Here is a 57,207-nt window from a genome sequence, read left to right on the forward strand (position 1 = left end):
CGTAGAGCTTGTTGACCGGCCCGACGGGCACCAGCCAATCCATGTTCGCCTGGTACAGGAACACCGGCATGTCCGGCACGCTCTTACCCATCCGGGTGCGCTCGATCACCGCCTGGGCAGCCGGTGCCGCGAGGGGATCTCCGGGTGTATTGAACAGCCCCTTGATATCCATGAACGGGAACAGTGCCGCCTGAAAGCCCACACACAGCTGATCCTTCGCGGTCAACAGCGCCTGCCCCAGCGGGTTGTTCGTTTCACGCAGGAAGGCGGCGAACTCCGGCTCTTCATGCGCCAGGCCGATGATGCCCGCGTACACCAGACCGGAGGCCGCGTTGTTGTTCGCCAGATTCACCAGCTCGCCCAGGTCGGCATCTGTTCCGCCGGAGACCGCGCCGACGATATTCAATTCCGGAGCATAGGTTTTGCGCATTTCGGCCGCCCACATCGTAGGGACCGAACCACCGGAGTAGCCCATCATCCCGACCTTGGTCGCCGCCCCGTCCAGCCCCATCGGCGCGAAGTTCTCGGCTGCGCGAATGCCGTCGAGCGCGATCCGCCCGGCCAAGGGGCCGTGCGCGAAGGCCGCGTTCGGCCCCTGGTGATCGGGCACCACCACGGCCCAGCCCTGTTGCAACGCAACCTGGACCTCGAGGAAGCCGATCGGCGCGACCAGCTGCCCGGTGAGGAAGCCGGGCAGCGCCCACTGCTGGATCGAATACGACGAGGCGCAGTACTTACCCGTCGAGTCCTCGGCCATGTGGTACGAGAGCAGGTTGCGCGACCCGCGTGGCACTTCTCCGCGCGGCTTCAGCACCGTCGCGACAGCGCCTATCGGTTCGTCGCGACTGTTGTTCGACCGATACGACAGCTGCCAGGCATCGACGTTGAGCGGTAGCACGTTGTAGGTCGCGACGTTCACCTGCCGCGCGGCGATGATCTCGCCGGGCTGTTTGGCTGCGACGACGTCCGCGGGCGGGCGGTAGAAGGAATCGAACTCCGGTATCGCCGGTGAACTCACGAACGGCGGCGCGGGCTGCACGACTCCGTCGAACGGCAGTGCTGAGGCCGGCGCGGCGACGACCGTGGCGGTCCCCGCGACCATCATCACGGCGAAGGCGAGCGAACGGGCCCGCACCCGCCACCTTGTCCGGCTGTGGCGGTCTCTCACCGGCGGGCGCCAGTTCACTGCGGCCATATCGAGCACTCCCAGCATCATTGTTGGACGCGAATATCTAAGATGTGGGGCACATTACCCATCCAGCGAGAGATGAGGCAAGTCACAGTTGGCTCCACGAATGGGTCCATCCAGCCTCAGAGTTGCAACGTTGATGACCAACTGACCCAGACACTCAGACCTATCGCCTTCGCCACCCAAGCGCATCGATTTCATTGCGTATAGACCGAAATGATCCAGCTACCAGCGCAGTGAGCAGTGGGCCAACGGTGACTGATCGAGATTGGACATACATAGACAATGACGTCTAATGTTTCGCTGCGACTTGGAACACACAGCGTCTGAGTCAGTGCAGTGGCACACTCGAGAGGTTGGGGAAGATGAACTTTCGTCCAGGAGCGGCTAGCCGCCGTCTGATGGGGCTGGCGGCGGGGGCGATGGCAATCGCGATGATCGCCGGCGCTGCCCCCAGCACGGCCGAGCCGACTGTGGTTCAGCCCGCTACTCCGATTCCGGCCCCGCCGGAGCTCGATCCCGCCTTTTACCGACCAGCCGCCGACGTCGTTGCGGCGAAAGCACCCGGTGAGATCATCGCCGCGCGCCAGGTGAACGTCGCCAACGTCGGGGTCATCCCGCTCAATGTCGATGCGTGGCAGGTGTCCTACCGGTCGAACAACAGCCGCGACGAGGCCGTCCCGGCCGTCGCGACGGTACTCAAGCCGCGGAATTCGACACCGTCGAAGCTGGTGTCGATGCAGATCGCCGAGGATTCGCTGGCCGGGTATTGCGCGCCGTCCTATGCCGTGCAGCAATGGTCGCCTGCCATTCTGGCCGGCCAGATCGTCGCTCCGGCAGAGTTCGTGATCGCGCAAGCGGCGGTGCAACAGGGCTGGGCCGTCGTGATCCCCGACCATCAGGGGCCCGACAGCGCGTACGCGGCCGGGCCACTGGCCGGTCGCATCACCCTCGACGGCATTCGGGCCGCCCGGAGTTTCGAGCCGCTACGAGTCACGCCGGACGCGCGCATCGGCATGTACGGATACTCCGGTGGCGCGATCGCCACGGGCCACGCGGCCGAGCTGAAACAAAGCTACGCACCCGAGATCGATATCGTGGGTGCCGCCGAGGGCGGTGTTCCCGCCGATCTCGGCGCAGTGCTCAGCAACGGCAACAACGGGGCGTGGGCCGGGATCATCTACGCCGCGGTACTCGGCCTTTCGCGTGAGTATCCGGAGTTCGCGGAGATGTTGAACCGCGACCTCGACCCGCTGGGCAAAGGTCTGGCGACGGTAAAGGGCGGGCTGTGCGTGCAGTACAACACCGCGCTGGTGCCCTTCCTGAATATCTCGGGCATGCTGCGCGTCCCGGGCGGCGACCCACTGCGCGACCCCGTTGTCATGGCGACCCTGGACAAGACCCGCATGGGCAAGTCTGTTCCCGACATGCCGATGTATATCTGGAACGCGAACCCGGACGAACTCATCCCGGTCGGTCCGGTGAACACGTTGGTGAACACGTACTGCGAAAACCCCACGGCGACAGTGCAATACACGCGCGAGCACTTTGCCGAGCACATCACAACGGAGATCTCCGGGGCCGCGCCGGCGCTGCTGTGGTTGAAGGATCGACTCGACGGAGTTCCCGCTCAGCCGGGGTGCAGCATCACCGATGCGGGCTGGCTAGCCCTGAATCCGGACGGAATGACCCTGTTCGCGTCCATCTTCGGCGAGACGATCGCGTCGTTCTTCGGCAAACCGATCGGAGTCAAATAGTCGAGCCAGCTCGGAGTGGACCACCGAATCATCGGCTTCTTCCGAACTGTCCATCGGCTGCCGCGAACCGGCCGCGCTCGGGCCACTAGAGTTGACGGCGTGATTGCGAGCGGGTCCCCACGCATCTACGACGGTCGCCCGGTCGAGGATCGCCGGGCCGAACGGCGGGAGCAGTTCATCGCAGCCGGTCTCGCCGTGTTCGGCGAGCAGGGATATCAAGGCGCATCCATCACGATGGTGTGCAAGGCCGCTGGCTTGGCCCGCGCGCAGTTCTATGAGCATTTCGGCAACCGCGAGCAACTACTGCTGGCGGTCTACGACCTGGTTCAGACTGATGCGCGCCGGGCGGTGGTCGAGGCGCTGAGCGAGGCCGGCGAGGTGGACGCGCCCGCGCGGGCGCGCATCGCTGTGCGTGCCTACGCCGAATCGATCGGGATGAACCCCCATCGTGCGCGGGTATCTTTCGTCGAAATCGTCGGCGTGAGCGCCGATGTCGAGAAGCATCGGGTCGACCAGCGTGAGATCTGGGTACAGTTCTTCACGGCAGAACTGAAGCAGGCGCGAGACCCGGACTTCGTTCCCGCCGGCGGTTTCCGTGCCGCAGCAACAGGTTTCATCGGAGCGCTCATGGCGCTGGTTCATCAGTGGAGCGTCGAGGGAACCTCCGCCGAACTCGAGGACCTGGTCGAGGTTCTGACGCGTTTCCTCATCAGCGTGATGTGAAGCCGGCTGTCGGCCGCGGCGGACTGATTGCCGGAGACCGCGCTGTCCCGGGCAATCAGTCACCGGTGGTATCAGTCAGCCAAAGGGATATCGATACCCGCGGCACCGTGGAAGGCGGACAGCGTCACCACGGCGCCAGGTTCGGTCTCGCCGGCGTACAAGGGGTCCTCGGTGGCGAGGATGACGGCAAGCCGGTGGCCGGCGGGGACCCGATAGTCAGTGGCCTGCAAGCGCAGTTCGACTGCGGTGGGATGTTCCGGTACGGCGTTGCTCACGGTGGTCGCGGCATGGGTGATGATCTTCAGATTGCCGGTGACCACGTCCAGGTCGAAGAGGTAGGCGACGACGGTGGCGGTCTTGGTGGTGGGCGTCACCGTCACACGAATTCGCGGGATGCCCGCGATGTGGTGCGGCGCCGGGAGCGGAGCGCTCGTCCACACCGCTGCGGCGGATCGGTCGACCTCGGCGAGCTTGTGACGCACGGGCATGAGCAACCGCTCGCGGAAGCCATCCAGGACCAGTTGATTCACGGCGCGGACATTCGGGGCACCGGACCGGATATTCCGGCTGAACTCCGATGGCGGGTCGAGAACCAGCGCACCATCGCCGGATCCGCTCGCAGGTGCGGCGAGATAGTAGGTGCGGATCGGATTGGATGACCAGCCTTCCACACCGGCGAAGGAGGAGACGGTGAAGCTGTGCATAGTCTCGGTGTGCACGGCACCGTCGTCATCGATGCCGTTGTCGACACCGTTGAGATAGTGGTCGAGCCAGTCGTATGCGGCCTCGGTGGTGCGGGTGTACACACCGAGCAGCAAGCCCGGGATCTCCACTGCCCCATGATCTCCGATTGCCAGATCCAGGCGCTTGGGGCCGGGGAACTCGGCGAAGTAGCTCAGCAGCTGGTTCTGGGGAAAAATGGTCTCGTGCCAGTAGCTGGTGAAGAAGGTCGGCACGGGGCGGCGCTGATCCGGGATGTGGGCGGGTGACCGCCGTCGCGCGTACTTCAGCACGCCTTCGATGTCGGTGTTCGTCCGGAAGTCCTCGAGCACCTTCACCAGTTCGGCGCTGGGCTTCTCACTGATCGCGGCCAGCGCTTCAGCGGCGAGGATGTGACGGGTCCCGTTGTCGTACAACGCTTCGCCGAGGTCAGCCCATGTGCTCAGGGCGACAACCGCTTTCACGCGCGGATCGGACTGAGCGACGAGCTGGCCGATGCCTGAGCCGTAGGAGATGCCGGCCATGCCGATACGCTCCGGGTCTACCTCGATTTCCGGGTGATCGAGCGCCCAGCTGATCACCAGCGACCCGTCCGCGACGTCTTCGGGACCGGCCACCGTCAGCTCGCCACCGGAACCGGGCAAGCCGCGCTCGGTATAGGCAACGACGGCGTAGCCGCGCATGAGCAGCCTTATCAGCGCCCCGGAGTACATTTTCCAGCCCGCCGGGTCCAAACCGGCGGGAAGCACGACGAGCGGATGCGGGCCTCCGCTGGTCGGCCAGGCGGCCATCGCGTCGAGCAGATCGCCGTCGTAGCCGGGAATCTGGACCTGAGCGAACCGGCACCGCCCGCGGACGGCGGCGATGTCATCGACCAAGTAGTCGGGGACGCCGGCCGCGTTCCCGGTGAGCAGATCGGCAACGACGGCGAACGCGGCGGCTTCCTGATCGGGGGCAAGTAGACGCAGGCGGTCCGGGCGAGCTTCTGGCATGGCGATCTCCTGTCGAATTGGTGTATTTCACGGCAGCAGAACAGTTTCGCGACAAGCAAGGGAGCCACTGCGGGATCAGATCCGAGCCCCCCGCTCAGCAGTTATGCTACATCGACATCAATCATCTGCGTGTCCTGTTGCCGCAGTTGCCATCCGAATTCCCTCCCCCGCGCTCGTTGACTGATCATGTTCTGCCCCAACGCTTCACAGCGTCGATCCGGAGACGGGGCGAACCGGGCGGCCCTCGAAGTTCCCGGCACACCGATGCCCACCGCGATCGCCCCTCGGTCGTCGCATATCCGAGGAAGCCGCACGCCCGGCACCGGCCCACTTCTCACAGAAGGGCCGTAGAGCGCGTCGGCGCCGATCGTCCCGACCGGGTTCGCCTGCCGTTCCCGCCGTTGTTGTCGCAGCCGTCGCACCAAGCCGCACATGCCTCCATGCCAGCTAGTTGATTAGCACAAGTAATGTAATGTATAGTTGCATTCTGCAAGTAAATATTCTCGTCTGGGAGTAGTCATGGCAGTGTCACCCGATACGGCTCAGAGCCTGATCAGAGAGCTCTATTTCATGGGCCGGACCATCCGCGCTGCCCTCTCCCATCCCGACGAAGGGGACCTGCTTCCAGGCGGCATCGGCGTGCTGGGCTCGCTCGAGGCCAGGGGTCCGTGCCGGCAGGTGGATCTCGCTGTGGACTTGTGTATCAGCCCGTCGACACTGAGCAGGCATGTTGCCGAGCTGGTGCGCTCCGGCAACATCGCCCGCCACGCCGATCCCAGCGATGGCCGGGCCACTCTCATCCAGATCACCGACGAAGGACGCGATCTGCTGCGGCGAGTCCGAATATCGCGAGCACAGGGATTGCAGATCGCTCTCGCCGATTGGAGCGAGGACGAAGCCGAACAGGCCACCTCGGTCGTTCGCAAACTCAGGAATTCACTGGCCGCAGTCGTGCCCCACACCGCGGTGGGCGCGCGTCGGCCGGTTTCGACAGAAAGTCAGGAAGCGGATGTCTGATCCAGTCGAGTCGGGGACGCGGCGGGCCCCGGTCGCGATGACCCATCGTCAAATCCTGGAAGCCATGACCGGGCTGCTGGCGGCGCTGTTCACAGCACTGCTCAGCACCACGATCGTGGCGACCGCGCTGCCCACCATCATCGGCGACCTGGAGGGGTCGCAGACCGCATACGCCTGGGTCATCACCACAGCACTGCTGGCCAACGCCGCGTCCACCCCGATCTGGGGCAAGTTCGCCGATCTGTTCAACAAGAAGCTGCTGGTCCAGTCGGCCATCGTCATCTTCGTCATCGGTTCGGTGATCGCGGGCGTCGCGGGCAATGTACCCATGCTGTTGGCGGCACGAGTCATCCAGGGCATCGGCATGGGCGGCTTGACCGCACTCGTCGTCGCGATCATCGGTTCCATCGTCTCGCCGCGTGAACGCGGGCGCTATTCCGGCTACATGGGTGCGGTGATGGCGGTGTCGATGTCGGGTGGACCCATCCTCGGCGGTGTCATCGTCGACAGTCCGCTCGGCTGGCGCTGGTGCTTCTTCGTCTGTGTGCCCCTGGCCGTGATCGCCCTGGTGCTGCTGCAGCGGACCCTGCGGCTGCCGACCGAACGCAAGGCTGGGGTGTCGATCGACTGGCTCGGCGCCGCCCTGATGACGGCCGGTGTGTCGGTGCTGCTCATCTGGGTGTCGTTCGCGGGGAAGGCGGACTACTACGCGTGGTTCTCCCGCGAATCGGCCCTGTACGTCGGCGTGGGCGTAGTGCTGCTGCTCGCGACCCTGCTGGTCGAATCCCGAGCCAAGTCGCCGATCATCCCGCTGTCGATCGTCACCGAGCGCACCACCGGTCTGGCGATCATCGCCTCGATCGCGGTCGGAATCGGGATGTTCGGAGCGACCACCTTCCTCGGCCAGTACTTCCAGACCGCGCGCGGATACTCACCGACGGTGGCCGGTGTGCTGACCATCCCGATGGTCGCGGGCATGCTCGTCGCGTCGACCGGTTCGGGCCAGCTGATCACCCGGTTCGGGAAATGGAAGTCGTTCGTCGTCACCGGCGGTGCGCTGCTGGTGGTCGGGTTCGGGCTGCTCTCGACGATCGATCACGCCACCAACCTGTGGTTGGTCGGCACCTACATCGCCGTTGTCGGGCTCGGTGTCGGCATGATGATGCAGAACCTGGTGCTGGCCGTGCAGAACACCGTGAGCGTGCACAATATCGGCGCGGCATCGAGCAGCGTCGCGTTCTTCCGCACGTTCGGTGGCGCGATCGGTGTCTCGGTGCTGGGGTCGGTCCTGGCTACCCGTGTGAGCGAGCTGTCGACAGAGGGTTTCGCGAAGATCGGTGTGACAACCAGTTCCTCCGGCGGCAGCAATCTGAACCTGCACGGCCTACCCGCACCGATAGCGACGATCGTGCGCGCCTCCTACGGCGATGCGACCGGCCGGATCTTCCTCATCGCCGCCGGGGCAGCGGTCGTCGCCTTCCTCGCGACCATGTGGCTTCCGAATCGTCCGCTGCGCAGCACGATCGACATCGATCCGGCGCTCGACCCGACCGTGAAAGAGTCTGCGTCGCAGGATAATCCGACCGATGCCGACAGAATGGCAGCGCTGGACGCCGAATTGGCCGTACTCGCGGACCCGAGGTGGGAAGAAGACCCGGTCTGGGAAGGCGCCGAGCGAGTGTTGTCCGAGTCGGAGCTGGTGCCGACTGCTTCGGCCGGACGGCACGCGCCGGTAGCTCAGAACGGTCATCGGGCCTACCAGGCCGACGCGTCGTCGCAGTCCGCTCCGTCCACCGGCGAGTTGTCCGGCTCGGGCATCGGCGGTGGAGCGGTGGACGGTCATGTCCGCCGCGAGAATGGTCAGCCGTTACCGGGTGCGGTGTTGACGTTGATCGATCAGGGTGGCCGTCAGGTCGCGCGGGCGTGCAGTGCCGCTGATGGTGGCTATGCGATCAGTGCGCCGGAGTCGGGGGGTCATGTGTTGATCGTGTCGGCGATGGGGCACCAACCGGCCGCGGTCAATGTTTCGGTCGGCCGGCGGCCCCTGCGCATGGATCTGACCTTGGTGGGTTCCGGTGAGTTGTCAGGTGTCGTCCGTACCGCGGCGCACGGCTCGCCGTTGTCGGGTGCGACCGTCACCTTGACCGATATGCGTGGCGAGGTGGTCGGGGCCGCAGTCACGGGCGGCGACGGCACCTACCTGTGCCACGGCGTGGTGTCGGGTGTCTACACCTTGGTCGCGGCGGCTGAGCACATGCGTCCCAGCGCAATCACATTGACGGTGCCCGACAGTGGCGTCATGCGTCATGACATCGAGTTGACCGCGATGGCGGTGCTCACCGGATCGGCGCGGGCCGACGGCGAGCGGGCGGCGCCGGACGTGCTGGTCACTGTGCTCGACGCCGCGGGTGAGGTGACCGCGACGACGCGCACCGACGAGAACGGCCGCTACGTCGTGACCGATCTCGTCGAAGGGCAGTACACCGTGGTCGCTCGTGGCTATCCGCCGGTGACCGGGCAGGTCACCGTGACCGGTAGCGAAGCCGCCTACGACCTGCGGCTCGGTTACGACCTCGGGGATCGTTGATGAGCGGGCTGACCGGTCGTGTTCGCACCGCGGAGGGGTGGCCGGTGCCGGACGCGGTGTTGACGGTGACGGATATGACGGGCAGCCAGATCGCCCGTGGGGTTGCCGACGAAACCGGAGCGGTGAGCACCGGCCTGATGCCCGCGGGTACTCACACCGCGGTGCTCACCGCTGTCGGGTTCGAGCCGGTGGCACGGATCGCGCAGATCTCTTCCACAGGGACGGGCGCGCTCGGTGAGGTGGTCCTGGTGCCGGCGATGGGGGCAGTGGCGCTGCCCCCGACTGGGCCGTGGATGATCGATCCGGCGCATTCGACAGTGATCGCCACCGCGCGTCATCTGGGAATCGCGAGTATCAAAGCCCGATTCGCCGAGGTGAGTGGGCGACTCGATATCGCTGAGCCGTTCGAGCGATCCACCGGGTACGCGGAGATCAAAGCGGCGGGTATCGATACCGGAATCTCGATGCGTGACAATCACCTGCGCTCGCCGGAGTTCCTGGACGTCGACAGGTATCCGATGATCACTTTCACCGGTCACGGGTTACGTCGTACCGGGGGTGACACCTGGGTGATGCCGGGTGAGCTGGTCATGCACGGGCAGCGCCGCTCGGTCGATCTCGAGGTGGCCTTCGGTGGGTTCGGATCAGATCCGTGGGGTGGGGTACGCGCCGCGTTCCACGCCGAAACACTATTGCACCGCAACGATTTCGCGATCGACTACAACGCGATTGTGCGCACGGGCGTGGCCGCCGTCGGGACCACCGTCAAAATTGAACTCGACATCGAAGTCGTACAAGGCGAGCAGCTACCCGCAATCTAGCGATCACCCACACCTTGTCGCCGCGGATTGTCGAGTCGGAAAGCGAGTCTGGCGCGATCAGCGCGGGCGGGCATCGAGCACACAGTCCGGCGCGGCGGTGGGCACCGTCCGCAGCAGGGTGAAACCGCCGCGCGCGAGCAGCTCGCGGAACTGTGCCTCGGTGCGTTCGTGGCCGCCGTCGGTGTTGACCAGCATCTCCAGGTCGATGAACTTGCCCGGGTGCGGGCGCTGATGATCGGGCAGCACCAGTTCGATCACCAGCAGCCGGGCAGACGGATCCATCGCGGCGTGGATCGTGCGCAGGATCTGCTCGGCCTTGGCGTCGGACCAGTCGTGCAGGATGTGTTTGAGCAGGTAGACGTCACCACCTGCCGGGACCTCGTCGAAGAACGACCCCTCCCGCGCCGCGCAGCGCCCCGCCAGCCCGTGCGCCGTGAGTTCGCTGTCCAGGTTCGCGACCACGTCGGGAAGGTCGAACACGATGCCCTCGGCGTCCGGGTAGCGGTCGAGGATCTCCACCAGCAGGCTGCCACGCCCGCCGCCGACATCCACCAGGGTGCCGAACTGGCCGAAATCGTAAGCCGCCAGCAACGGTTCGATGGACAGCGTGCTGATGCTGGTCATCGCGCGGTCGAACAGGTCGCCGATCTCGCGGTGCGTCGCGGCGTACTCGAAGAAGCTCGCACCGTCGAGAGCGGGGCCGACGGCTTCGCCGGTGCGTACCGCGTCGGTCAGGTGGGTCCAGTGGTTGCGGTGAAACGGCGAACCGAAGAACAGGGATGTGTCGCGCAGCGTCACCTCGCCGTCGGAGCGCAGCGACTCACCCATCCTGGTGAGCCCGTAGGAACCGTCGCGATGCTGGGCGAACACCCCGAAACTCACCAGCAGACGCATCAGCCTGCGCACGCCGTCCTCGTGGGCGCCCACCGCCGCGGCCAGCTCCGCCGCCCCGCGCCGCCCACGGGCCAGTTCGTCGGCGATACCCAGCTCGGCCGCGGCACTGATCGCCTGCGAGAGGAATCCGGCGATCTGTAGTTCCAGTAGCGCGATATGGCCGGGAACCAGTCGGCGATGCAGCGCCGAGAGCGCGTCGCGCACTCGCTCGACGGCTCGCAGAACCGGTGTGGGTGGCGGCTTCTTCAGTGCTGTGGACGTCATGAGACTCCATCGTCGGCCGGTTGACCTGCACGTACGCGACGAAGCTTACGGGAACCGCGCGCGTCGGGATACAGGAATCGGGGTCAGGTCGGAGTCGCCGGTGCGAACGGCAGAACCGCGTCGGCTGCGCTGGTGCGCAGGGCGTGCGCGGCGACATGGCATTCTCGAGACGACCCAGGTCCGCTGAATCGAGCTCCCGACCCAACTACTGATCGCGCGCCCGCGAGATCGTTGACAACAATAACGAGCTCGACAACCCCGGCGGAGAAAGATGTTGAGGCTCAGCAACTTTCATTGCCGGACAACGCTGACCGCGAGTATTCGATAGCGCCGATCCGGAGTGACAACGACTGCGAATGACTGATGCCCGGTCGTTGGCTGCGCAGCGACCGGGTGGTGGCCGGTCGACGTGGCTACAGCGAAGCGGAGGCGCCTCGTGCCACGTCGACCCGGCAACCCGATCCGATCACTCAGTCGGGTAGGTACCGAATAGGCACCGCGCGCTCGATACCGGCGGCCCTCGAGATCAGCCAGCGTGAACACCAACTGCGCACGCTCGCCCAGCATTCCGGTCAGCAACAGGTCCAACAGCGCCCGATGCTGAGACCGCGCCGATCGCGCCATTTCGCACCGCCCAGGCCGGTACAGACCAGCCACCACCGGTTCTGTCCTCATGACCAGCCCGCGAGGCACCTCGCATGTCAACGTCACGTTTCGCCGATACCACCCGGATCTCAACGTCGTCGCCCCACAGACGCTATTCCGTCGATCAGGTCACGGATGACAACCGATCACCCGTTCGATCGCACGGACGACGAAACATGGTGCACCGCAAGTCGGCCCGGCGTCAGAAGCCGCGAAACACCCCGTCCGGGTCCACCGCTGATGCGAAGTCCTCGAAGTCCATGTTCGCAAGCGTGAGGTTGACTTCGGCCGGCCCTACTTCTCTTGGCAAGATCCGGAAAGTCGGCAGGCCTGCGGCGGGTTCACCGCCGCCGCTGTTGTCGACTGCCAGGATCGGGTGCTCTGGATCGCGGATGGTCTGTTCGTCGACGATGTAGATGTAGTACTGCGATGTGAGCAGCTTCTCGAGGTCGCCGGCCGTCACTTCCCGGAAGTCAGGGGTGTCGATAACGGTCAGCCCGTACTCGACGTCTTCGCTTTCATAGAACCGATTCACCGCGTCGAGTGTCTCGCGCCAGGCCGCATCGTCGTTGAAATCTGTTCGCAGCAGTAGTGATTCACCCTCGGGCAGCATTCGATTCACAGGGTTATCGTGCACGACGTTCGCACCCGGGTCGTCGTCGCAGCCCACCGTTGCCGACACGATCACCAGCGCCGTCAGCGCCGCGCGGATCACCCTCGTCATCGCACCCTTTCTCAGCCTTGCCCCATACTCGGTGCCTGCACCGAAATACCGCCTCACAGTAGTTCGACAGGCCCGCTATTTGGATTCCAGCCGTCCCAGGGGGTGGGCGGGCGCGAGTACGGCCTGGGCGATAGTCCAGCCGCGGTGATCGATATCGGCGACGTGACGGAGGTAGGCGAGGGTGACCTGCTGTATCAGCGCGACCCGGTCGGGGTTCTCGTCGGTGGTCTCGCTGACGTGTTCGCCGGAAATACCGCCCAGGAAGTGCTGGCCGCCGAACACAGTGAGCAAGCTCTTGTTCGCCCGGCTCAGCGTGTAAGGATCGGTCGTCCAGGCCGGCCCGCGGGTGGACAGCGGGAGGTTGTCATCGTCCCCAGCGATCACCAGACCTGGGGCGTTGATGTGCGAGAAGTCCTGGTCGCGCAGCCACGGGAGATGTTCGCGAGCGAAGGCCGTGAGTTCTGTGCCGCCGCGTCCCGCGGTGGCGAGTTGGATACTGGCCATGACGCGCCGGTCGGACAGGTCTTCCGCGATCCCGGTTTCCGGGTCGGTGACGCGCAAACCGACCAGGATTCCCGCGGTCTGCCCACCGAAGGAATGTCCCGCGGCGATGATCCGGTCGTGGTCGACCCGACCGCGCAAACCAGGCACCGATGCCGCCAATACGGAAAGTTCGTCGAGAATGCTCGTCATGTCCTGCACCCGGTGACGCCACAGTCGCGGCTTACGCGGATCCTCGGTTGCCAAGGCGATCCGCTTCGAGTCCAAATGCGTAGCCTGAATGACCACGAATCCGTGCGAGCTCCAATAGTCGACCAGCGGCCCGTAGGCGTCGAAGTTCGAGCCGAACCCGTGTGCGAAAAGCACGACCGGTAGGTTGTCGCCGGTGACCGGGGCGGAAACCCTCACTTGGAGGTCTTCGGCACGGCCGGACCTGCGCACCCTGAGTGGTTTGACGGTGACGGTCGGCGCGGGCGCGGGGTCGGCCAGGCCGGTGACGGGGTGAATGACCATGAGTGAAATATTCTTTCGGTTCGCTGCCAGGACTTCCGACGCGGATGGGTACCTCGACTACGCTAGAAGTTGACGTCGATGTCAGAGGCAAGCGTTTGTGGCATGGATCACGCGAAGGGCCGGAATGCGTATTGGTGAATTGGCTCGCCGGACCGGGGTTTCAGCCCGGGCCCTGCGGTACTACGAACAGCAGAACCTGCTACATGCCGAGCGCAGTTCCAGCGGTCAGCGCCATTACGCCGACACCGCCGTGGATCAGGTACTGCTGATTCAGCAGCTGTATGCAGCGGGCCTGTCCAGCCGGACCATCGGCGAGCTCACGCCACATCTGATCAACGGCCGCGCCACCCCTGCCCTACTCGGCCGCCTCGAGGTGGAGCGTGATCACTTGCGCCAGAACATCATCGAACTGGCGCGCACCGAACAACACCTGGACGCGGTCATCTCGGCAGTCTCGGCCAATGTGAGCACCGGCGCGGTATGCGTTCGAGAAACCCGCGCATAAGGGTGGAACGTAACTCGCCGATCCCGCCAGCTGTCCAGACAAGCCGATCCGAATAGGTCGTCCGTCGGTGTGGGTGGCTTGGTCAGACCGTGTGGCTGTCCACCACATCTTTTCTTACCAGGAGTTTGTCCATCGGATCATCATGACGAACAGATCGGCGGGATGGTGCGGTGGTCGTCGAGCGTGATGAGATCGCCTGTGCGGTGACGTTCTTGGCGCAGCAGGGTGTTGTCGTGGTGGAGCGCGGCGATCGTCGTGGCAACCGCGTCGAGTTGTGTTGAAGGGTTGTCGAACTTTGCATATTCGCCGCCATCACAGGGTTTCAGAACCGCCATCGGCCTCCTCACGCCCGGCGTAGAAGTGTTCGCGCCGCGCGCAGTTCGGGAATACCGATGACATGGGCGGCGAGCACAAACACCAGTACGGCAGCGATGGCACCGGCCGCGGTGGCCGCGAGTTGTTCGACTGCGCCCGCGCTGATCGAGGTGCGGGTCAGCGCGACGGCACCGAGTCCCGCCAGCCCGGCGAGAACGGTGGCCGCCGCGACCCGGGCGACGGTGGTTGCGACAGTGGAGAACCCGAGCAACCCGTGTCTGCGCCGCAACAGGATATGACCGGCGACAGCGCCGGCGACGTAGGCCAACGAGCTCGCGACGCTGAGCATGACGATGACGGCTCGGTCTGCCAGCACCGTGGCGGCCAGGACGAGGATGCTGACCTTCGTGGTGACCATGACAAGGTTGAGCACGGCTGGAGTGCGAGTGTCGTTGTAGGCGTAGAACACCCGCATCCGCAGCATCACCAAAGCAAACGGCGCCAGCCCGAATGCGGAACAGGCGACTGCGGTGCCGATCAGGGTGGCGGCCTCGACATCGACACGGCCGGTGAACACCACCGTCGTGAACCCGGGGCCGAGAAGACTCATGGCCATCGTCATCGGAATCAGTGCCACCGACAGATATCGGGCACCGCGGGCGAGATCGGCCACGACCGCGGTCCGGTCACCGAGGGCGGCCGCGCGAGAGATACGCGGCATCAGCACGGTCAGTACGGACGCGGCCAGAATGCCGTAGGGGACCTGGAACAGCAATTCGGCGTAGGTGTAGACCGATACACCGCCGTGGTCGAAGGCGATTCGCATCGTGATCGCGACGCCGATCTGGCTGATCACCGCGTAGACCAGCAGCCAGCCCATCACCGGCAGACCGGACCGGACCGGGCGCCAGGTGTAGGGCAAAGGCCGCACCCGCCAGCTCCAGGTGAACCCGTCTCGGCGCAACGCCACCACGACCCAGACTGCCTGCCCGGCGATCCCGGCTGTGGTGCCGATACCGAGGGTCAGGATCTGCGCGGTGGTCATCGATGCCGGAGTGAGCGTGACCGGGCCGGGAAGGGCCACGAACACAGCACAGGTCGCCAGCAGGATCACATTGTTGACGACCGGCGCCCACGCTGCGGTGGCGAAGCTGTCACGGACGTTGAGTACCGCGCCCACGACGACGGCGATGCCGTAGAAGAAGATCTGCGGCAGTAGCAGATACGCCAGCCAGATCGCCAGGCGCCGCTGCTCGGCATCAGCGACGAACCCGCGAACGATCCACGGCGCACACGCCACCGCGACGGCCGTGACCACGGCCAGGGCGATCATGGTCGCGACCATCAGTCGCTGAGTGAACTCGCGTGAACGTTTACGGCCCCGACGACGGGCCCGGGTCAGCACCGGAATGACCGCACTGGCCAGCACGCTGCCCAGCAGCAACTCGTAGACCATGTTCGGCAGATTGTTGGCACCGTTGTAGGCGTCCCCGACCGCCGCGGTCCCCAGCACCGCCGCCACCACGAGCGTGCGCACGAACCCGGTCACGCGACTCACCACGCCAGCAACCGCGACATAGCCACCCGACCGCACCAACCCGGAAGACCCTGAGCCCCCGTGACCACGCACGCCTTTCAACGGCACCGGCGCGACAGCACGTGGAGTGCTGTACTGCACCGGCAACGGTTGGGTAGCGAAACTGCCGTAGTCGTTCAACCTGCCCCCTCCGCTGAGAACCTCGTGATCACTCAGCCTACGGATGCTGATCCGACTTGCCCCGCCACTTCGGGACTGAGGTAGCGCCGGACGAGGAGCGGCGAGAGTCTTCCCGGCTCGACGCCGCGGGGCCACCGACTCCGGGCGAGACGTGTACTGATGCCTTCCCATGGGACAGGTACTTCAATCCTGAAGTACGAAACTGCCTCCGTATCAACATCATCGACCGGTTCCGGTTTATTCGCCTCCACGGCGGTCAACCCTTTGCTCATGACCACCTCACGTAATCGGGTACCGAGTACGCCGAGCATGGATCTGACCAGCACCACCATCGTGTTGGCGACCAGTGTGTTCTTTCTGTTGGGCCTGGCCGCCTTGACCGGGTCGCCGACCGTCGCCTTCTTCGACGCCGTCGGCCTGGGTGCGGCGATGACGATGTCCTCCAAAATGCTGGGCCTCAACAGCCTCTAGTTCACCTCCTCCCCGCCGTTGAGCATGTCGCAGACCAGGAGCTGATCCGCATGTCCACCACCGCCGCCCGCCCCACCTACGAACACGCCGAGCCCTTGTTCGCGCACCTGGCACTGACCGACCCGCGCAGCCCTGAACACGATGCTCTGCGCGAGGAGATCATCGAGGTCTGCCTCCCGCTCGCCGAGCACATCGCTCGCAAATACGCCGGTCGCGGTGAAGTGTTCGAGGATCTGCTCCAGACCGCGCGGCTGGGCGTGGTCATGGCAGTCGACCGCTACGACGTGACCACCGGATCACCGTTCCTGGGTTTCGCGGTCCCCACCATCATGGGTGAAGTGCGCAGACACTTCCGCGACCACATCTGGCCGTTGCATGTGCCGCGTCGCGAAAAGGAGCTACAGGGCAAAGTCAGGATGGCGACCGACGAGTTGACCCGTCGATTCCACCGCTCCCCCACCGCGCAAGAAATCGCGACCGAACTCGATGTTCCGGTTACCGATATCGCCCGTACTCTGGTGGCGGCCAACGCGTTCCAGACGCGCAGCCTCGATACCCCCGCACGTGATACCGACGGCGATCCCAGCATGACCATCGCCGACACCTTCGGCGATGAAGACCCTCGCTACCAACTGGCTGAAGACACGATCACCGTCGCGCCCTTGCTGGCACAGCTGCCGCCGGAAGACCGCCAGCTGCTGATCTGGCGGTTCTACGACACACTCACCCAAGGTGAGATCGCCGAGCGCCTCGGCGTCTCTCAGATGAGCGTGTCTCGCAAGCTCACCAGACTGCTGGGTGATCTGCGTGCGCAGACCACCGACGACCGAGTCCCGCTCGCGATCTGAACTCCCGGCTCGCCTGCGCCGTGTACCCGCTTCGCAGCCGCCTTCAGCTGTTCCTCAGATCGACGTCCGACCGACCGGAGTCGGAGTCATCCAAAGGGGTCCGGCCGTCGAATTCCTGGGTGAAGGGCCGGTTTCCGTAGCGCTCACAACCTGCGACGGCCCTTCCGAGGAAGGCAACGCTCGGTCGCTGGCCGGATCGATCAGCGACCGAGCGTTCCGTTGGTCGCTGCCACTGCGGTGAACGACACGGCCGCGAATATCAAGCGTCCAGCTTTCCCAGCGGATATTTTGCCCGTATGAGCCGTCCTGAAGCTGCGCTATCGGCTACCCCGACCGGCCGCCGACGCCTGTCCTATCCAGCGTTCGCGCTGGTCGTGATCGCGTATCTGGCGATCATCCAGCTCGGTGGTCTGCTGATGACCGAGCTGACCGGCGAGGACGACTTCCTGTCCACGCGCGCGGTGTTCTACGGCATGATCATCCCGCTCGGTGTCGCCTTGGCGTTCACCTACGGTGTCATCGCCTACCTCGGCTGGATGCGGCCGGTCCTGCACGACGATCGCCCGACCCGGCCGTGGGTGCGGGTCGTGCCGATCGTGTTCCTCGTCGCGATCGTCTTCGGTATCAACTACAGCGCGCTGGGCGACAAGGGTCTGCTGTACACCCTGATGCTGCTGATCGCGACCCAGTTCGTCGGCTGGGGCGAGGAGGGCATGTTCCGCGGGATCGGTGTCGTGGTGCTGCGCGATCACGGGCTGACCGAGGGCAAAGTCGCGTTATGGTCGAGCATCGTGTTCGGCGCGGTGCATCTGACCAACGGCATCACCCACGGCGCGAGCGCGCTGCCGCAGGCGGTCATGGTCAGCCTGGCCGGCTACTTCTTCTACCTGACCCGGAGAGTGACGCGTGGCAACACGGCCAACTCGGTGCTGCACGGTTTGTTCGACTTCACCCTGCTCACCGGCACGTCGATCCTGATCGATCAGACCTTCTATCTCGGCACCCTCCTACCGATCCTGCTCTACCCGGTGCTGGCGATCGTGCTGCTGGTGAAGCGGCGCAGTATCGAGCCCGCGCCGGCGACGAGCCCATGATCGAATCCTTTCGCTCGCAGATCGCCGTCTCTGGGTGACTACAGCGACACCCGCGCGGTAACAGCACGACGTCCGATTCCTCGGGCCGGACACGGCCGTGGTCACCGGGCGCGCGGCGAATCCTGCAAAGGCGACCGCCCCAAGAAGCTGAGCAAGATGCAGACCCCCCCGGTACAGGCACACCTCGGGAGCGCCGAGCGCACCCGGTTATCGAGTTTGCTCGAGTGCGGCGAGAATGGCTGCCGTTTCTTCGAAGAGGGAAAATCGGGCGATTCTGTGGTCATGCACTTCCAGGAGGGCGACCTCGTGACCGTGGATGATCGTCCTGGTTCCGCGGACTGTCCCTTCGAACCATGCGATCACGACGATTCGGTTGCCCGCCTGGAAGGTTCGCTCGATAGTCAGGTGGGTGTCGAGTCGAGTGTGCCGAAGTCCGAAGAACTCGAAGAAGCCGTCCGGACCGTCGTATTGTCCACGCCACGGCAACGACCTGACCGGGTAGTCCAACACGAACTCCGGTGCGATCAGCGCCCTGACCCGGTCCATGTCGTGTCGGGCCAGGGCCGAGTAGAACCCTTCGACCACGGCAATTTCGTTGGCGGACAACGGCCTTTCGACTCCTCGAATCATCGGCGGTGTGAAGTGCGCGGCATCACCGCACGTTTCGGTCAGTGTCGGACGTCGATTCGGCCAGGTTGCGCAGTGCTGCGATATCTCGATCCAGGTTGCGTTGCAGCATGCGAGCCAGCAGCCACCCGAACGGCCGTTGTATGCCGTGCGGAACGACGCGCAGCTCGAGGCGGACGCGGCATCGGTCTCGGCCCAGCGGGGTTACGGTGCGCGAGCCTTCGGCGTCGGCCCCGGTGAGCGTGCGCCAGGTGATGCGGGTGCCTGGTTCGACAGTGACGACTTCACCGTTGTTGTGCCAGGTCCGGCCCGCGAACCGGAGCTGTTCGACGGTGCGAGCGCCGGGAGTGGCAGGCCCGGGCGGGGAGGCGGACATGGCGACGACGCCGGTGCGCCATGCCGTGTCGGTGGCGTAGTCGGCCAGTAGCGCCCACACGCTGGCGGCCGCCCGTTCGACTGTCGTTTCCGCAGCCAGGTCGAAGCCGGTCATCGCGTCTGCGCCTGCCGTAGGGCGGCCAGCATGGCCGGGGTGTCGATATAGGCGTCGAAGCCGACGATCCGCCCCTGACGCAGGTGCCAGATGTGCACCTCGGGAAGGTCGAATTCGACGCCACCGGGGACGGTCGTCCCGACCGTGCGGCCGACCTGCACCACGTCCTCGCCTGCGGCGAACATGTGCTCGGAGATCACCTTGCTGTCGATGTGCGCGAGCAGCGTGGTGAAGAAGCCGACCGCGCCCGCATGCCCGTGATGGCGGCCGCCCCAGGGCAAATCGGCGGCCTGGTCGATGTCGATGTCGGGGTCGAAAAGGCGTTCGATCATGCCGAAGTCGCGGCTGTCGAAGGCCCGATAGACCTCCGCGATGATGTCGAGAGTGGGGTGTGACATAGGACTGTCCTCGCAGACGTAGCGATGAGTGCTTGGCACGAACGCCGGTATGTGCCGGCTCGTCGCAACGATCGCGCGCAGGTGTTTCAATACCGCTACAACGACCGTCGAGACTCGCGCACCGACGAAGCCGCCGAACATCGGCCTCTCAGTCTGCTGAGATGCCCTCGACCGAGTCACGGACCAGAGCGACCATGGCCGTCCAGCTCATCTGCCTGCCCAGCTGCTCGGCCGCGCGTTGTTCGCCGGCGGGCAGCAGCCGTTCCATCCGATCCAGCACTACGGGGTGGGCGAATTGTGTGTAGCGCCGCGGATCAGCCCCGATCCGCTCGGAATGCTGAATCGCTGCCGCCCGCAGCCCGACAGCGGACTCGGGCGACGACAGCGCCATCAGCGCGTAGGCGGCAATGTAGACCGCACCCAGCGCGTCGGAAATATTCGATTGCTCGCCGAACGCGCGCAGCGCGCGGTCGATGGCGGTCAGGGCCGACGCGGCCGTGTCGGCGTCCGCGGCCGGAGTGAGCAACGAACAGGCGAGCACCACGTCGGCCATGCCTTGGCACCACAGGTGACCGCATTCGGCGCTGAGTTCCCGCGCCGAGGCCAACCAGCCGATCGCGTCGGCGAGATTGCCCTCCAGCAGTAGTGCGATGCCCTGCCCGAACTGTGCGCAGCCACGGATCCAGTCCGCTGTCGGGAGCCGGTCGACTTCGGCGATCAGCCGGTCGATCGCGCTCCGGGTCGAGGCCCGATCGCCGAGCGCGGTGAGCGCGAGCGCACGGAACATCAGCGCGTGCAGCCACAGGTCTCGGTCGGGCTCGGGGTCGGCGAGTAGTTCCATGGCTGCCTCCGCCCGCCCCAGCGCCTCGCGGGCGTCACCAGCATGGAACGACACAATCGACAAGGCCAGCAGTCCGCGCGCGCGATCCTCGGTGCCGGCGTCGGCGGCGGTGTCGAGCGCGGTCCGGATGACATCGCGGCCGTCGACCAGCACGCCGAGGACCGGCCATGCGAATTGCAGCGCCGCCGCGCTTCGGAGCGCGTGCACGGGATGGTGTGCGAGGTCGTAGTCGATTCCCGCGCGGATATTGGGCAGTTCGGCGGCGAGCGAACGGTAGGCCGCGCCGGCACGGTGCCCGGTCAGCAGCGCGGCCTGGTCGGCGACGAATCCGCGGGCCCAGGCGGCGTGTGCGGCGCGGGTGGCAGGTGGGTCAGGGTCGGTGTCGCGGCAGTAGCGGCGGATGGTCCCGAGCAGGCGATAGCGTGTCCCCCCGGAGGTGACGTCGGCGGCGATCACCGAGCGGTCGAGCAGCGATGCCAGGGTGGCGAGCACACCGGCATCAGTTCCCACGGGTCGCACAGCTTCAGCACCCTGCCAGGTGAACCCGCCTTCGAACGGCCACAGCCGCAACAACATTGCGCGATCAGCGGGGGTGAGATGCTCGACGCTCCAGCCGATTGCGGCCTCCAGGCTCGCATGCCGCGACAGTGAACCGCGTGGCGTGGTTCCTAACACGTCGAGCCGGTCGCGCAGGTGAGCGGCGATACCGTGCAGGCCGAACGCGCGTTCCCGGGCCGCCGCCAGCTCGATCGCCAGCGGCAACCCGTCCAGGCTCGTGCATATCGCGCGTCCGGTTTCCCGGTCGCTGTCAGTCGGTTGCCAGCCGGGCCGACCAGCGCGCACCCGCTCGATCAGCAACTGCACCGCGGCACCGTCGCCGCCGGCTGCGCCGAACACGGGCAGGGGTTCGACGACCAGTACCTGTTCGCCGTCGATCCCGAGCGGCTGCCGGCTGGTCGCCAGAATCCGCAGGTCCGGAGAGGCGGCGAGCAGCATCATGGTCACCTCGGCCACGGGCTCGATCAGATGCTCACAGTTGTCGAGTACCAACTGCCCCGGTCGCAGGGTCAGGGCACGCCGCACCAGGTCCACGGGATCGCCGGTGATCTGGACCAGACCCAGCGCGGTAGCGATGGCGGTCACGACACCGTCACCGTGGTGGACATCGCCGAGCCGTACGATCCAGCGATCCGCCGAATCCGCTCCCCCGGCACAGTATTCGACGGCGAGTCTGGTCTTGCCGACTCCGGCCGGACCCACCAGGCTGACCATGCGCCGCTCGGCAAGCAATACGGACAGCAGGCTCAGTTCGCGATCACGACCCACAAACGACGACAACACGCGCCCGATCGGTCGCTGTGGCGTACGGGGCGAGGTCTCCGTGCGCATCCCGCGCGGTCGCGGGGATTCCACGAGCAACAGCCCGGGGTCGTGGTCGAGCATTCGCTGCTCGAGAGTGCGCAGCGCCGGCCCGGGATCCACTCCGAGCTCCTCGACGAGAAGTTCACGCACCCGCCGGATTTCGGCCAACGCCTGGGCCTGACGGCCGCTGCGGTACAGGCCGAGTGCCAACAGTTCCCAGCGCCGCTCCCGAAACGGCGCCGCCGACACCGCCTCGCTCAGATCGGCCACCGCCATCGCGGTCTCACCACACGCCAATCGAGCCGCCTGCAGTTCCTCGACCGCTGTCGCACGCAGCTCCGTCAACCGGGCCCGCTCGGCGGGCAGGTCCGGCGCTTGATCCAGCTCCGGCCACGGATCCCCTCGCCACAGCACGAGCGCATTCTCGAACAACCGCGCGGCCGACCCGGCATCCCCAGCCGCGAGCACACGCACCCCATCGGTGATCATGCCGGCGAACCGGCCATGATCGATCCCTTCCGGGTGCACCGTCAGCGTATAGCCGAATGCGCTGCGCTGCAGGCACTCTCGGGCCGACGGCCCCAACGCCGAACGCAGCCGCGAGGCAAGGACTCGCAGGGTCGCGGCCGCCTGCCGCGGACGATCCTCGCCCCACACCAGTTCGGTGAGCACACCGTCCGATACCGGGGTTCCCACCGTCAGTGACAGCGCTGCCAGGAATCGGCGCGGCACCGGGCCGCCCAGGTCGACGGGCCGGCCGTCCACCTCGACAGCGATCGGGCCCAGCACCCGAACGAACAGCACCAGCAGAGCCTAATCAGCAACGGCCTCGCCGACTCGGTGACAACGCCGTTCTTCGCACTTTTATCGCCCCGCGAGACGACTGCCCAGCTTTCCTCGCGATCGCTTCGACCCGCGACCGGCACGCCGAACTCGGCCGGGCATCGTATTGACGCGAGTGCGGTCCCCGTCGTAGTGCGCCAGGACGCGGTGATCCATTGTGCGCCGCCACAGCACCGGCACCGACGCGACGACGATCATGGTGGCATAGCCCGCGGGCAGCTGCGGTGCCTCGGACGCGCTGCGCAGGGTCTGATACCGGCGCCCGGGATTGGTGTGATGATCGCTGTGCCGCTGCAGGTGGAACAGGAAGATGTTGGTGACAAGGCGGTCGGAGTTCCAGCTGTCGGCCGGCGAGCAGCGCGCCCAGCGACCGTTGGGCAATCGACTTCGCAGCAGGCCGTAGTGCTCGACATAGTTCACCGTCTCGAGCAGCCAGACGCCTATCACCGCCTGCACGACGAGATAGGGCAGGACACCGGACCCGAACGTCGCGACGAGCCCGCCGAACAGCACCACCGTCATCGCCCACGACTGCAGAATATTGTTGCGCGGGCACCACCACGAACGTTGCTGGCGTCGCAGCCGGTCCCGCTCCAGTTCGAGCGATGACCGGAACCCCCCGATCACGCTGCGGGGCAAGAATTTCCACAACGACTCACCGAACCGCGCGCTGGCCGGGTCCTGCGGCGTGGCGACCCGAGCATGGTGGCCCCGATTGTGCTCGACGTAGAAATGCCCGTACCCGGATTGTGCCAGCGCCGCCTTCGCCAGCCACCGCTCGAGCCGCTCGACCCGGTGACCGAGTTCGTGCGCGGCGTTGATACCGATCCCCGCCAAGAAACCGACTGTCACAGCCAACCCCAGCTTGTCGACGAATCGAAGTTGCGAATCGGTCCACAGGTAGCACGCGATCACCAGGGCAGCGACCTGTACCGGAAGGAACAGGTAAGTACACCACCGGTAGTAGCGGTTGGCACCGAGTTCTTCGTAATCCTCGTCGCTGGGATTGTGGCCGTCTTCACCGACAAGGCGATCCAGCACCGGAATCACCAACAGCACGATAATCGGTTCGATCCACCAGAAGATCGCCAGTCCGGTACGCATCACCAGCTGTGAGGGCAGCAACGCGCAAACCGGCGCCACCAATCCGAATGCCCAGAGATATCGCTTCGGATCCGCCGTCGGCGCCAAGTACCGCTCGAGCAGGTGCCGCGGCCGCGGCACCCGCATCGACATCCTCATCGAAAATTTGGGGTCACGGCAGCCTCGCGCAGTTCGTCGGTGCGGGCTGACCCGCGAGCCTGTCGGTCATCCACCGCTGCGACGCGTCCAACGCCGCCGATGCGGGGATCATTTCCGGCTGCCCTGTCGCTGACAGGGCCAGATGCGCGGGCTCCGTCCGGATGACCGCCCCCGCCGCCACATCGGGCGGCGTGCTGTAGAAGTCGCCGACGGCTGCTACCTCAGCGGTCGGCACCGACGATGCTACCGGCGCCGATACCAGCCCGGCGCCGACCGCGACGACCGCTCCTGACAGAGCTGCCGGTCGCCCGCATACCCGCCTCCTCAACACTGAACCTCCCCTGTGACGTGTCGCACTCCGCTGCTGACTGGGATAGACCGTACACACAGGGTTCAGCGCAGGAGATCCCAGGTATCTACATTGGCGATGAGCTGGTATTTCATCCCAAAAATCCTATTTCTGGATGAATACGCCGAAGCACTCCGCATCCACGGAAGGCGCGCCATAGTTCGTAACTTATATAGCGCTAATCTATGAATCCTTCCTAGATGACAGCTGTCCTCGATAAGAGCGTGCCTCATGTCGACAGTTGGCCGGCCGGGCCGCAGCGCGCGCTCGGGCAGCCGATCACGCCGTCAAGCCAGGTGCCGCACGTGGATGCGCAGGGCGTTCGCGGCGAACTCCGCGGCCGCCGGGGCTGCCGAAGGTCTGGTGGAAGTCGGGGTTGGTCTCGTAGAGGTCGGCCATGCCTCGCACCATCCGATCGCGACCACAGGCGATATCGTCACGGCAGCGCCATCCATCGGGTGCTCGCCACGGAAGGACAACCTGTGACCGAAACACCCACCCACGCCACCTCGACCCCGCCCGGACAGGGGACAGGTCGCGAGGTCGTGCGCCTTGCCGCGATCGTCGCGGCACTGGGCGTGGTGTTCGGCGATATCGGCACCAGCCCGATCTACACCCTGCAGACGGTGTTCAATCCGGCCGACCCGCACCCGGTGCCGGTGAGCCAGGACAACGTGTTCGGGATCGTCTCGCTGATCTTCTGGTCGGTCACGGTGATCGTGACGATCACCTATGTGACGCTGGCGATGCGCGCCGACAACGACGGCGAGGGCGGCATCATGGCGCTCATCACGCTGCTGCGGCGCTGGAGCGCGCCGGGCGGCAAGCGGACGGCGACTTTCCTTGCGGCACTAGGGATCTTCGGTGCTTCGTTGTTCTTCGGCGACTCGATGATCACCCCGGCGATCTCGGTGCTCTCGGCTGTCGAAGGATTGAAGATCGTCGAGCCGTCGCTCGAGGAGTTCATCATCCCGATCACCGCGGTGATCATCGTGGTCCTGTTCCTGGTGCAGCGCAAGGGAACCGCGGTCGTCGGGCGCGTATTCGGGCCGGTGATGATCGCGTGGTTCACCGCGATCGGGGTGGCCGGGATCGCGGGCATCAGCGACAACCCGGAAATCTTGAAGGCGATCTCACCGACCTACGCGCTGGGATTCCTGTTCGGCCACTTCCACATCGCGTTCTTCGCGCTTGCCGCCGTGGTCCTCGCGGTGACCGGCGCCGAAGCCCTCTACGCCGACATGGGTCACTTCGGGCGTCGCCCGATCGCCCGAGGCTGGCTGCTTCTGGTGTTCCCGGCATGCATGCTCAGCTACATGGGCCAGGGCGCGCTGATCCTGTCCGACCCGGCCAACATCACCAGCCCGTTCTTCCTGCTCGTCCCGGGCTGGGGTCGGCTCCCGATGGTGCTGCTGGCCACCGCCGCGACGGTGATCGCTGCTCAGGCCGTGATCACCGGCGCGTTCTCCGTCGCCTCCCAAGCCGCTCAGCTCGGCTACCTGCCGCGACTGCGGATCGTGCACACCTCCGAATCCACCATCGGTCAGATCTATGTCCCGTGGATCAACTGGCTGCTCATGGTTTCGGTGCTGACCTTGGTCTTCGCGTTCCGCAGCTCCCACGCCCTCGCCTACGCGTTCGGGATGGCGGTCACGGGCACCATCACCATCACCACGCTGCTGTTCTTCTATGTAGCCCGCGCCCGATGGCGTACCCCGTACTGGCTGCTCGCGCTCGGTGCGGTGCCGCTGCTCGGTATCGATCTGCTGTTCCTCGGTGCGAACCTCACCAAAATCGTGCACGGTGCGTGGCTACCGTTGCTGATCGGCGTCATCGCGTTCACGGTCATGACCACCTGGGAACGCGGTCGCGACATCGTCACCGCAGCGCGCGAACAGCGTGAAGGCCCACTGCAGGAATTCGTCGACGAAGGGCGACCGAGGATCTTCGAGGTTCCCGGCACGGCGATCTTCCTCAATCGGGGCAAGAAAACTACTCCGCTGGCGATGCGCGCCAATGTCGAGAACAACCACGTCCGCCACCAGCACGTCGCGATCGTGAGCATCGCCACCGACCCGGTGCCCCGTGTCCCGTTCGCGGAACGGCTCACCGTCGACCCACTCGGCCACGGCGACGACGGCATCATTCACGTCACCGCCCGCTACGGCTACGCCGAACGTCCCGATATCCCCGCGGCGTTGCGGCATCTCGATGCCACGGCGACAGAGGGAAGGCTCGACCTCGATCGCGCCTCCTACTTCGTCTCCAAGATCGAACTCCGCCGCGGTGACCAGCCGACCATGGCGACGTGGCGCAAACGACTGTTCATCGCGACCTCCCACATCACCGCCGACGCCGCCGACTACTTCGGCCTGCCCCGCGACCGCACCGTCATCATGGGCTCCCACATCGACGTCTGAATCTCTGATCATCGGCCGCGAGACGGACGCTTCACCGACCCGAATTCGGGACTGTCGGTGGCGTTAGAATCGAGGGGGGTGCGAGGAGCAGAACGATGAGTACCACCAGTGTGATTGTGATCATCGTCGTCGCGGTCGTTGTTGTTGTCGCGCTCGTGGCCGGCGCCTTGATGTTGATGCGTAAACAGCGTGCACACCAGCGGGCAGAGGCCGAGGATATCCGTGCCCGCGCGACGGAACAGGAGTTCGAGGTCGGTCAGCGAGAGGCGCGGGCCGACGAGATCGCCGCCCGCAGCCGCGCCGCCAAGGCCGAAGCCGAGGCCAAGTCCGCACAGGCCGAGCAGCTTGCCCAGCAGGCACATGTGCATCGCGATGATGCCGCGGATTCGCGAGCCGACCTGGACAAGGAATGGGAGCGCGCGGACAAGGTCGATCCGGACACGAAGTCGGGTCACGCATCCGAGTGATCTGGACCGGTCGGCCCCGCGCCGCCCCGATCGACCTTCGCCGGCAGCCACATATCGGGATCGGGATCGGTTGTGGTGCTTCACCTTCGGGGACGACGAACCCGCTGCCGGGTTCGAACGCGACAATGCCCTGCACACCGGGGTTCTTGATCGCGGTCTGCCGGTCGGGGCCGCCGCCCTGGGGAGTGAGTGAACAAGATCCCGCCGAACAGGGCGTCGATGTTGTCGGTGATCACGGTGGCGTCGTAGTACTCCTCGTCGATCAGGGCCTGCCCGCGCCCGCCATGCGTGGGCGCGGGCAGTGCAGATCAGTTGTGGCTGCGGCCGGACAGGCGGCGCACGGCCTCGGGATCACGGTGGTCGAAGAACAGGGACTCGCCGGTGTCGAGGCCGGCGATCGCGGTCATCTCGGCGTCGGTGAGGGTGAAGTCGAGGCTGTCGAAGTTCTCGGCCATGCGTTCGGGGCGCACCGATTTCGGGATCGCGATGACGCCGCGTTCGGTGAGCCAGCGCAGCACCACCTGGCCCACGGACTTGCCGTGCGCGTCGGCGATCGCGGTCAGGGTCGGGTCGGTGAACAGGTTGTTGCGGCCCTCGGCGAACGGCCCCCACGACTGGATCTGCACACCGAGCTCGGCCATCTCGGTCTGGTATTCGGCGCGCTGGAAGAACGGGTGGGTCTCGATCTGATTCACCGCGGGGGTGATCTCGTTGTGCTCGATGAGGTCGACGAGCCGGTCGGGGTAGAAGTTGGCCACCCCGATCGCGCGGATCAGGCCCTGGCGGTACAGGTCGGTCATGGCGCGCCATTCGCCGTAGTAGTCGCCGAAGGGCTGGTGGATCAGATACAGGTCCAGATAGTCCAAGCCCAGGCGATTCAGCGAGTCCTCGAAGGAGCGTTTCGTCGCGTCCTCCGCAGACCCGTCACGCGAGTCCTGGATCCACAGTTTCGTGGTGACGAACAGATCCTCCCGCGCCACGCCGGACGCGGCGATCGCGGCGCCGACGGCTTCTTCGTTGCCGTAGCTGACAGCGGTGTCGAGCAGCCGGTAGCCGGTGGCGATCGCCTCGGTGACAACTTTTTCGGTATCGGCATCGGGGATCTGGAAGACCCCGAAACCCAGGATCGGCATCTCGACACCGTTGTTGAGGGTCACAGTCTGCACAGCAGTACTCCTTTCGATGGAGGAAACAGGGTCGAACAGGTGGATCAGCTGGGGTGCGCGGCAACAGTGCGGGTACGCGCGTGTTCGGCGGGACGGACGAGCACCACGACGGAGATCAGCGCCACCGCCAGCATCGCCGCCCCACCCGGGTAGGCGGCGCTGACACGCCCCGCCGGCCCGGCCGAACCCGAGCCCGACCGCGAGCAGGCAGGCCGGTGAGGATCGTGTCGGTCATGCACCCATTGCACGCCGACTCGACCATGGCTGGAAGTGACCGCTGTTCCGTGTACTAGCAGTCACTGCTTCCCGACCGACCTGCGGTTTACCGTGGACGTCATGGACAACCAGAGCGAGGTGCGTGAGTTCCTGCGGACCCGGCGAGCCCGCATCACCCCTGCTCGAGCCGGCCTACCCACCGGCACCGGACATCGCCGCGTGCCCGGGCTGCGCCGGGAAGAAGTCGCCCTGCTGGCCGGGATCAGCGTCGACTACTACGCGCGCATGGAACGCGGCAACCTCACCGGCGTCTCCGACGAGATCGTCCACGCCCTTGCCCGGGCGCTGCAACTCGACGACGCCGAAACCCAGCACCTCCAAGACCTCACCCGCGCTGCCAAACCGGCCCCCGCCACCACCCGACGACCCAAACGCACCTCCGACCAAACCGTGCGTCCGACCCTGCAACGGTTCCTCGACGCCATCACCGGCACGCCCACCTGGGTCCGCAACCGGCGCATGGACTACATCGTCGGCAACGCCCTTGCTCGCGAACTGCTGTCCCCGCTGCTGACCGACCCCTCCAACGAAGCCAACAATGCCCGCTTCGTCTTCCTCAACCCCGCCGCCCGCCTGTACTACCCGGAATGGGAACGCGGCGCCGACGACATCGTGGCCACCCTGCGCACTTACGCCACGCAGAACCCCCTCGACAAAGGACTCACCGACCTCATCGGCGAACTCGTCACCCGCAGCGACGCCTTCCGCCACCGCTGGTCGGCCCACAACGTCCGCTTCCACCGCACCGGCATCAAACGAATCCATCACCCCGACGTCGGCGACCTCGAATTCGCCTACGAAGCAATGGAACTGCCCGACACCCCGGGCTGGACCATGTTCGGATTCACCACCGAACCCGGCTCCCCCACCGAAGAACGCGTGAAACTGCTCGGCAGCCTCGCCGCCACCAACACGAGCCAGGATTCGACGTAGTCACCGAAGTGGTCGGCTGGTCGACCACGAGCGGCCGTCACCAGATCGCATCGAGACCGGCCTGTTCGGCGGCGACCAGCGGGTCGCCGGTGTCGACGTCGGCCCGGAACGGAGGCCACCCGGCTCAGCCCGCTCTCCAGATCGAGCCGGTCGAGATCTCTCGCCGGGTGAGGATTGTGCCTGGATCGGGACACGCTGTTCGCAGATCGTCGGCCGTAACCGTGACTCCGCAGGTGTGGCGCCCGAGAACGCTGGGGTCGTCCCGCGATGGCACGACCGGCGACAGCTCAGATCAGATCCAGTCGACTGAAATCGGTGCTGTACTTGCGGATTAGCGCGGCTGACATGTGGGGAAGGTCGAGTTCGGCGGACTGAACGGCGGCACGGAAGCGGTCGGTGGGGAATTCGGGGCGGACGAGGGTTTCGCGAGTGTTGCCGAACGCCTGGAGCAGCGGCAGCAGTGAGTGTCGTCGCCGGCTCTCCGGCATGGCGCGGACAGCGGTTTCGAAGCGGGTGAACCACTCGTCGTAGTCGTCGATTCGCGCGATGGGGTGACCGGCATCGATGAGCCAGTCGACGACCACGTCGAGTGAGACGCTGCGCGGATCGAGGACGTTGTAGGTGCGATAGCCCGTCACGGCGTGCTCACTGAGTGCGGCGATGGCCGCGGCGGTGAAGTCGACGGGAAGGCCACCGTGGTGGGCGCGCCCTGCGTCTTCGGTCGGATAGAACGATCGCGGCGCGATACCGGTGAAGATCAGACTGAGCAGCAGGCGGGTGAAGACATCGGGCACGTTCAGCTGCCCCGAGTATCTGCTGTGCGCGAGGATCATGTCCGACCGGAACACCGAAACCGGCAGACCGCACCGTTCGTGTGCCGCACGCAGGAGCACCTCGCTCGCCCATTTGCTCGTCGAGTAGCCGTTGGCGTAGGTCCCGTCGAGTTCGCGAACCGGGCTGGCGAGCCGGATATCGGCGTCCTCGTCGGCGGACGCTGTTCCCGTGGCGACCACCCCCATGGTCGAGACGTGGCTGACTCGTTTGATCCGCGCGGTGAGTGCCATCCGGATCAGCTCGGCGGTGCCGATGACGTTGGGGCCGAACAGCTCCGGATAAGGCAGAACGTGGTTGACCAGTGCGGCCGGGTGGACGATCGAGTCGACGGTGTCGGCCAGCCGGTGCCATGTCGGCTCGTCCAGGCCGAGGCCGGGTGCGCTGACATCGCCCGCGAGGACCTCGAGACGGCCTGCGGCCAGATCGTTGAAGCGGCGGACCAGGTCGGGGTCGCCCCGATCGAAGGCCGCAGCGAGCCGCAGGCGTGCGGTGGCGGCCGTTTCGCCACGGACCAGACAGATCACGGTGCCGCTCGTGCGTGTCAGCAACTCCAGGCACAAGAACCGGCCCAGGTAGCCGTTCGCGCCGGTGAGCAGCACGGTGTTCGTCGCGCCGCTCGGTGGCGGTAGGGCCCGTGCCGCGTCGAGGGTCGCGGTGTCGATGAACTTGTCCAACGTGAGGTCACTGGCCCGGACTCGGGTGCTGCCGGTGCCGTGCACTGCCGCGAACGTCGGCTGTCGCGGCCCGCCGGCCACAACCGTCTCGATGTGTCGCGCCAGTTGTCGAAGGTTGTTCGCGGGGTTGAGGACGACGCTCACCGGCACCTCGATATCGAAGATCTCCCCGAGTAGGCCGGCCAAGGACAGCGCCGACAGGGAGTCGCCGCCCAGGTCGGTGAAACGCTCCTCGCCGAGCAATTCGCCGCTCTCACCACCCAGCAACGCCTGAGCGGCCCGCAGGACGGCGTCGGCCACCGGCTGGTTCCGGCCGCCGCGACGCAGTGCGCTCAGCTCACCGGTCTCCCGTTCCGCCAGCTCGGTGTACATCCGCTCCAGGCGCTCGCCGTAGTGGTCTTTCATCTTGGGGCGCAATGGTTTACGGACGTCGGAGAGCAGGCCGTTCGCCGTGCTGAACGGCTCGGTCTCGATCAGGAAGTCGCGCGGGATCTCGTAGCGCGGCAGGTCCGCGTTCTTCGCCACTTCCCGCAACGATTCGCCGATCAGCGGTTTCAGGTCCGCTACGGCCGCGCCGACGCGGTCGAGCGCCGCCGAGGTCGGCACCACGACCGCGAGCGGATACGCGCGCTCGCTGTTGCCGTACACGAAGATCTGCCCGACCAGCGGGCTGTTGACGAACAGCGCCTCCAACCGGGCGATGGCCACGAACTCGCCGTTGGACAGCTTGAGCACGTTCGTGCGGCGATCGAGGTAGACCAGCTCGTCCGGCCCGATCTCGGCCATGACGTCGCCGGTCCTGTAATAGCCGTCGCGGTCGAAGATCTCCGCGGTGGCCTCGGGACGCTTGTAGTACCCGGGAATGATGGCATCGGTCTTGACCAGCAACTCCCCGCGCGGATACGGCGAGTCGGTGCGCGAATAGCCCAGTTCGGGTACGTCGACCAGCTTGTAGTCACGCACCGGCGGTCGGCACACCTTCCCGTTGACCATGATTCGACCCGCTTCGGTCGAGCCGAAGCCGTCCTGCAGCGGAAGGTCGAGACAGGATTCGACGAAGGCGGCCATCTCCGGCGACATCGGCGCCGACCCGGTGCCGGCCCACACCACGCGGCCGCCGAGGAACCGTTCACGTAGTTCCTCGCGCACCCGCGCCGCGGCCGCGACCCGGTCGCCGCTCGCGTATCGGTCCAGTTCGCTGTGGTACCGCTGGAACAGCATGTCGCAGACGCGCGGAACCAGCCGCAGTGTCGTCGGCCGGACCAGGGCGATGTCCTCGAACAGCGTGGACAGGTCGCTCGTCGCTGTGAAGTATCCAATGCCGCCTGCCGCGAGGGTGCCGGAGAACGCGGCCCGTCCCGACACGTGACTCATGGGCAGGCAGTGCACGCCGATAATCGGCAGTTCATCTGTCCCCGGCCAGAACCCGCGCCATGCCGGGATGACCATGCGGTCGGTGTACATGGCGCCCTTGGGTGCCCCGGTGCTGCCCGATGTGTAGATGAGCATGGCCAGTCGGTCACTCGCCGGATCGGCCTCGAACAGTGGTATCGGCGGCAGGGTCGCTCCGCGCGCGAGCACGTCGGCCAGTGTGTCGAGCGCGATCGGGCTGTCGGCCAGGCGTCGGCACGCTGCCTCGACCAGCTCGCGGTGCTCATCGACGGCCGCCTGATAGTCGAAGACCAGCAGGCGTCGCACCGACGTGCTCGCCAGTGCGCACTCGACGGCAGTGGTCAGCTGTTCGAGGCTGGTGGCCAGCACGCGTGGCCCGGTCTCGGCGATGAGAGGCGTCAGCTGGTCAGCGGCGGCGCCGGCCGGTAACGGCACCGACACCGCGCCGAGCCGGACACAACCCAGCTCGATGGTGGTGTAGTCGGTACTGGTGAAACCGACGACGGCGACGAACTCGCCCGCGCGTAACGGCGACCCGGGATGGTGGTGCCATTCGGTCGCCACAGCGCCCGCCCGCGACCAGAGTTCGCGATAGCTGATGGTCTCGAAGGACGGCAGCAGGCGAAGTGTCGTACGGCCGGTCGCCGGGTCGATGCTCGTCTCCCGCGCGCGTTCTCCAACGGCGGGCCGATCCGCGTAGCCCTCCATGATCGTGGCCACGATCCGCCCCAGCGACAGCCCCGGCTTCCGGATCGCCGCGGTGACTGCCGCGTTCGGCACGGTATCGCGGAACTGTCGGTCGGCGGCGTGTACCTCGGCGATACGGCGTGCGCGCCGAGCGTCGAGATCGCTGGTCTCCGAGCGCGAAACCGTCACCACTGCCAGCCTCCGTAAGCAATTTCCGTGTTCGCACACGCGACCCCGGGATTGGGACTATACGGCGATCAACTGATGCACATTCAGTGGTGAAAGTCGATAAATCGCTTTCCTATCGACCGATTCGTATACGCGACCGGACCACACGAGATCGGCTCTCTTCCTTAAGGTTTCGAATCAATAGAGGACGAATCAAAGGATTTGACGTGAATGAACTCGGAGCAGTGGAGGAACTGGAGGCGGCGGCCGCCGGTCTCACCGGGCTCACCGACTTCGGTCCGTCGGAGTACCGGGAAGGGCTCGGGGTGCTCCTGTCCTCCTATCGGGAGGAGGCCGACCTGAGCCCGCAGGGCATCCAGGCGGTTCAGGGCGAGCTGACCGGCATCCTCGCGTCCCGCCTGATCAGTCAGGCCCAGTGGGCGGCGCGGCCCGAATACGCCGAGGTCGCGATCGAGCGGCCGGTGTTCATCGTCGGCATGCCGCGCACCGGGACGACGACTCTGCACCGGATGCTGACCGCCGACCCAGCGCACCAGGGCCTGCAAATGTGGCTCGGCTATGCGCCACAGCCCCGGCCGGCGCGCGCGGACTGGGCGGCCGACCCGGTCTTCCAGATGGTGCAGAGGGGCATCGACGGATTCGTCGAACAGGTTCCCGGCTATCTGGGCATTCACAACCGCAGAGCCGACGAGGTCGAGGAATGCTGGCTGTTGACCCGGCAGTCGATGCTCTCGGCGTATTTCGAGTTCACCGGGAACCTGCCGTCGTATTCCGCGTGGCTGGCTGAGCAGGATTTCACCGAAACCTACCAGCGGTACCGTCGCAACCTGCAATTGATCGGGCTGCCCGACGCAGGCAAACGCTGGGTGCTCAAGTCGTCGAGCCATCTCGTCTGCCTGGACGCGCTGCTGGCCACGTTCCCGGACGCGCTGGTGATCCAGACCCATCGTCGGCCCGCCAGCGTGGTGCTCGGCTCGGCGTGCAGCATGGTGAACAAGATGGTCGCGGGCCGGTCGGCCGGCTTCCAGGACGAGGCGATCGGCCCCATCCTGCTCGAGTTCGCCGTTCGCTCGCTCGAGCGCTACGCCACGGACCGGGCCGAATACGACCAAGCCCTTTTTCACGACGTCGAGTTCGACGAGTTCACGGCCGACCCGCTGGCCGTCGTCACCGACATCTACCGGCGACTCGGGCGCGAGATCACCGACGAGGTCCGCACCGCGATGCTCGCGGTGGTCGCCGAGGACGACCGCCTTCGCTCGCACACCTACGACCTGACCGACTACGGCATCACCGCCGACGAGGTCGACGCCCGACTCAGCACGCTGATCTGAGGGGAACGACCATGGCGACGCAGTCCTCGGTCTCGGTATTGGATCGCTGGGGCTTTTCCACCTGGCTCGAAAGCGCTCGCGGGAGCGGCGAATTCATCACGCTGCCCGAGCTCGACGGCAGCAACGACGCCGTCGTGAGCATCGACGGCAACAAGCTGGTCAACTTCTCCGGCATCGGTATCCTGGGCTGGCAGCACGATCCGCAGGTGCGCGAGGTCTTCGCCGAGACAGCGACGGACTACGGCCTTGTCGTCGGTGGCTCGCGGATCATCCAAGGCGTCTCCCGGCCGCACCTCGAGCTGGAGACGCTCGTCGCCGAGATCACCGGCAAGGAGCGCGCGCTCACCTTCGCCACCGGAATGCTGGCCAATCTCGGTTTCGTGAACGCGATGAGTTCCCGGTTCTCGTTCAACAACAACCACGGCGTCGACAACACCGACACCGTGCTCGTGCTGGACCGGGAATGCCACTGGAGCATGTGGAAGGCCGCCGAACGATTCAAGTTCGGCCGCAACCTGATCATGTTCGACCACAACGACACCGCCAGTCTTCGACGCGAGCTGGAGCAGCTGGCGGGACGCAAGATCATCGTCGGATTCGAGGCCGTGTACTCCGCCGACGGGTCGCTCGCCCCGGTCGGCGAGATCCTCGATCTGTGCGAGGAATTCGGCGCGATCAGCTTCGTCGACGACGCCAACGGGTTCATGGTCTACGGCAACGGCGGTCACCGGTTCGCCGCCGAGTACGCGGCGCTGCGCCGGGCAACCTTCCTGATGGTGTCCTTCGGCAAGGGCGTCGGGCTCAGCGGCGGCGCGCTCGCCGGACCGGCCGACGCCTTGGATGCGTTCCGGTTCCTCTCCGGCACAACAGTTTTCACCACCAACATTCAGCCGCCGACCGTCGGCGCCATCGTGCACGTGCTGCGCCGGATGCGACGTGACCCGTCGATCATGGAGAACTATCTCGACCGGGTCGACCGGTTGCGGGAGCGGCTGCTCCAGATCGGTTGCACGATCAACCCGACACCCACATACGTGACCTCGATCCTGGTGGGCGCGAACGACACCGCCGTGCGTGTGCGACAAGAGTTCATCGATCGCGGCTACCTGGTCCCGATGTTCGGCTACCCGGCGGTGCCGAAGGACCGCGCGGTGATCCGCCTACTGATGAACAACCGAATCTCCGACGAGCAGCTCGACGGGTTCATCGACACCCTCGCCGAACTCCGAGAGAAGTACAGGTTCTGATCATGACCGCCACACCGGCGATCTCACTGCCGCCGGGTTCTCGACTACCCCGCTCGGCCCAGGGACTTCTCTACCTCAGCGGTCGCCGCCGGATGATGCGGCGCTCACGCCGCCGGTTCGGCCCGGTGTTCACGCTGGATCTGCCGGTGATCGGACCGTCGATCTTCGTCGGCGACCCGGCGCTGGCCCGTCAGGTGTTCACAGCCGGCCCCTCGGTCGCGGGGAAGGCCGAACCAAACCTCGGTGCGTTGCTCGGCCCCGGGTCGGTATTCAGTCTCGACGACGATCCCCACCGCCGACGTCGCCGGCTGCTGTCCCCGCTCTTTCACGGCAAACGGATGCGCGAGTACGAGGCGCTCATCGAACGGGAGTATGCGGCCGAGGCGGCGACGTGGTCGGAGAACACCGAATTCCCGATCCTGCCCGCGACCGTACGCATCACGCTCAACATCATTCTGCGCGCGGTGTTCGGCGCGGAGGGCGAGGAGCTCGCCGCATTGCGCCGGCTGATGCCGGCCCTCGGCGACGTCGGCTCGCGGGTGGCGACCGGCCGTGGGATCGGGTTCGGTCGTGGTCGCTCCGCACGGACTCGACTCGATGAGCACCGCGCCGAATACGACGCGCTGATCGCAAAGCTGATCAGCCGCGCACTCGCTGATCCGTGTCTGCCCGACCGCGAGGACATCCTCGCGCTGCTGCTGCGCAACCACTACGAAGACGCAGAACCCATGTCGCACAGTGACATCGCCGACGAGTTGGCGACCTTGCTCACCGCCGGCAACGAGACCTCCGCCAACACCCTGGCCTGGACGCTGGAACGCCTGCGCCGGCACCCGGCCGCGCTGGCCCGGCTGGTAACCGACCTGGACGCCGGAAGAGACGAGGTGCTCCAGCGGACGATCTGGGAGGTGCAGCGCGTTCGACCGGTGATCGGCACGGTTTCCCGGCAGGTGAAGGCGCCGAGCTTGGAGTTGGGCGAGTGGGTGATCCCGCGCGGCCATCGGGTCATCGTCTCGATGGCCCTCATCCACGGCGACGAAGCGGTCTATCCCGACCCTGAGGTCTTCGATCCCGACCGATTTCGTGGAAGCCGACCCGACCTCATGTCATGGCTTCCCTACGGTGGCGGGAATCGCCGCTGTGTCGGTTCCGACTTCGCCGATACCGAGATGAAGGTCGTCCTCCGTAGCCTGCTCCGGGATTTCGAGCTCTTGCCGACAACCGCGGCCGGGGAGCGGATGCGCGATCGCGGCATCGCCTACATGCCGGGGAAAGGCGGCCGGGTGGCCTTGCGCCGGCGACAGTTCAGTCGAGCGAGCGGCACTGCTCGATGAATCCGACCAGTTCGTCGAGCCGGTCCGAGCGCACGTCGACCGCGCGGTCGACCACCTTCACCAGGTGCGCGTAAGCGGCGGTGTGGTCGTAGTCGGCGACGTCGGCGATGCGCAGGGCCCAGCGCCAGTAGCCACGCATGGTGTCGGCCAACGGCATCCGGAATCCCTCGATGACCTCACGGATCGGTTCGACCACCGCGTCGCCGTGCACCCGCAGGTACCGGCTCACGACGTCGGCCATGAAGGTGAAATGCCTGGCCTCGTCACGGGAAAGGCGAGTCAGCACGGCGCCGAGGACCGGATCGGCGACCACATCGCGTAGCTGCTGGTAGTAGATCTGGGTCGCCTTCTCCTGCACCAGCGCGTAGGCGAAGAACTGCACCGGATGCCGGTAGGGCAGGTCGAACGGCTTGCGACCCTCGACCGCGAGATCGGTACGCAGCCCCGCGCGGTCGGCCATCCCGGCGGCCTCCTGATAGCGCGCGAGCGCCCGCGCGTGGGTGTCCTCCTCTGCCGCCCAGCGCACGGTGAAGTGATACAGCTCGCGATTGTGGACGAAGGTCGCGGCGTCGACCGAGTCGTCCACGGGGAAGTACCGGTGATAGACGTCGAAGTAGCCGGGCAGGTGATCCTCGATATAGGTGATGAACTGCACGGCCGATCGCTGGCCCTCGGTGAGTCGGCCCGCGTCGGCGCGGGCCCAGTCGAAGCCGGTTTCCACGTCCCAGGCGCGCGCGGCCGGGGAGGCGGCGAAGAATCCGTCGACGGCGGCGGCGATATCGCCGGCCGGGATCATCTCGGCTCCGACGCGCGGGCGTTCGGTCGAAAGGTGCTTGGGCATACGCTTCTCGGACATGGGGGCTCCTCGCGGTCAGCGGGCATTGCGGCAGGTCAGGGCGTAGTGCTTGGTGGTGTAACCCCAGCCGGCGTTGGCGATTTCCAGATACCGCCGCAGCTGGGCCGCCAGTCCTGGCCTGTGCGTGTCGATCCGCTCGGCGGCCGCGTCCACGTTGGCGATCCAGTCGTCGATGGTGCGGCGGTAGTCGTCGGTGAGATCGTCGATCGAGTCGATGGCGAATCCGGCGTTCTCGGCACCGGCCACCAGCTCGGACAGCGGGCGCAGCTCGCCGAATCCGAAGATGTCGGAGCGGATGAACCGGGTGCCGGTTCGATCGTCGAACGCGGTTCGCGCCCGGGCGCTGCGAAAGCAGCTCTCCGACACGTAGAGCATGCCGCCGCGTCGCAGCGTGCGCCGGGCGCGGGTGAACGCGGCGTCCAGGTCGGGCATGTGCACGATCGACCCGAGCATCGTCACCGCGTCGAATGTGCGAGCGGGCAGTTCCAGCTGCTCGAAGTGCGCGACGTGGGTCCGCACACGGTCGGTCAGGCCGCGGGCAGCGGCCTGACCGGCGATGTATTCGTGCTGGCGCGGCGCGGGGCTGACGCCGACCGTCTGACAGGCGAATTCCTCGGCCATGAACAGGACCAGCGACCCCCAACCGCAGCCGGCGTCGAGCACCCGCTCACCGCCCGAGAGCCGAAGCCGCCCCGCGACGAAACGCAACTTGTGCCGCTGTGCCTGTTCGAGGGTGTCGGTATCGGTCAAGTACCGGCCGGAGCTGTATTTGCGTAGCGGGTCGAGGAATTCGCCGAAGACCTCGGGATCGAGATCGTAATGCTGGTTGGTGTCGGCGACCTCGGTCACGCGGGCACCTCCGCCAACGCCGTGTGCACCACGGCCGCCACGTCGGCGAGAGTGGACATGCCGAACACGTCCTGGTCGTCGAGCTCGATGTCGTAGACGCGCTCGATGCGGGCCACCATGCGCAGCACGCGGACCGAGTCGACGCCTGCCACACCGCGCAGGTCGATGTCGGACCCCAATTCGGCGGCGGGCACGCCGATCTCGGCGGTGGCTATCTCGGTGACAGTGCGCAGGATGTCGGCGACGGCAGGGGTGCTCATGGATGAACTCCGTTCTGGGTTGACATGGCGTGCTCGAGCCGAGCGACGTCGGCGTCGTCAAGGGTGAGCAGGTGGCGGACCTCGCCCAGGGCGAACGGCCGGTAGGTGGCCGAGGCGGACGCGCAGAGCTCGTCGTCCACGTCGTGAATCTCCGCGCTCGCCGTGATGACGGCGGAGTCCGTGCGGGAGATGGTCGCGGTGCAGTGGTAGTCGTGGTCGATCCGCAGCGGCGTCAGGTAGCGGGTGCGCATCGAGACGGTGAAGGCCGGCATCCCACGCTCGAACATGATCACGTTGGCCATCACCTCGTCGCAGATCACGCCGACCAGGCCACCGTGCAGGACACCGGGATACGACTCGAAGGACCGAGTCGGCCGGAATCCGGCTCGCAGACCGCCGGGGTGGGCGGTGAAGCGCAGCCCGAGACCCGCCGGGTTGTGCGGCGAGCAGCCGAAGCAGTGGTAGTCCGGCACCGCCTCCCAGGGCAGCCGGACCGCGAGGTCGGGGGTGTCCGCGCGGGCAGGCTCAGGGGTGCGCATCCGGCTCAGGCGATCGCGTCGGCCAGGGCGCGCCGCACCCGGGCGTTGGTGGACAGGTCGAGTCCGGTGATGCCGGCGAACGTGCGCCGAACCTTGTCGTGCAGTACCTCGAGCTCGCCTTCAGCGGCGATCTGTTCCAAGAACAGCTCGAAGCCGGTGTCGATGGTCTCGTGCTCGCCGAGTTCGGTGAGGCCGGATTTGAAAGTACTCACCGGATGCTTGATCTTGGCCTCGGAACTGTAGACGTACAGCGTTTCCAGCACCGACGGCAACTCCTCGGGGCGCTGGGTGAGACGCTGGGTGGTGTAGTGGATGAATTCCCGAGCGTGGCCTGCCTCGTCGCGGCTCGCGTTCAACAGCAGCCCCTTGAGTACCGGCTCCCCCACCCACTGCGACACCGCGCGGTAGACGTGGTTGACGGTGAGCTCGGAGATGATGTTGGTGGCCAGAGTCGCCGACGGCGTCGTGCCCGGCGCGTACGGCTGACGCATCGCCCCGACCGCCGTGTCGTCGACGCTCTCGCCGACCGCGGCCAGCCACGCCCGGAAGGCGTAGTGGTGCTGCACCTCCTGGTATCCCCACACCACGGCGAAGGTGGAGAAGTCGTAGTCGTCGAATTCGTTGAGGAATCCGTGCACGGCGGCGATGACATTGGATTCGCCCATCGTCGCGCTCTTGGCGAGAGTCACGTACTCGGGCCGGACCAGTGCGGGGTCGATGGTGTCGAGGTCGAGGTCGGCCAGCCGCCAGTGCTGGCGCTCGTAGTGGCGGAAGACGTCGTAGCTGTGCATGGTTGCTCCGAATCTGTTTCGGTGGCGATCAGTTCCCTGGCGGCCAGCCGCCGCAGTTTGCCGCTGCTGGTTCGGGGGATGCTGCGCGGCGCGACCAGATACACCCGCACAGCGGCCAGGCCGAGCCGGGCGGTGATCCGTCCGGCTATGGCGGCGGTGAGCTCGTCGCCGGCGCTGTCTGCGAGTTCGGTTTCGGCGATGACCGCAATGGTGTCGCCGCCGTCGGGGTCGGCTGCGGCGGTGCAGCGGCCCTTGTAGACGCCGTCGAGATCGCGCACGACAGCCTCGACGTCGTGCGCGTAGTAGTTGACTCCGCGCACGGTGATCATGTCCTTGCTGCGGCCGGTCACATACAGCTCGCCGTCGCGCTGGTAGCCCAGATCGCCGGTCCGCAACCAGCCCTCGCTGAACAGCTCGGCGGCGGCCTCGGGATCGGCGGTGAGATAACCGCCGGTCACCGACTCGCCGCGAATGAGGATCTCGCCGACCTCACCGTCGGGCACGGTCATGCGCGAGTCGGGATCGACCACGCGCAGCCGCAGGCCGGCGACCGCCGTGCCGACGCCCGCGATCGCACGGGCCCCCTCGGCTTCGGGGGAAACCCGCTGTGCTCTAGCGGAATCCGACAGCGTCACGCGGTCGACCCAGTCGAAGACGGGCTCGCGGCCGAGCGGCGGGAAGGTGACCGCGAGGGTGGCCTCGGCCATCCCGTAGACCGCGAACATGGCCGCTGGGTCGAATCCGGCCGGCCGGAAACGCGCGCAGAACTCGCGCACCACGTTGTGGGCAATGGGTTCCGCCCCGTTGAAGGCGATCCGCCAGTGTCGCAGGTCGTAATCGGCCGCGCGGTCCGGCGGCACGGCGGCCAGCAGGGCCTCGTAGCCGAAGTTCGGCATCGCGGAGATGGTCGACCCGCTGGCGGCGAACTCGCGCAACCAACGCTCGGGGTCCTTGACGAACGCCGTCGGCGACCACAGATGCGACGGGATTCCGCGCAGGATCGCCGATAGCGTGCCGATCAAGCCCATATCGTGGAACAGCGGCAGCCAGAACCCGCCCTGGTCAGCCGGACCCAGGTCGATCCCGGTGCGGATGGCAGCAAGCCCGGCCAGCACCTGCCGGTGGGTGAGACGCACGCCTTTCGGTGCGGCGGTGCTTCCCGAGGTGAACTGCACGACCGCGACATCGTCCGGATCGACCCGGGGCAGCCCCGTCGCCACCGGTTCGGCGAACAGGGTTGCGGTATCGAGGAATTCGATGTCCATGGCCGCCCGCAATGGTTCGACGATGGCGGCGAACTGCGGCGACACCAAGATGGTCCGCATGCCGGCGGCGTCGGCAATTCCCGCCAAACGCGCTGGGTAGGAAGCTAATTGGCGGGCCCCGGCGGGCAGCGGCAATGGGGTGGCCGCACCGCCCGCGGTCGTGGTCGCGAACAGGCCGATGAGGAACTCCGGCGCGTTCGGGCACAGCAGGCCGACCGGCTCGCCGCGCGCGACGCCGCGCGCGACCAGCGCCGTAGCGGCTGCAACAGACCGTTCCCGGAGTTCGGCATAGGTGAGCGTCGACTGCGACAATGACCAGAACGTGGTGCGGACCTGCGGGTGCGCGGTCGCGACCTCGGCCAGCCGCTGGTGCAGCGTCAGGCCCGGAACGGACGATGTCATTGCTGTATGACAAAGGCTCCGGGTAGCCGAACCCTGAACGATCAGTTAAATACAGGGCTGCGATAACGCAGTCCGCTCCGACAATAACGATAACGCGAATTTCCCTAATAACTCGGCTGAAAAGGGAATTCGGGTTCCGGGCCCGGAGCAGTCGACAGGACGACGGCTGATCAGGGTTTGGCGCCGAGGACAAGGTCACCTCTGTCGACTCTGGACCTCAGTGCAGTGACGGCACATACCGATGGGTACAGACTTTGCTTGCCGCCGCTGCGCAGCGACCTACATCACATGATTGCTCGATTGTGGTCCCAGTCACCGGTATCCGTGGCGCGCGGTCGATCAGATAGGACTTGTAGGAAATGCTTGCAATGAAGCAGCACATGCGCCGGTCCGCCGTGGCCGCAGCGCTCATCATGGGGGTTGCCGTCGGGCACGGACTCGGAGCGACATCTGCCGGCGCGGAGCCCGGCGTGACCTCGGACTCGCAGTCGCTCGCCGACGCGATCACCGATGGACTGAAGCCACAACCTGACCTGGAGGGCGAAACACTGTGAGCCCCCGATGACCAGCCACACCGAACTCGGGTCGCCCGCGCAACTCTCGCCGGCGACCGACCGGATCGCGCACAAGATCCTCGAAACCATCCCGCGTCGCAGCCGACGAGGAAACGTTCTGCGCGAGGAGATCAGCGCCATCGTTGCCGACTGTCTGGTACTGGTGTCCGACACAGCCCGGACACACCGCGGCCTCGGGACGCCGCGTCTTCGTCCGGTTGTTGCGCGGTGGGCGAGCATCGGCGTCCCGATCGACACTGTGCAGCACCATGTTCACGCAGGGTTCCGGCTACACATGGACGATCTCGAAGCCCGCTGCGCGCCCTTCGACGAAGTGCGCCGACTGATGGATGCGTTGAGCTCGGTGACCGCCACGATATCGACGATCTATCTGGAGGTCGCACCGCCCAGCGGCGATCGCGGTGGGTATGTGGCGCGCACTCTGCTCAGGGGCCGGCATACGACGAGAGCTACCCGTGAGCACGGGGCGCCACCCGATAAGCGGTACACCGTGCTCGCGGTGGCCGCGGATCGGTCCGCGCGCGACGCGGTATCACCGCGCGACTTCCGGGCGATGCTGTCGACAAGCTTCGGGCAGCCGGTGCCGGGTTTGGAGTCCCGGTTCGGCGCGACGATTCTGGTGCCGGAATCATTTCCCACCGCGAAGATCCGCGGCACGGTCGGACTGACCGCACTCACCGTGGTGGGGATCGTTGCCGACCGAGATCGGATTCCCTCGGCCGCCGAGGAGGCGCACGAACTCTTGGATGTGGCGACACGACTCCATCGCCCGCCGGGCATGTACGAGATCGGAGACCTCGCTGTCGAGTACCAACTGACTCGGCCAGGGCCTGGGCGGGATCGTCTCGCATCGTTTCTCGATCCGGTTGCCGAGTTTCCGGACCTGATCAGCACGCTGCGCGCACATCTCGGCAACGGTCTCAATCGCCGACTCACCTCACGTGAAACCCATATCCATATGAACACCGTCGACTACAGGCTCCGGCGTATCTACGACCTCGTGGGGCTCAGTGCCCATGATCCAAAGCTCATTTGGTTGCTTCAGTCCGCACTGATCGTGCGCGACTACCAGTCGGCGGACCAGTCCGACACGGTCGTCCGGTAATCGGCTTCGCGATCTGCCTGACAGACCCAGGGCAGCGCTTCCCAACCTCGGCCCCGGCTGCGGACGGGCGGCGACCCGCACACACCGTGTCGGCGCTGCTGTTATGGGCGCGGTTCGCAAGCAGCGAGGTCACTGCTGCCAGAAAGGATCAGGACAAATGACGGTTCCGCAGGGACACAGCGTTTAGATTTGGAGGAATACGACGAAGGTGCCCGAACACAGACGGAAAGGTGCTTGGGAGGACAGGCCGATATCCACGACAGGAAGGGAAAAGATGGGAAGCGACGACCCGAGTGTCAAGGAGCTTGCTGTCAACGAAAGCTGGGCGCTACTCCGTACCGAGGAAATAGGCCGCCTCGCCGTGTGGGTGGATGACCATCCGGATATCTTCCCCCTCAACTACGCGGTCGATCACGGAACCATTGTGTTCCGATCCGCGCGAGGTACGAAGGTGTCCGCCGCGTTGTCCGATGCGCGCGTCGCCTTGGAAGTCGACGGTTACCTCCCTGAGTCTCACGAAGCCTGGAGCGTCGTGATCAAGGGGCGAGCCGAAGGGATCCGTGAGATCGGTGACCTGATGGACACCGTGGATCTGCCCCTCTCTCCGTGGCAGCCCGGGGAGAAGAACTTCTTCATCCGACTCGTACCCACCCTGGTGACCGGTCGCCGGTTTCCTGTTGCCGACCCCGGAGCTTGGCAGACACCCCTGTCCGGCGTGCGACGATCTCCTCCGGAGTGAGGAAACTCTTGCTGCGGCAACACTCTCATCGTCATGCGGACATGAACTGCGGCCGGTCGCCGACGACCCGGCGAAATTTCACAGTCACGCTTGACTGTGAACCATCGAATGGGTCAGGCTGGTCCGACCACGCGCCGACCACCTCCCCGTGAGCTGCCGTCCGCCGAATCGCATCCGAAGGGACCGTCGATGTCCGAGAACCGACCTCACGCAGGCCATCGTCCCGCCGGCTGGTACGACAATTGGACCGAAGGTCCGGACTCCCCGTGGCGAGACCGACCCGCGCCCGACTACGACCACGAGTACTCGACTCTCACCTACGAGCGCGACGGACGCATCGCCCGCATCACTTTCAACCGCCCGGAAAAGGGCAATTCGATCACCCCCGACACCCCACGTGACCTCACCCACGCCGTCGAGCGCGCCGATCTGGACCCGCGCGTGCACGTGATCCTGGTCAGTGGCCGCGGGAAGGGCTTCTGCGGCGGCTACGACCTGGACATGTTCGCGGAGAAGAGCTTCCGAACCGCCGAAGGCCCGGACGATGTCAACGGCACTGTGCTCGACCCGGTGGTGAATGCGCTCAACCACAATCCGTGGGGTACCTGGGACCCGATGATCGACTACGCGATGATGAGCCGCTGTAACAAGGGCTTCGCCAGCCTGTTGCACGCCGACAAGCCCACCGTCGCGAAACTGCACGGCTTCGCCATCGCGGGCGGCACCGATATCGCCCTGTTCAGCGACCAGATCATCTGCGCCGACGACACCAAGATCGGCTACCCGCCCACCCGCACCTGGGGTATTCCCGCAGCCGGTATGTGGGCCCACCGTATCGGCGACGCCCGCGCCAAGCGGCTGCTCTTCACCGGTGACAGCATCAGCGGCAAACAAGCCGAAGAATGGGGTCTGGCGGTGGAATCGTGCCCGGCGGAGGAACTCGACGAACGCACCGAGGAACTGGTCGGCCGGATCGCCCGCATGCCGGTCAATCAGCTGATGATGGCCAAGCTCGCTCTCAACTCGGCACTGCTGTCACAAGGCGTGGCCAACTCCGGCATGGTCAGCACCGTCTTCGACGGCATCTCCCGTCACACCCGGGAAGGCTACGAATTCCAATTGCGCGCCGCCACAGTCGGTTTCCGGGAAGCAGTGCGCGAACGCGACGAACCCTTCGGCGACTACAAACGAGCCCGGTTCGACCGCAGCCACACCGAGCAGGAATGAATCATGCAACTGCATGGACGAACCGCGGTTGTCACCGGCGGAGACAGCGGAATCGGCGCGGTGCCCGGGTGGATGTCGAGCCCTATCCGTCGGCGTCGCTGACGTGACCCACCAGGATGCGAATTGTGTCAGCCCACTGCTCGAGCACGGCGCGGTTCGCCTGATCTGAGAGCTGTAGTGCACGCGTGCCGGCGAGCCCCCGCAGGATGGCGACGGTCAGGTCACGGACGGCCGGATAACGCGGATGCGCCACGATCCCCGCCCCGAACAGCCCATCGATCACCCGGTGCAGATCGCGGCCCGCCTTGCGCTCGGCCACCCGCAGTGCGGCGGCAAGATCGGGATCGGTGCCCGCCGCAGCCCACAGCTCGAACTCGGCACGCGCGGGCGGTTGCGTCATCGCCGAGTACAACGCGGTCAGCGCGCGCTCGACCGGGTCCACCGTGTCGCCCAATTTCACCGCCGCCGCCTGCGTCGCCGCTTCGTTGAGCACGACCAGATTCGCCACCAGCGCCTCGGACAGATCGCGCGCTGTCGGGAAATGGTGCAGGAGCGCACCGCGACTCAGGCCCGCCCGCTGCTGCACGCCCACGGTGGTCAAGGCCGAATAGCCGCGTTCGACCAGCAGCGAAGTCGCGGCGTCCAGAATGCGCGCCCGCGTCGCGTCCTTCTGTTCAGCGCGTGTCGCCATCAGCGGCCCTTTCGTCTGCCCGACGACAATTTAACAGTCACGGGTAACCCGGCCCCACGAAGCTGACCGCTGGTCGCCGGTAGGCTCGCCCGGTGAGGAAAGAGCTTCGAGTCGCCGCCTACGCGATATGCGTTCGGGAGTCCCGCGGAGCGATCGAGATCCTGCTCGCCAGATGGGTGTCACCCGACGGTGACAGGCAGTGGACGCTTCCGGGCGGCGGAATGGAACACGGCGAGGATCCGATCGCGACGGCCGTCCGTGAGGTCACCGAGGAGACCGGGTACACCGTCGAACTCGTCGAACTCCTCGGCATCGACTCGATCAACCGCCGATACCCGCGCCCGCGTGGCGAATTCGCCGACTTCCACGGCTTACGAATCGTGTACGAAGGCCACATTCGGGCCGGCGAACTCCGCAACGAAACCAACGGATCGACCGACCTCGCCGCCTGGCATCCGCTCACCGACATCGAGCACCTCGACCGAGTCGACCTCGTCGACATCGGAATCGAGCTGTGGCGAACCAAACCGGCCACCGGTCGCGTGCGCGGTTGACCGTGATGGTCGCGTGGGACGCTCCGATCGTGGTGTCCTCGGTGGCCGATTCGGCGAGCCGGGTCCGCCATCGGACCGCCGTGGATACTTCGTGGCACTCGCCCGTCGAGGTGAGCAGGGAAGTGGACTGGTAATCGAGCAGTCGCGTGTCGCACGCTCGCACCATCGCTGAGACTCCAGGAGGTGCGCGATGGTTCGCAGAGGTGAACACGCAGTGGTACTCGGCGCGAGCATGGCAGGTCTGCTCGCCGCCCGAGTGCTGTCCGATTCCTATGACCGGGTCACCGTGGTGGAACGAGACCGTCTCGACGGTCAGTACGCCCCGCGTCGTGGGGTACCGCAAGGCAAGCACGTGCACGCGTTGCTGCCCAGCGGATCCCAGGCGCTCGAGCGGCTGTTTCCCGGCCTGCTCGACGAGCTCGTCCGCGCCGGTACGAAGGTGATCGAGGACTACACCGACTTCTATTTCTCGATCGGGGGCAACCGGCTCTCGGCCGCCGTCCAACCGGATGTCACGACCTATCTGCCGACCAGGCCGCATCTGGAAGGTCGTGTGCGGGACCGTGTTCGGGTGTTGCCGAACCTGCGGTTCGCCGACGGCAACGATGTGGTCGGCCTGGTCGCGGATGAGGCCGCGGTCACCGGTGTCAGGATCATCTCCCGCACGGCAGGCAGTGCCGAGGAAGTACTCGCCGCTGATCTCGTCGTCGACGCCATGGGCCGTGGCACGCGCACGCCGGCCTGGGTGGCCGAGCTCGGCTTCGACATGCCCGCCGAGGAACGGGTTTCCGTGCACATCGGGTACTCGAGCGTGGCGCTGCGGCTGCGCCCGGGGAGCGAACCGGAGACGCTGGTACTGATCGGCCCCGCCCCCGACCGGCCGATCGGGATGGCGTTGTTCGCGACCGAGGACGACACGTGGTTGCTTACCGCGACCGGGTATCGAGACCATCACCCCGGCACGAGTTTCGACGAACTGGTCGAGTTCGTGGCGCCGTTCGCGCCTCCGCACGTGCTCGACGCGTTGCGCGCCGCGGAGGCGCTGTCCCCGGTGACGACCTACCGGTACGACGCCAACCGCCGTCGCCGCTACGACCTGGTCAGCCGCTTCCCCCGGGGACTGATAGCGCTCGGTGACGCTCTGTGCGGCTTCAATCCCATCTACGCACAGGGCATGTCGGTGGCCGCGTTGCAGGCCATGGCCTTGCGCGAGTGCCTGCACACCGGCGGGGACGACGTGGAACGCCGGTACTTCCGTGCCTCTGCGATTCCGGTGAACGTCGCCTGGCGACTCGCTGTCGGCGCCGACCTGACGCAACCGCTGGTGGAGGGCACCCGCACCCTCCAGATCCGGCTGGTCAATGCCTACGTGCGTCGGCTGCTCGAAGTGGGCAGGCACGACCCCGTGGTCGCCGCGCGATTCCTGCGTGTCTCGGCATTGCTGGACCCTCCCGCGTGGCTGATGCGGCCGAGTACCCTCGCGCGGGTATCGGTCGGGATGCGCAGGCGCGGCGACTCGGTGGCGCCACCACCGCGGGTGCTCACCCGGTGACGATCGCCAGCGGGCACCGTCGATGAACGGAACTGAACAGATGACTGACGACGCGAGGACCGTCGCCGACCGGCTCCGATCGGCGCGCAGGCGGCGGTTCGTCGGGCGGGCGGGCGAAGTGGAACTGTTCCGCACCGCGCTCGACGCGGACGAACCACCGTTCACGGTGCTGTTCCTGCACGGGCCGGGCGGCATCGGCAAGTCCGCGCTGCTGGCCGAAATGCTCGAACTCGCCGAACTCGCGGGCGCGACGACGACGCGGGTCGACGGACGCACGGTCGAGCCGTCGCCCGAGTCGTTGCGCACCGCGCTGGGCCCCGCGATGTCCTCGGTGGTGTTCATCGACACGTTCGAACGTCTCGCGCCGCTGGAGGATTGGCTGCGCGAGACGTTTCTGCCGGTGTTGGCCACGACTGTTCTCGTGGTGATCGCCGGCCGTCATCCGCCTGCCCGCGCGTGGTCGGACGACCCCGGTTGGCGGGATCTGTTGCGCACGATCTCGTTGCGCAACCTCGCACCCGACGACGCCCGCGCCTATCTGCGGATCGCCGAGGTGCCCGAGGCGAAGCACGAACGGATGCTGGCGCTCACCCACGGCCACCCGCTGGCGCTGTCGCTACTGGTCGACGTGCTCGCCCAGACCGCGGGCGAGTTGCCCGCCGCACTGGTCGAGGCCCCCGACGCGGTGCGCGCCCTGCTCGCGCGGTTCGTCGATTCGGTGCCGAGCAAACGTCACCGGGCCGCACTGGAGGTGTGCGCGCACGTCCGGTTCACCACCGAGGCGCTGCTGCGGGCCGCGCTCGGCGAATCCGACTGCGCCGACGTGTTCGAGTGGCTGCGCGAGCTGGCGATCATCGAGCCGGGGCCGCTCGGGCTCGCGCCGCACGAGATCGCCCGCGACGTTCTCGACGCCGATTTGCGCTGGCGTGATCCGGAGTCCTATCTCGACGTTCATCGCCGCGTACGCGCGCACCTCATCGAGGTCCTCGACGCCACCGCGCAGCAGAATCGCTGGCCGGTGGCCGACCTCGTCTTCCTCCACCGCCACAACCCGTCGATCTCGGCGTACTGGGACTGGTCGACCTTCGGCCGGGCCTTCCCCGACCGATACCGCGCGGAGTATCGGGAGTCGATCCTGGCGATGACGAAGCGGCACCAGGGCCCCGAGCAAGCCGAGTTGGTGGACTTCTGGCTGGCTCGTCAGCCCGAGCAGTTCGTCGTGGTGCAAGGCTCGGGCAGCGCACCGATCGGCTACTTCTGTCGGCTGGCGCTGCACGACGCGACGGAGGCCGAGCTGGCAGCCGACCCCGGCACCCACGCCATGTGGGACTACGCGACCAGGTACGGCAGGCCACGGCCCGGCGAACCGGTGCACGCGGGACGGTTCCTCATCGACGCGGAGCTCAACCAGCGTCCGTCGCCGACCATCAATGTGGTGACGGCTTGCTCGACGCAGTTCTGGTTGTCGCGTCCGGATCTGACGTGGGACTTCATCGGCGCGTTCGAGGCCGCCGACGCCTGGGAACCCTTCATGACCCACATCGATTTCCATCGTGCCCACGATGCCGAATACGAGGTCGGTGGCCGGCGGTACGCGGTGTACGCCCACGACTGGCGCCGGGTGGGCATCCCCGAATGGCTCGACCTGACCAGTGATCGTGTCGTCGGCGGGGTCCCCGCGCGACCCGTGCCGCCCACGCCCGAACTCGTTCTGTCCCAGCCCGAATTCGCCGACGCCGTCCGCTCCGCGTTGCGCGGGATAGGACGGGGCGACGGCCTCGAACGCAATCCGCTGCTGCGCTCGAGAGTGGTCGCCGACCGACCGGGCCCCGCCACCGGTGCCGCGCTGCGCGATCTACTCACCACGATCGTCGAGTCGGTGCGCGAGGACTCGCGCGGTGAGAAGCTCTACCGCGTCCTCGACCGCACCTACCTGCGTCCGGCACCCACCCAGGAACGGGCCGCCGAACTACTCGGGCTGCCGTTCTCGACCTACCGACGCCACCTCACCCAGGGCATCGAGCGGGTGATCGCCAAGATGTGGCATATCGAGCTCTACGGAACCAGCTGATCAGGCCCTGCGGACCGGCGGAGGCGCCCATGTGCCGTTGAGAGCTTCCGTGCGAGGGGCATACAGCCGCATGGTGATACCGAGGGGCCCGCTCGGCGCGGGCAGCCAGTTCGATTCGCGCTCTGGTCCCGGATTGGTGTGGGAGATGTAGATGTCGAGCGAGCCGTCGGAATTCTGCACCAGTGCGTCTCGGTCGCCGATGGCGAAGCGGTCGAGCTCGTTCGGCGCCTGGAACCCCTCGTCATCGTACATGGTGACCGACCAGAACGCGGCCGCCGGCGGCAGCTCGCCCGCGTCGAAGTGGATCACGTAGTCGGTATCGCCGTCGAGCGCCCGGCCGTCGGCGTCGGCGGCCAGCAACGGGTAGATCGCGTCTTCGGGCGGGTTGGCGCCCAAGCCCGCCAACGTGACAGCCGAACGCCGGAAATAGTCGTTGCCGTACACCCCGATGTCGGCGAGCACGCTGATCCACCCGTTGACCGGTGGCGCCAGCTTTTTCGGTGCGGCCATCACCGCCGCTCGCGCGGCCTGCGCACCGGCTTCGATGTCGGCGAGCTCGTCGGTGGAGAATCGAGTGGCGTCGAAGTCCCGGCCGGGAACGATACCCAGCCGGGCGATGCGCGCGAGCTGGGAGAAGTCGGTGCTGTGTGGCGGGTCGACCTGCAACGCCGCAGCGGCACGGACGAAGAACTCCGTCGACGACATCGCGTTGACCTGGCGCAGCGGTTCGGTCTCGCTCGCCGAGCTCGGATCGGCCACGAACGGTCCCGGAGCGGCCAACTCGGTGATCTCGAGTCCGGCCTGGAACTTGTTGACCGCCACGTAGTCGGCGGGCCCGTTGGTCTGGGTGCGCCCGATCACCCACACATGATGAGTCGGCGCGTGGATCACGGGCAGGTCAGCCGGAAGATCACCGGTGTAGCCGGGGCCGACGACGACGAAGTCCAGTTCGCCGGTGCCGGTGGTGCGTTTGCCTGGATTGGCGAAAACATCCGTCCACGCGTCCAACATCGGGAGCATGTAATAGCGGTCGCCACTGTCGGGAACATGGATCTGCACGGGACCGCGGGTCAGATCGAGCCAGGCCGAGGAGTAGAGCGTGTCGAAATTCGGGCGAACCACCGCCCGAAAATGGACATCAGGAAACTCGTGGATGTGGTGGAACTGGTTCGGGGGCCCGAACCCCGGAGTCGAGTCCGCCGGGGAGTTGGTCTGCTGCTCGCGAGTGACGTCCATCGTGACGAGGGAGTACAGGTAGACATACGCTTCGTAGCTCAAGGTTTTCAGATCGCTGGACAATACGCTCACAACGCCTCCATCGCATATGGACTCGCCTGGCAAATTCCTATCCTGCACCTGCCGGTGCACCGTGGAAAAGATCCGACCCATATCGAAATCTTCTTGTGCCGCCGGATTCGGGCCGTTTCGTCCCCGTATTCGAGCGTGCGCACAGTGGCGAACCGGTGTACCGGCGGATGAACGGGCGAACAAGAAGCCGCATCGGTCGGGACACGCGCCCGCGTGACGACAGGGAAACGGCGGCCGATTCACTAGTGTCCGGGGTCATGTTGCGAATCATCCGGAGAGTGAGTTACGCCGTCTCAGCGCTGGCCATTCTGTCGCAGCCGACCGCGCATGCCGATACCGTCAATCTGCCACCGCACGAAAAGACTTTCGAGTCGAGTATGGGCAGTTTTACCGTCGGCACGCACGACGAAGTCATCAATCGAATCGCGCCGTTGAACAGCACCCCCACCAGCCGTGAAGCCTTGGTCTCCACGGTCGCCTACGGACGGCTCGACGGGCAGGCCGAGGGCGTGCTCAAGACCGGGTACTCCGTGGGCTGTCCGGCCAGGATCGGTGCCGTGCTCCCCGGCATCGATCCCACCACCGAATTCGGGCTGGAGGGGCCGCAGCAGAACTCCGCGACGGAACAGGTACAGCGGCAGGCGACGGAGCAAGCGCAGTCGCAGACTGTCGAGCAGTCGAGTTCCGGCGAATCGGTGCAGTCCCAGACCCAGGAGTCCGGGCAAGTACAAGAGTTCGAATCGGGACAGGTGCAGGAGTTCAGCGGCATCCTGCCCTCCATCGCGATAGACCCGGGTCTCTTCCTGGAATTGGACCTGCAACCCGGCGACATCACCAACGTCGACATCGGGGACGGCAAACCACTCATCCCGGGCAAGACCGTGCAGATCGTGACCCGCGACTTCCACATCAAAGTCGACAACTGCATCGGCCCGGCCACCATCCGCCAATACACCTACGTGCTGACCAAAACACCCGAAGTCGACGACAGCGGAGCGGTGTTCGGCGAGCCCACCACCCTGTAGTGAGCCCCGCGACCGCGCGTGGCGGTCCTCTTTCGATCCCGCCGAGTGAAAACGTCTACCGGGCAGCCGAATCATGATTGCGTAGCCTCAACCGCGCGCGCGACGGTCCCCCGGCCCGCTCGCATTCGGCGATACCGCTCGAACCGATCGATATGGAGGAGCGCACCATGACTGCCGAAGATTGGCGGCACAACGGTGTCCGGGTGATCAAGGCCGATCAGCTCGATTCGAACACCGCGCAGACACCCGGAATGGAGCGGGCGGCCGCGATCGATTTCGCCCGTGTCGGCGCGCAGAAGATCTGGGCCGGGACCGTCACGATCCATCCGGACGCCAAGACCGGCGCACACCATCACGGCGCACTCGAAAGTGTCATCTATGTGATCCGCGGCCGCGCCCGGATGCGATGGGGCGAGCGGCTGGAATTCGTCGCAGAGGCCGGGCCCGGCGACTTCATCTTCGTGCCACCGTATGTCCCGCACCAGGAAATCAACGCCAGCACCCACGAACCCTTGGAATGCGTGCTGGTGCGCAGCGACAGCGAAGCCGTCGTGGTCAATCTCGACATCGAGCCGATCGAGAAGCCCGACGCCGTCCATTGGATCGACCCCATCCACCACCATCTGTAGCCCTTGATTCCGGCGAAAGTGTGAAGGTCGGTGCGGTGATTCACCGTCGCCGACGTCAGCCGGCCACAGTCGCTGATCAGTGGTGCACCAGCGGACTCAGGGCCTTGCCTGCCAATTCGAGGATGCCCGGCTCGTGACCGTTGGCGACCATGTTCACGATGATGCCGTCGACCCCGTGATCCAGGATGCGGCGCTGGATCTGCTCCGCCACATCGTCGGGGGCTCCGGCGAACACGCTGTCCGCCGAGATCGCCACCACGACATCGCGCTGCATGAACTCCTGCGCCAGCTTGCGAGCCCGGTCGCCGTTCTCGTCGATGACGACGACAGCGCGGTAGCTGGTCTCCAGAGTCTGTGGGTCACGCCCGGCCTCCTCGCAGCGCTGCCGCAGGGTGGCCAATTTCTGGGGCAGGTCGCTGGTGTGGCAGAGGATGTTCAGGTGGTCGGCGTAGCGCGCGGCCAGGCCGAAGGTCTTCTTCTCACCGCCGCCACCGAGCAGGATCGGCAGGTCGTCGCGCACCTGCGGCTCGTTGATCGCGTTCTCGGCGCGGTACCACGTGCCCTGGAAAGTGGGCCGCTGCCCGCGCAGCATCGGCGAGATGATCTGCAGCGCCTCGTCCAGCCGCTGGAACCGCTCGGTGAAGCTGCCGTATTCGAAGCCGTAGCCGCGGTGCTCGAGCTCGAACCAGCCCGCGCCGATGCCGAGGGCCGCGCGGCCGCCGCTGATCACGTCCAGCGTCGTGACGATCTTGGCCAGCAGCGCCGGATTGCGGTAGGTGTTGCAGGTCATCAGGGTGGCCAGCTGGATTCGCTCGGTGACGGTGGCCAGCCCGGCCAGGGCCGTGTAGGCCTCCAGCATCCAATCGTCGGGCTGCCCATAGACCTGATAGAAGTGGTCCATGAAGAGCACGGCATCGAATCCGGCTGCCTCCGCCTCCTGCGCCTGCGCGATGACCTTCGGGAACAGTTCGCGCGCAGAGCCCGCGTAGCCGAAGTAGGGCATCTGATATCCGAGACGAATGCTCATGTTCGACGACCCTACGGTCGTTTTCCGCGTCGCCCCGCAGCGATAATCCATGGCAATCAACCGCGCGTCACACGGCAATGGCCGGAAGTTCACCGATTGCCGTCCCGCGCCGCAGTACGATGAGTGGGCGAACTGATACTCGATCAGGTCGAGGCCTGGGTCGGCGCCCCGCTGCCCTCGCACACCGGAGCCGCGGCATGAATGTCGTCGTTTGGATCGTTTCCGGCCTGCTGGCCGCAGTCTTTCTCCTGGCCGGTGCGATGAAACTCGCCAAATCCAAAGAACAGCTCGTCGCGGACCCGAAAATGGGCTGGGCCGAGCCCTTTCCGGAAGGCCTGATCAAGTTCATCGGCGCGGCCGAAGTCGCCGGCGCACTCGGCCTGATCCTGCCCGGCGTGTTCGGTATCGCCACTTGGCTGGTGCCCGCGGCCGCCATCGGTCTGGCGGTGATCATGGTCGGCGCGATCGTCACGCACGGGCGCCGCGGCGAATGGTCGAACGTCGTGATGACCGTGGTGCTGCTGGCATTGGCGGTGTTCGTCGCGGTGGAACGGATCGGCCCGCAAGCGTTCTGACGTCGGTCCCAGTGGGCGGGACTGTACCGGTCAATTGTCCAATTCGCTGGATGTCGTCGGCGCTCGGCAATTACGGTGCCGCGCATGTCTCGCACTCACCGCATACTCGCAGCCGCGGCCCTGGCCGCTGTCCCCTTCGCCACGGCAGCGCCGGCCCCCGCGGCTCCGGTCGTGAACAAGGTCGTGGTCATCGGCATCGACGGCACCCTGTGGAGTGAGGTGACGGCGGCCGATGCCCCCAACCTCGACCGCCTGGCCGCGCAGGGCACCCTGGCACGCACCTCCATCGCCCCGCACACCACCATGTCGTGCGTTTCGTGGGCCACGGCGCTTACCGGCGTATGGGATACCAAGCACGGAATACAGGACAATGGATCCACCTGCAACGCAGGACCTTTCGCGCAATATCCGACGGTGTTCACGCAGGTGGAGCGGGAGCGGCCGGCGCTGTCGACGGCCTCCATCGGGACCTGGGCCAAGATCGGCATGATCGCGCGTACCGGCAGCCCGCAGGCCGATCGGGTGACCGTCACGCAGATCGATCCCACCGGTGCGGGCGTCTGTGAGACCACCGCCGATTCCGCGGCCACCGCGCAGGTGGTCTCGGCCATCGCCGAGCAGGGGACCGACCTGCTGTTCACGCACCTCGATCAGGTGGACATCGTCGGACACACGCTGCGCGGAATCTGGCCGCAGGCCTATCGCGATGCCATCGGCCGCGTGGACAGCCTGGTCGGGCAGATCACCGCCGCGGTGGACGCGCGGGCGGCAGCGCATTCGAACGAGCGGTGGACGATCCTGGTCACCACCGACCACGGACACAAGCCGGATGGGGGGCACGGCGGTCAGAGCGCCTACGAGACAGCCAGTTTCGTGATCGCGCGGGGAGCGGGGTTCGCGGCGGGCACAGAGAACAACGGCTACACCCTCGCCGACATCACACCGACCGTGCTGGATCTGCTCGATGTCCTGGCGCCCGCGAACCTCGACGGCGAGTCGATGATGACGGGCGGTTCGGGCAACCCGGCGCTGCCCGCGCCGAACACGCCACCGGTCGACTCCGGGATCACCGGTTCGTCGTCCGGTTCGGCACAGGCGGCGATGGTGGCGAATCCGCTGTGCCTGCTGGGAAGTGGATCGGCGAGCGGTTCGTCCGAGCGCTAGTTCCCGCCGCTCAGCGAGGTGCGATCCGGAACAACCCGCTCATCGTGCCCTGATAGAGGGTGCGGTCAGGGGCGATGGTGCCGACCATCTGCAGGGTGTTGTGCACGGCGGTGGCCCCGATGACCTTCTCCGTGTCGACGCGTCCGGTAGCGGCGTCGATCACGGTGTAGCGGAAGGTATCGGTCAACCCGGCGCTGCCGGTCGAAATGATGCTGTGGCGCGCGACGGTGTAGATCTTGCCGTCGGCCACCGACAGACGTGGAACCGCCGCGGACAGAACATCATTGGTCCACTTCACCTGGCAGCCGGAACCGCTGACGTCTACGCGGACCATGCCCCCGGTGAACGAAGCATGCGCCGGGTCACTGTCGCCCGCCCCCTCCGGCACCGCGGGATACGGATACCCGTAGGTGCTGGCGACGAAAAGGCTGTTGCCGGAACCGATCGGCGAGTTCTCGGTGCCCTTGACCGTCGGCACCGAGCACACCGGATTGCCGCCGGCGGTGTCGAACACGAGCAGATTTTCCTTCGGCACGGCGTTGTCGGTGATCGCCACGTACTCGGTGCCGCTACCGGGGCCGAAGAAGGTGGGAGTGGCACC

General features: G+C 66.3%; 52 protein-coding genes and 1 pseudogene (2 of these 53 running past the window's edge). 27 read left to right on the forward strand and 26 right to left on the reverse strand.

Translation table 11 applies throughout. From position 1 onward, the window contains the following. On the reverse strand, positions 1-1,105 hold the 5' portion of the coding sequence (locus ACWFRF_RS05455) for a lipase family protein (RefSeq protein ID WP_379314070.1). 260 nt of this gene lie to the left of the window's left edge; the window shows 1,105 of its 1,365 coding nt (coding positions 1-1,105); the start codon lies at positions 1,103-1,105; the stop codon falls past the left edge of the window. Positions 1,106-1,611: 506 nt separating this feature from the next. Here ACWFRF_RS05455 and ACWFRF_RS05460 point away from each other — a divergent pair. Both ACWFRF_RS05460 and ACWFRF_RS05465 read left to right on the forward strand, forming a co-directional pair. Beyond that, entirely contained in the window at positions 1,612-2,946 is a 1,335-nt protein-coding gene (locus tag ACWFRF_RS05460; protein WP_452449024.1) for a lipase family protein, read from the forward strand. A gap of 15 nt (positions 2,947-2,961) precedes the next feature. Beyond that, positions 2,962-3,669 (forward strand): TetR/AcrR family transcriptional regulator, encoded by a 708-nt coding sequence (locus ACWFRF_RS05465; RefSeq protein WP_452449025.1) that lies wholly within the window; start codon positions 2,962-2,964, stop codon positions 3,667-3,669. Between the two features lie 71 nt (positions 3,670-3,740). On the opposite strand, the gene ACWFRF_RS05470 is transcribed toward ACWFRF_RS05465, so the two are convergent. Continuing rightward, entirely contained in the window at positions 3,741-5,381 is a 1,641-nt protein-coding gene (locus ACWFRF_RS05470; protein ID WP_452449026.1) for a CocE/NonD family hydrolase, read from the reverse strand. Between the two features lie 519 nt (positions 5,382-5,900). Here ACWFRF_RS05470 and ACWFRF_RS05475 point away from each other — a divergent pair. From ACWFRF_RS05475 to ACWFRF_RS05490, 4 genes and pseudogenes are all read left to right on the forward strand, one after another. Then, positions 5,901-6,398: a MarR family winged helix-turn-helix transcriptional regulator gene (locus ACWFRF_RS05475; RefSeq protein WP_379314091.1), complete on the forward strand. Its 498-nt coding sequence runs from the start codon at positions 5,901-5,903 to the stop codon at positions 6,396-6,398. 37 nt (positions 6,399-6,435) lie between these two features. Further along, positions 6,436-7,947 (forward strand): annotated as a pseudogene (locus tag ACWFRF_RS05480) (MDR family MFS transporter); the annotation flags it as partial. A 48-nt stretch (positions 7,948-7,995) separates the two neighbouring features. Then, positions 7,996-8,985, forward strand: coding sequence for an MSCRAMM family protein (locus ACWFRF_RS05485; protein ID WP_452449153.1), 990 nt, complete (start codon positions 7,996-7,998; stop codon positions 8,983-8,985). After that, positions 8,985-9,806 (forward strand): YceI family protein, encoded by an 822-nt coding sequence (locus tag ACWFRF_RS05490; protein WP_452449027.1) that lies wholly within the window; start codon positions 8,985-8,987, stop codon positions 9,804-9,806. Before ACWFRF_RS05485 ends, ACWFRF_RS05490 begins: the two co-directional genes overlap by 1 nt. Positions 9,807-9,863: 57 nt before the next feature. Here ACWFRF_RS05490 and ACWFRF_RS05495 read toward each other — a convergent pair whose 3' ends face one another. From ACWFRF_RS05495 to ACWFRF_RS05505, 3 genes are all read right to left on the reverse strand, one after another. After that, positions 9,864-10,964 carry a methyltransferase gene (locus tag ACWFRF_RS05495; protein WP_452449028.1) on the reverse strand — a complete coding sequence of 367 codons (1,101 nt, stop codon included), beginning with the start codon at positions 10,962-10,964 and terminating at the stop codon, positions 9,864-9,866. A gap of 847 nt (positions 10,965-11,811) precedes the next feature. Then, complete coding sequence (locus ACWFRF_RS05500) at positions 11,812-12,333, reverse strand: DUF6924 domain-containing protein (protein ID WP_452449029.1); 522 nt, start codon at positions 12,331-12,333, stop codon at positions 11,812-11,814. Positions 12,334-12,408: 75 nt separating this feature from the next. Further along, positions 12,409-13,347, reverse strand: coding sequence for an alpha/beta hydrolase family protein (locus ACWFRF_RS05505; RefSeq protein WP_452449030.1), 939 nt, complete (start codon positions 13,345-13,347; stop codon positions 12,409-12,411). A gap of 124 nt (positions 13,348-13,471) precedes the next feature. Here ACWFRF_RS05505 and ACWFRF_RS05510 point away from each other — a divergent pair, with 124 nt between their 5' ends. Then, the gene (locus ACWFRF_RS05510; RefSeq protein ID WP_387443632.1) at positions 13,472-13,852 is read left to right on the forward strand and encodes a MerR family transcriptional regulator; all 381 of its coding nucleotides are present in this window, start codon (positions 13,472-13,474) and stop codon (positions 13,850-13,852) included. A 140-nt stretch (positions 13,853-13,992) separates the two neighbouring features. Here ACWFRF_RS05510 and ACWFRF_RS05515 read toward each other — a convergent pair whose 3' ends face one another. Together ACWFRF_RS05515 and murJ are read right to left on the reverse strand one after the other, a co-directional pair. Further along, positions 13,993-14,187, reverse strand: coding sequence for a hypothetical protein (locus tag ACWFRF_RS05515; RefSeq protein ID WP_452449031.1), 195 nt, complete (start codon positions 14,185-14,187; stop codon positions 13,993-13,995). A gap of 8 nt (positions 14,188-14,195) precedes the next feature. After that, on the reverse strand, positions 14,196-15,812 hold the full coding sequence (gene murJ, locus ACWFRF_RS05520) for a murein biosynthesis integral membrane protein MurJ (RefSeq protein WP_452449154.1): 1,617 nt from the start codon (positions 15,810-15,812) through the stop codon (positions 14,196-14,198). Between the two features lie 342 nt (positions 15,813-16,154). Between murJ and ACWFRF_RS05525 the strand changes: the two genes are divergently transcribed. The 3 genes from ACWFRF_RS05525 (at position 16,155) to ACWFRF_RS05535 (ending at position 18,297) form a co-directional block, all read left to right on the forward strand. Further along, positions 16,155-16,355 carry a hypothetical protein gene (locus ACWFRF_RS05525; RefSeq protein WP_387443629.1) on the forward strand — a complete coding sequence of 67 codons (201 nt, stop codon included), beginning with the start codon at positions 16,155-16,157 and terminating at the stop codon, positions 16,353-16,355. 50 nt (positions 16,356-16,405) lie between these two features. Further along, positions 16,406-17,203 carry a SigB/SigF/SigG family RNA polymerase sigma factor gene (locus ACWFRF_RS05530; protein ID WP_452449032.1) on the forward strand — a complete coding sequence of 266 codons (798 nt, stop codon included), beginning with the start codon at positions 16,406-16,408 and terminating at the stop codon, positions 17,201-17,203. Positions 17,204-17,499: 296 nt separating this feature from the next. After that, positions 17,500-18,297 carry a CPBP family intramembrane glutamic endopeptidase gene (locus tag ACWFRF_RS05535; protein WP_452449033.1) on the forward strand — a complete coding sequence of 266 codons (798 nt, stop codon included), beginning with the start codon at positions 17,500-17,502 and terminating at the stop codon, positions 18,295-18,297. 207 nt (positions 18,298-18,504) lie between these two features. Here ACWFRF_RS05535 and ACWFRF_RS05540 read toward each other — a convergent pair whose 3' ends face one another. The 6 genes from ACWFRF_RS05540 to ACWFRF_RS05565 all read right to left on the reverse strand — a co-directional run bounded on the left by ACWFRF_RS05540 (position 18,505) and on the right by ACWFRF_RS05565 (position 24,335). After that, positions 18,505-18,903: a nuclear transport factor 2 family protein gene (locus tag ACWFRF_RS05540; protein ID WP_378987494.1), complete on the reverse strand. Its 399-nt coding sequence runs from the start codon at positions 18,901-18,903 to the stop codon at positions 18,505-18,507. Positions 18,904-18,949: 46 nt separating this feature from the next. Continuing rightward, on the reverse strand, positions 18,950-19,414 hold the full coding sequence (locus tag ACWFRF_RS05545) for an SRPBCC family protein (protein ID WP_452449034.1): 465 nt from the start codon (positions 19,412-19,414) through the stop codon (positions 18,950-18,952). Further along, positions 19,411-19,812 carry a nuclear transport factor 2 family protein gene (locus ACWFRF_RS05550; RefSeq protein ID WP_452449035.1) on the reverse strand — a complete coding sequence of 134 codons (402 nt, stop codon included), beginning with the start codon at positions 19,810-19,812 and terminating at the stop codon, positions 19,411-19,413. Before ACWFRF_RS05550 ends, ACWFRF_RS05545 begins: the two co-directional genes overlap by 4 nt. Positions 19,813-19,960: 148 nt before the next feature. Next, entirely contained in the window at positions 19,961-22,819 is a 2,859-nt protein-coding gene (locus ACWFRF_RS05555; protein ID WP_452449036.1) for a BTAD domain-containing putative transcriptional regulator, read from the reverse strand. Positions 22,820-22,879: 60 nt separating this feature from the next. Continuing rightward, on the reverse strand, positions 22,880-24,088 hold the full coding sequence (locus ACWFRF_RS05560) for an alkane 1-monooxygenase (RefSeq protein ID WP_452449037.1): 1,209 nt from the start codon (positions 24,086-24,088) through the stop codon (positions 22,880-22,882). 25 nt (positions 24,089-24,113) lie between these two features. Further along, positions 24,114-24,335: a hypothetical protein gene (locus ACWFRF_RS05565; protein ID WP_452449038.1), complete on the reverse strand. Its 222-nt coding sequence runs from the start codon at positions 24,333-24,335 to the stop codon at positions 24,114-24,116. A 659-nt stretch (positions 24,336-24,994) separates the two neighbouring features. On the opposite strand from ACWFRF_RS05565, the gene ACWFRF_RS05570 reads away from it, so the two are divergent. Together ACWFRF_RS05570 and ACWFRF_RS05575 are read left to right on the forward strand one after the other, a co-directional pair. Continuing rightward, positions 24,995-26,869 (forward strand): potassium transporter Kup, encoded by a 1,875-nt coding sequence (locus ACWFRF_RS05570; protein WP_452449155.1) that lies wholly within the window; start codon positions 24,995-24,997, stop codon positions 26,867-26,869. A gap of 95 nt (positions 26,870-26,964) precedes the next feature. Further along, positions 26,965-27,336, forward strand: coding sequence for a hypothetical protein (locus ACWFRF_RS05575; protein ID WP_378987514.1), 372 nt, complete (start codon positions 26,965-26,967; stop codon positions 27,334-27,336). 308 nt (positions 27,337-27,644) lie between these two features. Here ACWFRF_RS05575 and ACWFRF_RS05580 read toward each other — a convergent pair whose 3' ends face one another. Both ACWFRF_RS05580 and ACWFRF_RS05585 read right to left on the reverse strand, forming a co-directional pair. Next, a complete protein-coding gene (locus ACWFRF_RS05580) occupies positions 27,645-28,502 on the reverse strand; it encodes an aldo/keto reductase (protein ID WP_378987517.1) in 858 nt (285 codons plus the stop codon). A gap of 44 nt (positions 28,503-28,546) precedes the next feature. Beyond that, a complete protein-coding gene (locus ACWFRF_RS05585) occupies positions 28,547-28,741 on the reverse strand; it encodes a hypothetical protein (protein WP_452449039.1) in 195 nt (64 codons plus the stop codon). Between the two features lie 97 nt (positions 28,742-28,838). Here ACWFRF_RS05585 and ACWFRF_RS05590 point away from each other — a divergent pair, with 97 nt between their 5' ends. Beyond that, entirely contained in the window at positions 28,839-29,711 is an 873-nt protein-coding gene (locus tag ACWFRF_RS05590) for a helix-turn-helix transcriptional regulator (RefSeq protein ID WP_452449040.1), read from the forward strand. Positions 29,712-29,998: 287 nt separating this feature from the next. On the opposite strand, the gene car is transcribed toward ACWFRF_RS05590, so the two are convergent. Continuing rightward, positions 29,999-33,487: a carboxylic acid reductase gene (gene car / locus ACWFRF_RS05595; RefSeq protein WP_452449041.1), complete on the reverse strand. Its 3,489-nt coding sequence runs from the start codon at positions 33,485-33,487 to the stop codon at positions 29,999-30,001. A 206-nt stretch (positions 33,488-33,693) separates the two neighbouring features. Here car and ACWFRF_RS05600 point away from each other — a divergent pair, with 206 nt between their 5' ends. From ACWFRF_RS05600 to ACWFRF_RS05610, 3 genes are read left to right on the forward strand one after another with little or no spacing between them, the layout of a single operon-like run. Next, a complete protein-coding gene (locus ACWFRF_RS05600; RefSeq protein ID WP_452449042.1) occupies positions 33,694-34,821 on the forward strand; it encodes a sulfotransferase family protein in 1,128 nt (375 codons plus the stop codon). A gap of 11 nt (positions 34,822-34,832) precedes the next feature. Further along, positions 34,833-36,068, forward strand: a complete 1,236-nt coding sequence (locus ACWFRF_RS05605; protein WP_452449043.1) for an aminotransferase class I/II-fold pyridoxal phosphate-dependent enzyme — start codon at positions 34,833-34,835, stop codon at positions 36,066-36,068. A gap of 2 nt (positions 36,069-36,070) precedes the next feature. Next, a complete protein-coding gene (locus ACWFRF_RS05610; RefSeq protein WP_452449044.1) occupies positions 36,071-37,402 on the forward strand; it encodes a cytochrome P450 in 1,332 nt (443 codons plus the stop codon). Here the strand turns inward: ACWFRF_RS05610 and ACWFRF_RS05615 are convergent. From ACWFRF_RS05615 to ACWFRF_RS05640, 6 genes are read right to left on the reverse strand one after another with little or no spacing between them, the layout of a single operon-like run. Next, positions 37,374-38,258, reverse strand: coding sequence for an acyl-ACP desaturase (locus tag ACWFRF_RS05615; RefSeq protein ID WP_452449045.1), 885 nt, complete (start codon positions 38,256-38,258; stop codon positions 37,374-37,376). The two genes, ACWFRF_RS05610 and ACWFRF_RS05615, sit on opposite strands and share 29 nt — an antisense overlap. A 15-nt stretch (positions 38,259-38,273) precedes the next feature. Continuing rightward, positions 38,274-39,107, reverse strand: a complete 834-nt coding sequence (locus ACWFRF_RS05620; protein WP_449965133.1) for an SAM-dependent methyltransferase — start codon at positions 39,105-39,107, stop codon at positions 38,274-38,276. Continuing rightward, entirely contained in the window at positions 39,104-39,367 is a 264-nt protein-coding gene (locus ACWFRF_RS05625; RefSeq protein ID WP_449965136.1) for an acyl carrier protein, read from the reverse strand. Before ACWFRF_RS05625 ends, ACWFRF_RS05620 begins: the two co-directional genes overlap by 4 nt. Further along, positions 39,364-39,906, reverse strand: coding sequence for a PaaI family thioesterase (locus ACWFRF_RS05630; RefSeq protein ID WP_452449046.1), 543 nt, complete (start codon positions 39,904-39,906; stop codon positions 39,364-39,366). The genes ACWFRF_RS05625 and ACWFRF_RS05630 overlap by 4 nt, the downstream gene beginning before the upstream one ends. A gap of 5 nt (positions 39,907-39,911) precedes the next feature. Beyond that, entirely contained in the window at positions 39,912-40,697 is a 786-nt protein-coding gene (locus ACWFRF_RS05635; protein ID WP_378987549.1) for a ferritin-like domain-containing protein, read from the reverse strand. After that, entirely contained in the window at positions 40,592-42,364 is a 1,773-nt protein-coding gene (locus tag ACWFRF_RS05640) for an AMP-binding protein (RefSeq protein WP_452449047.1), read from the reverse strand. Before ACWFRF_RS05640 ends, ACWFRF_RS05635 begins: the two co-directional genes overlap by 106 nt. A gap of 368 nt (positions 42,365-42,732) precedes the next feature. On the opposite strand from ACWFRF_RS05640, the gene ACWFRF_RS05645 reads away from it, so the two are divergent. The 4 genes from ACWFRF_RS05645 (at position 42,733) to ACWFRF_RS05660 (ending at position 46,010) form a co-directional block, all read left to right on the forward strand. Next, positions 42,733-42,918, forward strand: coding sequence for a hypothetical protein (locus tag ACWFRF_RS05645; protein WP_452449048.1), 186 nt, complete (start codon positions 42,733-42,735; stop codon positions 42,916-42,918). A gap of 7 nt (positions 42,919-42,925) precedes the next feature. Then, complete coding sequence (locus ACWFRF_RS05650; RefSeq protein ID WP_452449050.1) at positions 42,926-44,044, forward strand: PucR family transcriptional regulator; 1,119 nt, start codon at positions 42,926-42,928, stop codon at positions 44,042-44,044. A gap of 274 nt (positions 44,045-44,318) precedes the next feature. After that, positions 44,319-44,783 carry a pyridoxamine 5'-phosphate oxidase family protein gene (locus ACWFRF_RS05655; protein ID WP_387443581.1) on the forward strand — a complete coding sequence of 155 codons (465 nt, stop codon included), beginning with the start codon at positions 44,319-44,321 and terminating at the stop codon, positions 44,781-44,783. Between the two features lie 189 nt (positions 44,784-44,972). Beyond that, positions 44,973-46,010: a crotonase/enoyl-CoA hydratase family protein gene (locus ACWFRF_RS05660; protein ID WP_452449051.1), complete on the forward strand. Its 1,038-nt coding sequence runs from the start codon at positions 44,973-44,975 to the stop codon at positions 46,008-46,010. A gap of 82 nt (positions 46,011-46,092) precedes the next feature. Here the strand turns inward: ACWFRF_RS05660 and ACWFRF_RS05665 are convergent, their stop codons facing one another. Continuing rightward, positions 46,093-46,701, reverse strand: coding sequence for a TetR/AcrR family transcriptional regulator (locus ACWFRF_RS05665; RefSeq protein WP_452449052.1), 609 nt, complete (start codon positions 46,699-46,701; stop codon positions 46,093-46,095). A 92-nt stretch (positions 46,702-46,793) separates the two neighbouring features. On the opposite strand from ACWFRF_RS05665, the gene ACWFRF_RS05670 reads away from it, so the two are divergent. The 3 genes from ACWFRF_RS05670 to ACWFRF_RS05680 all read left to right on the forward strand — a co-directional run bounded on the left by ACWFRF_RS05670 (position 46,794) and on the right by ACWFRF_RS05680 (position 50,878). Then, positions 46,794-47,255 (forward strand): NUDIX hydrolase, encoded by a 462-nt coding sequence (locus ACWFRF_RS05670; RefSeq protein ID WP_378987570.1) that lies wholly within the window; start codon positions 46,794-46,796, stop codon positions 47,253-47,255. 190 nt (positions 47,256-47,445) lie between these two features. Continuing rightward, positions 47,446-48,807 carry an FAD-dependent oxidoreductase gene (locus ACWFRF_RS05675; RefSeq protein ID WP_452449053.1) on the forward strand — a complete coding sequence of 454 codons (1,362 nt, stop codon included), beginning with the start codon at positions 47,446-47,448 and terminating at the stop codon, positions 48,805-48,807. A gap of 40 nt (positions 48,808-48,847) precedes the next feature. Next, positions 48,848-50,878, forward strand: coding sequence for an ATP-binding protein (locus ACWFRF_RS05680; protein WP_387443572.1), 2,031 nt, complete (start codon positions 48,848-48,850; stop codon positions 50,876-50,878). On the opposite strand, the gene ACWFRF_RS05685 is transcribed toward ACWFRF_RS05680, so the two are convergent. Next, on the reverse strand, positions 50,879-52,186 hold the full coding sequence (locus ACWFRF_RS05685) for a DUF1254 domain-containing protein (RefSeq protein ID WP_452449054.1): 1,308 nt from the start codon (positions 52,184-52,186) through the stop codon (positions 50,879-50,881). It lies immediately after the preceding gene. Between the two features lie 278 nt (positions 52,187-52,464). Here ACWFRF_RS05685 and ACWFRF_RS05690 point away from each other — a divergent pair, with 278 nt between their 5' ends. Together ACWFRF_RS05690 and ACWFRF_RS05695 are read left to right on the forward strand one after the other, a co-directional pair. After that, on the forward strand, positions 52,465-53,211 hold the full coding sequence (locus ACWFRF_RS05690; RefSeq protein WP_378987582.1) for an MspA family porin: 747 nt from the start codon (positions 52,465-52,467) through the stop codon (positions 53,209-53,211). A gap of 167 nt (positions 53,212-53,378) precedes the next feature. Continuing rightward, positions 53,379-53,840, forward strand: coding sequence for a cupin domain-containing protein (locus tag ACWFRF_RS05695; protein ID WP_378987585.1), 462 nt, complete (start codon positions 53,379-53,381; stop codon positions 53,838-53,840). Between the two features lie 76 nt (positions 53,841-53,916). On the opposite strand, the gene ACWFRF_RS05700 is transcribed toward ACWFRF_RS05695, so the two are convergent. Continuing rightward, on the reverse strand, positions 53,917-54,867 hold the full coding sequence (locus tag ACWFRF_RS05700) for a TIGR03560 family F420-dependent LLM class oxidoreductase (RefSeq protein ID WP_452449055.1): 951 nt from the start codon (positions 54,865-54,867) through the stop codon (positions 53,917-53,919). 197 nt (positions 54,868-55,064) lie between these two features. Between ACWFRF_RS05700 and ACWFRF_RS05705 the strand changes: the two genes are divergently transcribed. Together ACWFRF_RS05705 and ACWFRF_RS05710 are read left to right on the forward strand one after the other, a co-directional pair. Next, a complete protein-coding gene (locus ACWFRF_RS05705; protein ID WP_452449056.1) occupies positions 55,065-55,442 on the forward strand; it encodes a DoxX family protein in 378 nt (125 codons plus the stop codon). Positions 55,443-55,526: 84 nt separating this feature from the next. Then, positions 55,527-56,606 (forward strand): alkaline phosphatase family protein, encoded by a 1,080-nt coding sequence (locus ACWFRF_RS05710; protein ID WP_452449057.1) that lies wholly within the window; start codon positions 55,527-55,529, stop codon positions 56,604-56,606. 10 nt (positions 56,607-56,616) lie between these two features. On the opposite strand, the gene ACWFRF_RS05715 is transcribed toward ACWFRF_RS05710, so the two are convergent. Continuing rightward, positions 56,617-57,207, reverse strand: the 3' end of a protein-coding gene (locus ACWFRF_RS05715; protein ID WP_452449156.1) for a hypothetical protein. 831 nt of this gene lie beyond the right edge of the window; only the last 591 of its 1,422 coding nucleotides appear in the window; the start codon falls outside the window, past its right edge; it ends in the stop codon at positions 56,617-56,619.

It is taken from the genome of Nocardia sp. NPDC055165, from assembly GCF_053606985.1.

Coding starts and splice junctions, on each gene's coding strand:
- ACWFRF_RS05675 (WP_452449053.1), top strand. CDS start 47,446: ATGGTTCGCAGAGGTGAACACGCAGTGGTACTCGGCGCGAGCATGGCA.
- ACWFRF_RS05470 (WP_452449026.1), bottom strand. CDS start 5,381: ATGCCAGAAGCTCGCCCGGACCGCCTGCGTCTACTTGCCCCCGATCAG.
- ACWFRF_RS05590 (WP_452449040.1), top strand. CDS start 28,839: ATGGACAACCAGAGCGAGGTGCGTGAGTTCCTGCGGACCCGGCGAGCC.
- ACWFRF_RS05695 (WP_378987585.1), top strand. CDS start 53,379: ATGACTGCCGAAGATTGGCGGCACAACGGTGTCCGGGTGATCAAGGCC.
- ACWFRF_RS05550 (WP_452449035.1), bottom strand. CDS start 19,812: ATGTCACACCCCACTCTCGACATCATCGCGGAGGTCTATCGGGCCTTC.
- ACWFRF_RS05515 (WP_452449031.1), bottom strand. CDS start 14,187: ATGGCGGTTCTGAAACCCTGTGATGGCGGCGAATATGCAAAGTTCGAC.
- ACWFRF_RS05495 (WP_452449028.1), bottom strand. CDS start 10,964: ATGACGTCCACAGCACTGAAGAAGCCGCCACCCACACCGGTTCTGCGA.
- ACWFRF_RS05710 (WP_452449057.1), top strand. CDS start 55,527: ATGTCTCGCACTCACCGCATACTCGCAGCCGCGGCCCTGGCCGCTGTC.
- ACWFRF_RS05635 (WP_378987549.1), bottom strand. CDS start 40,697: ATGCACAGCTACGACGTCTTCCGCCACTACGAGCGCCAGCACTGGCGG.
- ACWFRF_RS05660 (WP_452449051.1), top strand. CDS start 44,973: ATGTCCGAGAACCGACCTCACGCAGGCCATCGTCCCGCCGGCTGGTAC.
- ACWFRF_RS05615 (WP_452449045.1), bottom strand. CDS start 38,258: ATGTCCGAGAAGCGTATGCCCAAGCACCTTTCGACCGAACGCCCGCGC.
- ACWFRF_RS05645 (WP_452449048.1), top strand. CDS start 42,733: ATGAAGCAGCACATGCGCCGGTCCGCCGTGGCCGCAGCGCTCATCATG.
- ACWFRF_RS05705 (WP_452449056.1), top strand. CDS start 55,065: ATGAATGTCGTCGTTTGGATCGTTTCCGGCCTGCTGGCCGCAGTCTTT.
- ACWFRF_RS05640 (WP_452449047.1), bottom strand. CDS start 42,364: ATGACATCGTCCGTTCCGGGCCTGACGCTGCACCAGCGGCTGGCCGAG.
- ACWFRF_RS05535 (WP_452449033.1), top strand. CDS start 17,500: ATGAGCCGTCCTGAAGCTGCGCTATCGGCTACCCCGACCGGCCGCCGA.
- ACWFRF_RS05485 (WP_452449153.1), top strand. CDS start 7,996: ATGGCAGCGCTGGACGCCGAATTGGCCGTACTCGCGGACCCGAGGTGG.
- ACWFRF_RS05700 (WP_452449055.1), bottom strand. CDS start 54,867: ATGAGCATTCGTCTCGGATATCAGATGCCCTACTTCGGCTACGCGGGC.
- ACWFRF_RS05625 (WP_449965136.1), bottom strand. CDS start 39,367: ATGAGCACCCCTGCCGTCGCCGACATCCTGCGCACTGTCACCGAGATA.
- ACWFRF_RS05650 (WP_452449050.1), top strand. CDS start 42,926: ATGACCAGCCACACCGAACTCGGGTCGCCCGCGCAACTCTCGCCGGCG.
- ACWFRF_RS05510 (WP_387443632.1), top strand. CDS start 13,472: ATGCGTATTGGTGAATTGGCTCGCCGGACCGGGGTTTCAGCCCGGGCC.
- ACWFRF_RS05505 (WP_452449030.1), bottom strand. CDS start 13,347: ATGGTCATTCACCCCGTCACCGGCCTGGCCGACCCCGCGCCCGCGCCG.
- ACWFRF_RS05490 (WP_452449027.1), top strand. CDS start 8,985: ATGAGCGGGCTGACCGGTCGTGTTCGCACCGCGGAGGGGTGGCCGGTG.
- ACWFRF_RS05545 (WP_452449034.1), bottom strand. CDS start 19,414: ATGACCGGCTTCGACCTGGCTGCGGAAACGACAGTCGAACGGGCGGCC.
- ACWFRF_RS05530 (WP_452449032.1), top strand. CDS start 16,406: ATGTCCACCACCGCCGCCCGCCCCACCTACGAACACGCCGAGCCCTTG.
- ACWFRF_RS05605 (WP_452449043.1), top strand. CDS start 34,833: ATGGCGACGCAGTCCTCGGTCTCGGTATTGGATCGCTGGGGCTTTTCC.
- ACWFRF_RS05680 (WP_387443572.1), top strand. CDS start 48,848: ATGACTGACGACGCGAGGACCGTCGCCGACCGGCTCCGATCGGCGCGC.
- ACWFRF_RS05525 (WP_387443629.1), top strand. CDS start 16,155: ATGACCACCTCACGTAATCGGGTACCGAGTACGCCGAGCATGGATCTG.
- ACWFRF_RS05500 (WP_452449029.1), bottom strand. CDS start 12,333: ATGACGAGGGTGATCCGCGCGGCGCTGACGGCGCTGGTGATCGTGTCG.
- ACWFRF_RS05475 (WP_379314091.1), top strand. CDS start 5,901: ATGGCAGTGTCACCCGATACGGCTCAGAGCCTGATCAGAGAGCTCTAT.
- ACWFRF_RS05460 (WP_452449024.1), top strand. CDS start 1,612: ATGGCAATCGCGATGATCGCCGGCGCTGCCCCCAGCACGGCCGAGCCG.
- ACWFRF_RS05610 (WP_452449044.1), top strand. CDS start 36,071: ATGACCGCCACACCGGCGATCTCACTGCCGCCGGGTTCTCGACTACCC.
- ACWFRF_RS05655 (WP_387443581.1), top strand. CDS start 44,319: ATGGGAAGCGACGACCCGAGTGTCAAGGAGCTTGCTGTCAACGAAAGC.
- ACWFRF_RS05575 (WP_378987514.1), top strand. CDS start 26,965: ATGAGTACCACCAGTGTGATTGTGATCATCGTCGTCGCGGTCGTTGTT.
- ACWFRF_RS05665 (WP_452449052.1), bottom strand. CDS start 46,701: ATGGCGACACGCGCTGAACAGAAGGACGCGACGCGGGCGCGCATTCTG.
- ACWFRF_RS05560 (WP_452449037.1), bottom strand. CDS start 24,088: ATGCGGGTGCCGCGGCCGCGGCACCTGCTCGAGCGGTACTTGGCGCCG.
- ACWFRF_RS05630 (WP_452449046.1), bottom strand. CDS start 39,906: ATGCGCACCCCTGAGCCTGCCCGCGCGGACACCCCCGACCTCGCGGTC.